This window comes from Pseudomonas sp. J452, from assembly GCF_024666525.1.
Taxonomy (GTDB): domain Bacteria; phylum Pseudomonadota; class Gammaproteobacteria; order Pseudomonadales; family Pseudomonadaceae; genus Aquipseudomonas.
On sequence record NZ_CP088294.1, the window covers coordinates 3400080 to 3455938 of the forward strand.

The following is a 55859-nucleotide window of genomic DNA, read 5'->3' on the forward strand; positions in this document are numbered from 1 at the left end:
CCTTGGCAGCCAACCGACAGCAGCGCTGTGCCAGCGGGCCTTGGGCGTCAGTACGCGCAATAAACATCAGACCTGTTGCAGCGCCAGCAGGGCCTCTTGCAGATTGTTGCGGGCGCGTCCTTCCCACTGCTCGGCCAGTTCCCTGTGCTGGTACAGCGCTGGCATTGCCAGCAGATGCCGCAGTAGCTGGCTGCGTCCTGTGCGGAACAGCGGTTCCGGAACCCATACATATTCCCGGCGCACGGCCTGTTCATAGTCGGCATAGACGCTGGCCGGCGCCGCCAGAATGGCCAGGTCGATATCCACTACCAGTGCGGCGTCGATCGTTTCGGCGGGCTGCTGGTGGCGGGTGGCGAGGATCAGTTCGCGCAGGGTGTCGGCATGTTGGGGCAGCCCGGCCTGGCTCAGCCACTGACCGGCACGCTCGGCGCTGGCTGCTTCATTGTCCTGGCGCCGGGTGTCGTAAATCAGGTCGTGGCTCCATAGCGCCAGTTCGATCAGCAGTGGCTGCTCGCCCAGGTGCTGCCAGTTGTCGAAGTGTTGCAGGCAGGCCGCAATATGCGCGCTGCTGTGGTAGTGGCGATGGGGCTCGCTGTAGGCCTGCTGCAGTTCGCTAAAACTGCCGTCCGGCGCTGCTGCTCCGAGCTTGCGCCAGAGTGTCTGCCAGCGGTCTTCACTGAGCATGTGTGGGTGGCTCCTTGGCGATGGTCGTGGATTGCCGCTACAGCGCAGCCTAGGGAGTTTGCCGCTGGTGCTGCAAGCCCCAGGTGCTGAGCCAAATAGCCGGCAAACGGCAGTCTTGGTCGGAGAAAACCCTGTGGTAAACTCCGCCGATCTTGCGCGCAACCCCCGAAATCCAAGGAAAAACATGACCTTCACGGCAGCGGACAGCCTCGCTCTGCAGTCTCCCGGTTTTGCTCCGGTGGAGGTCATGGCATGCGCCTGAAGTGCATCAAGCTGGCCGGCTTCAAGTCCTTCGTCGATCCGACTACGGTGACTTTCCCGAGCAACATGGCGGCGGTGGTCGGCCCCAACGGTTGCGGCAAGTCCAATATTATTGACGCCGTACGCTGGGTGATGGGCGAGAGTTCGGCGAAGAACCTTCGCGGCGAGTCGATGACCGACGTCATCTTCAACGGCTCCAATACGCGCAAGCCGGTGAGCCAGGCCAGCATCGAGCTGATCTTCGACAACTCCGACGGCGGCTTGGGCGGCGAGTATGCGGCCTGGGCCGAGATTTCCATCCGTCGCCGGGTGACCCGCGATTCGCAGAACACCTATTTCCTCAACGGCGTGAAGTGTCGCCGCCGCGATATCACCGATATCTTCCTCGGCACCGGCCTGGGCCCGCGCAGCTACTCGATCATCGAACAGGGCATGATCTCCAAGCTGATCGAGGCCAAGCCCGAGGACCTGCGCAATTTCATCGAGGAAGCCGCCGGCATCTCCAAGTACAAGGAGCGCCGCCGCGAGACCGAGAGCCGCATCCGCCGCACCCACGAGAACCTGGCGCGCCTGACCGACCTGCGGGATGAGCTGGAGCGCCAGCTGGAACGCCTGCACCGCCAGGCCCAGGCCGCCGAGAAATACCAGGAATACAAGGCCGAGGAGCGCCAGCTCAAGGCCCAGCTGTCGGCCCTGCGCTGGCAGGCGCTGAATGAACAGGTCGGCAACCGCGAGCGAGTGATCGGCGATCAGGAAGTGGCGTTCGAAGCGCTGGTGGCCGAGCAGCGCAATGCCGACGCCAGCATCGAGCGCCTGCGTGACGGCCACCACGAGCTGTCCGAGCGTTTCAACCAGGTGCAGGGGCGCTTCTACTCGGTGGGTGGCGATATCGCCCGCGTCGAGCAGAGCATCCAGCATGGCCAGCAGCGTTTGCGCCAGTTGCAGGACGACCTCAACGAGGCCGAACGCGCACGCCTGGAAACCGAATCGCACCTGGGCCACGACCGCACCCTGCTGGCCACTCTGGGTGAAGAGCTGGCCATGCTCGAACCCGAGCAGGAGCTGACCGCCGCTGCCGCCGAAGAATCCGCCGCCAGTCTGGAAGAGGCGGAAAGCGCCATGCACGGCTGGCAGGAGCAGTGGGAAGGCTTCAACCAGCGCAGTGCCGAGCCGCAGCGCCAGGCCGAAGTGCAGCAGTCGCGCCTGCAACAGCTGGAGCAGAGCTTGGAGCGCCTGAGCGAACGCCAGCGCCGGCTGGCCGAGGAGCTGGCGCAGCTGGCCGCCGACCCGGAAGACGCGGCGATTCTCGAACTCTCCGAGCAGCTGGCCGCCAGCGAGCTGAACCTGGAAGAGCTGCATGCCGCCGAAGACAGCCTGGTCGAGCGCCTCGAACAGCTGCGCGGCGAGCTGCAACAAGCCAGCCAGGCCCAGCAGCAGGCCCAGGGCGAACTGCAGCGCCTGAATGGCCGCATCGTGTCGCTGGAAGCCCTGCAGCAGGCTGCGCTGAATCCGGGCAAGGGCGCCGCCGAATGGCTGCGCGAGCAGCAGCTGAACAATCGCCCCCGTCTGGCCGAAGGCCTGCGCGTGGAGGCCGGCTGGGAGCTGGCAGTGGAAACTGTGCTCGGTTCCGACCTGCAGGCGGTACTGCTGGATGATTTCACTGGCCTCGACCTGGCCGGCTTCGACCAGGGCGAGCTGCGCCTGGTTAACCCGCAAGCTGGCGGCGCGCGCGTGGCCGGCAGCCTGCTGGACAAGGTCGAGGCCGGCTTCGACCTGGCGCCCTGGCTGGGTCAGGTCCGCCCGGTCGAGACCCTCGACGAGGCTCTGGCCCGGCGCAGTCAGCTGGGCGAAGGCGAAAGCCTGATCAGTCGCGACGGTTACTGGGTCGGTCGGCACTTCCTGCGTGTGCGCCGCGCCAGTGCCGCCGAGAGTGGTGTGCTGGCCCGTGGTCAGGAGCTGGAGCGCCTCGGCCTGGAGCGCGAAGAGCGGGAAGCGGCGCTGGCCGATCTGGAAGAGCGCCTGCAGCAGCTGCAGGCCAGTCAGCGCCAGCAGGAAGAAGCGCGTGAGCAACAGCGCCGTCTGGTGCAGGAGCAGGCCCGCCGTCAGGGCGAGCTGAAGGCACAGCTGTCCGCCGGTCAGGCCAAGGCCGAACAGCTGACCCTACGCCGTCGTCGTCTGGACGGCGAGCTGGCGGAGCTGGCCGAGCAGCGCGAGCTGGAGCAGGAGCAACTGGGCGAGTCACGCCTGATTCTGCAGGACGCCCTAGATGCCATGGCCGTCGACACCGAGCAGCGCGAGCAACTGCTGGCCAGGCGCGACCAGTTGCGCGAGCGCCTCGACCGGGTGCGTCAGGAAGCCCGCCAGCACAAGGATCACGCCCATCAATTGGCCGTGCGCCTGGGCTCAATCAAGGCCCAGCACGAGTCCACTCGTCAGGCCCTGGAGCGCCTGGAGCTGCAATTCGAGCGCGCCATCGAGCGCCGTGAGCAGCTCAGCCTCAATCTGGAGGAGGGCGAGGCGCCCCTGGAAGAGCTGCGTATCAAGCTGGAAGAGCTGCTCGACAAGCGCATGGGCGTGGAAGACGAACTCAAGCTGGCGCGTCTGGCCCTGGAAGACGCCGATCGCGAACTGCGTGACGCCGAGAAGCGCCGCACCCAGGCCGAGCAGCAGGCGCAATTGCTGCGCAGCCAGCTGGAGCAGCAGCGCATGGGCTGGCAGGAGCTCAGTGTGCGGCGCAAAGCGTTGCACGATCAGTTACTGGAAGACGGCTACGACCTGCACGGCGTGCTGGCCACTTTGCCGAGCGAGGCCAGCGAGAAGGCCTGGGAAGAGGAGCTGGAGCGCCTGGCTGCGCGGATCCAGCGCCTGGGGCCGATCAACCTGGCGGCCATCGACGAATACCAGCAGCAGTCCGAGCGCAAACGTTACCTGGATGCGCAGAACGCCGACCTGGTCGAGGCCCTGGATACCCTGGAAAACGTCATCCGCAAGATCGACAAGGAAACCCGCAACCGCTTCAAGGAAACCTTCGACCAGATCAACTCCGGCCTGCAGGCGCTGTTCCCCAAGGTGTTCGGCGGTGGTCACGCTTATTTGGAGCTGACCGGCGAAGATCTGCTGGATACCGGCGTGGCGATCATGGCGCGCCCGCCCGGAAAGAAGAACAGCACCATCCACCTGCTTTCCGGCGGGGAGAAGGCGCTGACCGCGCTGGCCTTGGTGTTTGCCATCTTCAAGCTCAACCCGGCGCCGTTCTGCATGCTCGACGAAGTGGATGCGCCGCTGGACGATGCCAACGTCGGCCGCTATGCACGGCTGGTCAAGGAAATGTCGGCAACGGTGCAATTCATCTATATCACCCACAACAAGATCGCCATGGAAATGGCCGATCAACTGATGGGGGTTACCATGCACGAGCCGGGATGCTCGCGCCTGGTGGCGGTGGACGTGGAGGAGGCGCTGTCGCTGGTGGAAGCCTAGGGGTGATATGGTCAAGATTGCCTGCTAACGGTGCACATTTACCGTTCGTCGTGCTAGCTTAGGCCTCAATTTTGTTACACGCGGAAAATACCTGTAAGAACATACAGTTGTCTGCGTTTTTCAGGGGGCAGGAAGCCCTTTCTTCATCATCATAATTACTGGTTCAGGGGCTCGAAAACTTCATGGAAATCGGTCTGCGCGAATGGCTGATCGTCATCGGCATCATCGTCATTGCCGGCATTCTCTTCGACGGCTGGCGCCGCATGCGTGGCGGCAAGGGCAAACTGAAGTTCAAGCTCGACCACAGTTTCAGCAATCTGCCGGACGATGACTCCGATCCGGATCTGCTCAGCCCGCCGCGCATCCTCGATCGCAAGCGCGAGCCGGGCCTCAGCGAAGAAGACATGCCGTCGATGAGCGCCACCGAGCTGAATCGCCGGCGCAATATCGAACCGCAACAGGGCGACCTCAACCTCGACACCGAAGAGCCGGTGCCGACCCTGCTCAATCCAGTCGATGACGGCCCTGAGCCGGTACTGGGTACGCCGAAGGAGGCTCTGCCGGTCGAGGAAGTGCTGGTGATCAACGTGGTGGCCCGCGAAGGCGAAGTCTTCAATGGCCCGGCGCTGCTGCAGAACATCCTGGAAAGCGGCCTGCGTTTCGGCGAGATGGACATCTTCCACCGTCACGAAAGCATGGCCGGCAATGGCGAAGTGCTGTTCTCCATGGCCAACGCGGTCAAGCCGGGCACCTTCGACCTGGACGATATCGAGCTGTTCAGCACCCGTGGCGTTAGCTTCTTCCTCGGCTTGCCGGGGCCGCGTCATCCGAAGCAGGCCTTCGACGTGATGGTGGCTGCCGCACGCAAGCTGTCCCATGAGCTGAACGGCGAGCTGAAGGATGACCAGCGTAGTGTGATGACCGCGCAGACCATCGAGCATTACCGTCAGCGCATCGCCGAGTTCGAGCGCAAGAAGCTGACCCACAAGCGTTAATCGCCGCCGTTACAGAGAAAGAGCAGCCCCGGCTGCTCTTTTCGTTTGAGAGATCACCGCAATGACCGACGCCACCCTCGCTGCCGCCCGCATTCTCGCCCTGCGCGCCGAACTGGACCTGCACAGCCACCGCTACTACGTGCTGGACGAGCCGAGCATCCCGGATGCCGAGTACGACCGCCTGTTCAACGAGCTGAAGGCGCTGGAGGCGGCGCATCCCGAACTGGTCACGGCGGACTCGCCGACCCAGCGCGTCGGCGGTGCGGCGCTCAGCGCCTTTGGCGAGGTCAGGCATGAAGTGCCGATGCTCAGCCTGGGCAACGCCTTCGAGGAAGGCGACCTGCTCGATTTCGATCGCCGCGTGCGCGAGGGCCTGGATCTGCCGGCCGGCGACCTGTTCGGTGGCGGTGCGGAGATCGAATACTGCTGCGAGCCGAAACTCGATGGCCTGGCGGTCAGCCTGCTGTACGAAAATGGCCTGCTGGTGCGCGGCGCCACCCGTGGCGACGGTAGCACCGGCGAGGACATCAGCAGTAATGTGCGCACCATCCGCAACGTGCCGCTCAAGCTGCATGGCGAGGGCTGGCCGAGCGTGCTGGAAGTGCGCGGCGAAGTGTTCATGTCCAAGGCCGGCTTCGATGCGCTCAACGCGCGGCAGCTGGAAAGTGGCGGCAAGACCTTCGCCAACCCGCGCAACGCGGCGGCCGGCAGCCTGCGCCAGCTCGACCCGAAGATTACCGCCAGCCGCCCGCTGGAGTTCTGCTGCTACGGCATCGGCCGGGTCGAAGGCGAGTTGCCGGCGACCCAGGTGGGCATCCTCCAGCAGCTGAAAGTCTGGGGCCTGCCGATCAGCCGTGAGTTGAAGCTGGCCAAGGGCGCCGAAGCGTGCCTGGCCTACTACCGTGATATTGGTGAGCGCCGCGCCAGCCTGGCCTACGAGATCGATGGCGTGGTGTTCAAGGTCAACGACCTGGCCTACCAGCGCGAGCTGGGCTTCCGCGCCCGCGAGCCGCGCTGGGCCATTGCCCACAAGTTCCCGGCCAGCGAGGAGCTGACTGAGCTACTGGATGTCGAGTTCCAGGTTGGCCGCACCGGCGCTGTCACTCCGGTGGCACGCTTGAAACCGGTCAAGGTAGCCGGGGTGATGGTATCCAACGCCACCTTGCATAACATGGATGAAGTGGCGCGCCTGGGCCTGATGGTCGGCGACACGGTGATCATCCGCCGCGCCGGTGATGTGATCCCGCAGGTGATGCAGGTGGTGCTCGAGCGCCGTCCTGCCGATGCACGGCCGGTGCATATTCCCGCCCAGTGCCCGGTGTGCGGCTCGGCGGTGGAACGCACCCAGCTGGTCAAACGCAGCAAGGGCAAGGAAACCTTCAGCGAGGGCTCGGTATACCGCTGCGTCGGCCGCCTGGCCTGCGGTGCTCAGCTTAAGCAGGCGATCATCCATTACGTGTCGCGACGGGCCCTGGATATCGAAGGGCTGGGCGACAAGATCGTCGAGCAGCTGGTGGATACCGGCCTCGTCGCCTCGCCGGCCGATCTCTACACCCTGAGCTATGAGCAGGTGGTGGTGCTGGAAGGTTTCGCCGACCTGTCCACGCGCAACCTGCTGACGGCGATTGCCGAGAGCAAGCGGCCGACCCTGGCGCGCTTCATCTATGCCCTGGGTATTCCCGATGTCGGCGAAGAGACCGCCAAGCTGCTGGCCCGTGCTCTGGGTTCGCTGGAGCGTATCCAGGCAGCGCTGCCTGAAGTGTTGACCTGGCTGCCGGATGTCGGTGGCGAAGTGGCTCATGAGATCCACAGCTTCTTCGAAGACAGCCACAACCAGAAGGTCATCGCCCAGTTACTGGAGCGCGGCGTGCAGCTGCAGGAGGAGGGCGAGCTGCATGCCGAGTTCGCCGCCTGCACCAGCTTTGCCGAGTTCCTCGACCGCCTGAACATCGCCGGGATCGCCGCCACCGGGGCGAAGAACCTGGCAGAAAAAGGCGGCAGCCTGGATGGCGTGATCGCTCTCACTCAGGACTGGCTGGAGCTGAGTGTGATGAAGGGCCTCAACGAGAAGGCAAAGCAGTCGCTGCGCGAGTTCTTTGCCGTCGCTGACAACGTTGCCAAGGCGCGGGCCATCGAGCAGCAGTTGCTGGCGTTCGGCATGCACTGGGCCAGCGAGAAGAAGCAGGTCGCGGGCTTGCCGCTGGCAGGGCAGACCTGGGTGCTGACCGGCACGCTGGAGGTGATGAGTCGCGACGTCGCCAAGGAGAAGCTGGAGGCGCTGGGGGCCAAGGTGGCCGGTTCGGTGTCGGCCAAGACCACCTGCGTGGTTGCCGGGCCTGGCGCTGGCTCGAAGCTGGCCAAGGCCAGTGAGCTGGGGGTGCGGGTGATGGATGAAGCGGAGTTTCTGCAAGCCTTGGCGGGCTACGGCATCAGCGCCTGAAGTCGGCGGGGCCAGGGCCCCGCTTCCTTCTGTTCTTAGTTGAGTGCGTCGGTCAGGGCCTTGGCCGGCACCAGCTTGACCACCTTCTTGGCCGCGATTTCGATCGCCTTGCCAGTCTGCGGATTGCGTCCGGTACGTGCCGGGCGCTCGCTGGCCTTGAGTTTGCCGATGCCTGGCAGGGTAATTTCGCCGTCATTTTCCAGAGCGTCGGCGACGATCTCCCCGAGTTGTTCGAGCAGGGCGCGTACATCGCTTTTCTGCAGGTCGATGGCTTCGGCGAGGTCGGAAATCAGCTGGTCTTTGGTGATGGCCATGAGGCGCTCCATGCAGCAGGGGGAAGGTGCCCGCAGGGCGGGCGATTCGGCAGGCACGCTACCACAAAGTACAGCTGCGTCGGCGCTTTGGCGCAGCTAGTCGATCAGTACGTGCGGCTCATCATGCAGGCAGATGGTCAGCTGTTGGCCACTCTGCCTGTCGAAGGCGCAGTTGGGCAGGTTGTGCATTTGAGCCTGCTGCAACATCAGCAGCAGAGCGTACAGGCAGAGCAATGAGAAGACGCTTGCCAACAGCCAACGTAACCAGCCTCGGCTTCGCGGCCGGCGTTTGGGCAGCAGCAGAGGCAGCAGGGCGATGGCGCAGAGTAGGGCGTAGCTGCTCAGCTCCTCAGGCGTCGGCGAATAGAGCAGATTGCCGTTGGGGTTGCTGGGAAATGTCGCCCACTGATACAGCGCCGTACCGCCAAGCAACAGAAAGGTCAGGGTCCAGGCAGTGCGTGCGCCGCTCATGCCGAGCAGCCAGCCCGAGCCCAATGCCAGCAGTGCCGGCAACAACAGCAGCAATGCGCTCGCGCTGCCCAGGCCGCCGAGCAGGGTGCCACTGGTTTCACGGATCTGTAGCAGATAAAGGCCGCTGGCGAGCGCCAGGGTGGCACTGCTTAGCAGGCAGAACAGGCTGATGCCGAGCCAGAGTGTGGTGCCGGTAGTGACTGAAAAACGGGGCGAGATAGGCATACAAGTCCTTTTGCGTGCTGCTGTGGTCCAGTCTGACAGACTGGGGAAAAAAGTCTCACCCATGGGCTGCCGCTCGCTCCCGGCGCGGGCGGCAAGAAACTGACTATGCTCAATAAATAACTACAAGCCTGCCCAAGCCGTGGAGCCCTGCCATGTTCCGTCTATTCGCCGATCTAGGATTCCGCTGGAAGATTGCCCTGCCGATTTTTCTGCTCGCCGTACTGCTGGTACTCATGGGGATTCTGGGTATGCAGGGCATCAGCCAGGTGACCGACTCCAGTACCCGTCTGACCAACCGCTACCTGCCTGCCATCAGTCTATTGTTGAATGCTGATCGTGACCTGTACCAGGCCTTCGTCGCCGAGCGCAGCCTGCTCGACGAGGGTGCCAGCGCCCATGCCGAGGCGCTCAAGGCCGCGCATGCCGAGAATGCGCAGCAGGCCTACGACCGCGTACACAAGTTTGCCGAGATGCAGCCGAGCGCCGAGGCGCTCAAGTTGGTGGCCGATTTCGACCGCGGTTTCGCCCAGTGGAAGGCCACCTCCAGTCGCGTGCTGGAGTTGGCGGGCAGTGATCCTGCCGCCGCCTCTCTGCTGAGTTATGGCGACAGCGAAGCGCAGTTCGAAGCTATCCGCGACCCGATCGACAAGCTGGGTGAGCTGGAAGACACCGCCGCCAATGCCGAAGGCACCGCCGCTATTGCCCTGGGTGAGAAGCGCAGCTGGCAGCAAGGCGGGATCATCGCCATCGGCTTGCTGATCTGTGCCGTACTGGTGGTGGGCTTCCCGATCCTGGTGACCCGTCCGCTGCACAACCTGCTGCACCGCATTGAGCAGATCGCCGATGGTGACGGTGACCTGCGCGTGCGTCTGGATGTGCTGTCACGCGATGAACTGGGCAAGCTCAGTCATGCCTTCAACCGCTTCCTCGACAAGCTGCAGCCGCTGATCAAGGAAGTCGGGCGGGTTACCGGTGAGGTGGCCGACTCGGCGGAGTCCCTGGCTGGCATGGCGGCAGCCAATGATCGCCTGATCAGCAGCGAACATGCCGCGGTGGATCAGGTCAGCACTGCGGCAACCGAAATGAGCAGCGCCGTACACGAGGTGGCGCGCAATGCGCAGAATGCCGCCGATGCCGCGCGCAGTGCCGAGACCCAGTCGCGTGATGGTGCGCAGGTAGTGGGTGCGACCATCCATGCCATCCGCCAGCTGGCCCATGAGGTGGAAAGCGCCTCGGCGACCATCCAGACCCTCGAGCAGGAAACCGCCAACATCGGCGCCGTACTCGCGGTGATCAAGGGCATCGCCGAGCAGACCAACCTGCTGGCGCTGAATGCCGCCATCGAGGCCGCACGTGCCGGTGAGCAGGGCCGTGGCTTCGCCGTGGTGGCTGATGAGGTGCGGGCTCTGGCGGCACGCACCCAGGACTCGACCAAGGACATCCAGCAGATGATCGAGCGCCTGCAAGTCGGCGTGCAGAATGCGGTCAAGGCCATGCACTCGGGCAGCGAGAAGGCCCGCGACAGTGTCGAGCGTGCGGCGGGGGTGGATGGCGCGTTGTCCGCCACCGGTGACTCGGTGGCGCGGATCAACGACATGGCGGCACAGATCGCCACCGCCTGCGAGGAGCAGAGTGCGGTGACCGAAGAGATCGCACGCAATATCAGCGATATCCGCGACCTGTCCAACGAGGCGGCACAAACGTCCGAGCAGAGCACCCAGGCCAGCGCCCGACTGTCCGAACTGTCCCACGGACTGGAGCAGCTGGTGGGGCGCTTCCGCGTCTGACCAGGCGTACGGGTATGTGCTTGTTCTCTGAGCTAAGTGCTTGAAGCGGTTGTAAGTTCGCTTCCAATCAGTACAATGGCGCGGCCCGTCTTCTGACGGGCTTCGTTATGGTGGTCCCATCGGTCCCCTCGCAACGATTACCCGTTAACCTGGTCAGGTCCGGAAGGAAGCAGCCACAGCGGGAACATCGTGTGCCGGGGTGTGGCTGGTGGGGCCGCCTCCATAACGTAAGTCCTTGAATTCTCAAGGATTTCTAAGTCAAAAATCTCGAAGTGTGACAGCCGTGTAGAACACAAAAGTGTTCCAAGGCGGTAGCCTACATCTGCTTGATTCTGCTCGACAAGCTCTCAATTGCCCCCATTGCTGCCTGCTAGCTAATCGAGTTGGGGCGGGTTTGGAAATCTCTACATCCCCCCACAGAGCAAGCGGTACGGCTCAACGATACAGGGAGTTTTCCTCGGATTTTTCGTGAGTCTTTGAAGATCAGGTTGACGAGCTTGGGTACGACGCAGCAGTACTCTGGTGAGTAAACGGTGTTCAGTGGGTCAATGATGTCCTTGTCTAGCTCTGCATCAGGCATTCCGGCATAGGGCTGCGAGACATACCACGCAGCAAATTCCTGATAGTCATGCCACTTCAGGCAGACACGCCCGCTCTGATACGCAGGGGCGTTAGAGCAGTAGTTTCGACGCATCATGTTGTGCCAAGTCTTATTAGGTGTGCCTTTCCCCGTTTTGAAGTAGGGCATGCCCATGGCTTTACGCCGGCTACCAGAGTTGTAGCCAACACCATAGGTAAGAGGCTTATCTGCAGTAGGTCCAAAGAGTGGAAGCTCTTCACCGAGACTGTAGTCAAGGTGGATTCCGGCTACGCAAGGCGCTACGTAAATGGTTCGAGGGGTGGTGCTGCTGTGTTGGTGCATTGTTGTTACCTCCGTGCTGTTGAAAAAAAGGCGAAAAAAACCGACACAGGGGTCGGCATCGGGCTCGTCATTCTTCTCGCTGCGGAGGAGGGGACTTAGCTATTCGATGTTGTTGACCTCAGTGTTGGTGTTGCTTCGATTGCGTATGTCATGTGATTTCTCATGATCTGCGTTGACCGTCAGGTGGTGGTCAGCCAAAAGGTAGGCACTAAAAAGCCTCCTGCGATTTTGGGTCGATTTTGTCGAACCGTAGTCGCGTAGAGGCTTCCAAGTTGTATGTCTGCTTACTGGGCAGATTCGTATATTCTCATAATGGCTGACCGGCTGTCAAGTACTTGTTGACAGGGCTGGCCAAAAGTGTATCGGCGTCATGTGACGTGCCTCAATGCTTCTGCCATCGCTCTGATTGGTGTCCTGCTGCCGTAGACGCTGAATGTAACGGAGCTTTCTTCATGACCCGCCATCCGTTTAATCAGCGAGTCTTGGACGCCAGCCTCCCTCAGTTCATCGATGAAGGTGTGACGAAAGCTATGGAAGGTTTTGCGTGGGTCGCTGATTCCTTGTTTCGCCTTGTAGCGACTGAACCATTTTGATGGAGCATGACCAAGCTTTCCCCTTGTCGGGACAAGATCGGGAAAGAGTCTGGAGTGATTTTTATCCCCGATGGATTCGGCATGCTCAAGTAGACCAAGTTCCAGCAGTTTGGGGTGAATAGGAAGCACCCGGCGGCTGCTCTGATTCTTGAGTTTTTGGTCACTATGCCTGTCATCGATACGAATGCACGGGATGCCTTGATAGCTAGTGATGTCATCGACGTGCAATTGGCAAAGCTCCTCTAAGCGGGCGCCAGTGAAACGGGCGAGGAGGGGTAACCAGTACCGCCATGGATGCTTTCGTGCCTCATGGGCCAGTGCGTCATGTTTAAGCAAGGCGTTGAGGTCAAATGGCTCAAGGGAGAGGCGAGCCTCTTTTGCAGCACCAGCCATCACTTTCATTCCCGCTAGCGGGTTTTGTCCGATGTAGCCGTTTGCCTTGCACCAGTTGAAGAAGGCCGTCAGCTTCCGTAGCCGGTTGTTGATCGTTACGGCAGTGATAGTCTGGTAGGGCATGGACGAGTTTACGACTTGCCGCAGTGTCATTCCCTTGAACTCGGTTCGCTGAGCGAAGTACTGCGGGCACCGTGCCAAGCGTTCCTTGAGGGTGCGAGCTTGTTCGACTCCGAAGGCAGAGGCAGGCATGTCGTCCATCAGTTCGAAGAAGTCCCGCAAGGCACGTTCCACGTCCAGAGTACTGACCGTTCGCCAAGCGCCGCTCCGAGTCCCTTCATCTATGTAGAGCTTCGCCAGACTTGCCAGCGTTGGGCCCTCCGCTACGGTGCTGATCGACTTGGTTGAAGTATTTGCAGGGCTAACTGTGATCGTGGGAACTGACGTTTTGGTTCGCCATTCCGCACACAAGGCGAGGAGTTTCCGAGGTTCAGTAAGGGGGTGGCTGCTGATGTGCTCGTGTACTCGACGAGCAAGCTCGGATGCGATGAATACGGCGGTTTTACGGTCCCTGACACTGAGACTCAAACGGAGAGTGGTACGGTCGGGATAGAGGTGCTTAGGAAGTCGCAAGTTCAGATAGTACGCGGCTCCGCGTCGAGTGATGTAAGTCAAAGTGGTACACCAGAGTGGTACAGCAAAGTGGAACAATGTTGATCACACCCCAGATTTTTGGCCTTGGCTCAGGCGTACTCGCCCGTCCGAAATGAATGTTGGCGAATCACCCATCAACCCCCACCAGCCCAGACGCAGTGCAGCTTTCAGCAAACTGCAAGGAGTGCTTGCACTCCACCCCGGTCAGGCCCGGAAGGAAGCAGCCACAGCGGGAACATCGTGTGCCGGGGTGTGGCTGGTGGGGCCGCCTCCATAACCCGCCTAGGGTTAGTCGTTCTCCTCTCTATCTCAACTCTCTTGCTTGCTAGCCGTGCGTGCCATGGTTGGGTGAAGTGCTTTGCCGATGGCGCTGAAAGTCGCTTTGGCTGCTGCGCATGGCCATTGCCGGCAGCGCAATCCGCCAGCGCGGATGCAATTTACCCGGTGCTCCGCTAGGATTAGCCCCTCGGTTACCCAGACGCGACGGTTTTCAATGAGTTATCAGGTTCTTGCACGTAAATGGCGTCCGCGCTCGTTCCGCGAAATGGTCGGCCAGACCCATGTGCTCAAGGCCCTGATCAACGCCCTGGACAGCCAGCGCCTGCACCATGCGTACCTGTTCACCGGCACCCGCGGGGTAGGCAAGACCACCATCGCGCGGATCATCGCCAAGTGCCTGAACTGCGAGACCGGCATCAGCTCCACGCCCTGCGGCACCTGCTCGGTATGCCGCGAGATCGACGAGGGCCGCTTTGTCGACCTGATCGAAGTCGACGCCGCCAGCCGCACCAAGGTCGAAGACACCCGTGAGCTGCTGGAAAACGTGCAATACGCACCCAGCCGTGGGCGCTACAAGGTCTACCTGATCGACGAAGTGCACATGCTCTCCACGCACTCGTTCAATGCGCTGCTCAAGACCCTCGAAGAGCCGCCGCCCCACGTCAAATTCCTGCTCGCCACCACCGATCCGCAGAAATTACCGGTCACCATCCTCTCGCGCTGCCTGCAGTTCAGCCTGAAGAACATGCCGCCGGAGCGGGTGGTCGAGCACCTGACCCACGTCCTGACTGCCGAGAGCGTGCCGTTCGAGGACGACGCCCTGTGGCTGCTCGGCCGCGCCGCCGATGGTTCGATGCGCGATGCCATGAGCCTGACCGACCAGGCCATCGCCTTCGGTGAAGGCAAGGTGCTGGCCGCCGATGTGCGCTCCATGCTCGGCACCCTCGACCACGGTCAGGTGTATGGCGTGTTGCATGCGCTGCTGGACGGCGATGCGCGAGCTCTGCTCGAAGCGGTGCGTCATCTGGCCGAGCAAGGCCCGGATTGGGGCGGCGTGCTGTCCGAGATGCTCAACGTGCTGCACCGTGTCGCCGTAGCCCAGGCCCTGCCGGAAGCGGTGGACAACGGCCAGGGCGACCGCGACAAGGTGCTGGCACTGGCCCAGGCGCTACCGGCCGAGGATGTGCAGTTCTATTACCAGATGGGCCTGATCGGCCGCCGCGACCTGCCGCTGGCGCCGGACCCGCGCAGCGGTTTCGAGATGGTGCTGTTGCGCATGTTGGCGTTCCGCCCCGCGGATGCCGACGGAGCGCCACGTTCACCTTTGAAGGAGTTACCGTCAAAGGATCTGGGAATCAGCAAGGCCACAGCTGATTCCACGTACAACCCAGTGGCCGGTGCGGCCATTGCTGCGGTGCCGGCACCTATCGCATCTCCCGCAGTTGCTGCGCCGGTTGTGTCGACTCCGACTCCGATCGCCGCGCCGGTTGCTGCTGAGCTTGTCCCTGCACCTGCCGCACCTGTAGTGGTGTCTGTGGCTAGCGTGCTGCCGTCGCCGATCAGCGCACCGGTTGTCGAAGCCGCGGCTGTCGATTTGCCTTGGGAAACACCAGCGACCCAGCCTGCGCTGGCGGTTGCCGAGCCAGTACCCGAGTCGCCTGTCGCCACGCTTGTAGAGGACGAACCGGTTCCGTCGGCGGCGCTCTCGACGGTTGAACCGGTGCCTGCTGTCGCGGCTGTAGCTCCGATTGCCCCGGCACTCGCCGCAGAAGCTGAAGAAGGCGATGACGACGAGCCGCCTCCTGGCGATTACGACTATGCCGAAGTCGATGGTGACAGTCTCGACTACAACTTCGACGTGTCGGCCGCCGAGCCTGTGGCTGAGGCGGAACCCTTGCCAGCGGCCCAGCCGGCCACCGGCCTGGCCGCTGAGTGGCTGGATCTGTTCCCGCGTCTGGGCCTGTCCGGCATGACCGGCAGCATCGGCGCCAACTGCACCCTGATCGAAGCCAATGGCGATGATTGGCTGCTGCACCTGGACCCGGGCCACAGTGCCCTGTTCAATGCCACCCAGCAGCGTCGCCTCAACGATGCGCTGAACCAGCATCTCGGGCGTAGCATTAACCTGCGCATCGAGCTGATCCTGCCCGAGCAGGAAACCCCGGCCCAGGCGGCTTCGCGCAAGCGTGCGCAACGTCAGCAGCAGGCGGAGCAGTCGATCCACGATGACCCGCTGGTGCAGAAAATGATTCAACAGTTCGCCGCGGTGATCCGCGCCGACTCCATCGAACCTGTGAACAATTAAGGAGTTCACCATGATGAAAGGTGGCATGGCAGGCCTGATGAAACAGGCTCAGCAGATGCAAGAAAAAATGGCCAAGATGCAGGAAGAGTTGGCCAACGCTGAAGTCACCGGCCAGTCCGGTGCCGGCCTGGTCAGCGTGGTGATGACCGGTCGTCACGACGTCAAGCGCATCACCCTGGACGACAGCCTGATGCAGGAAGACAAGGAAGTGCTGGAAGACCTGATCGCCGCGGCGGTCAACGACGCGGTGCGCAAGGTCGAGCAGAACAGCCAGGACAAGATGTCCGGCGTGACCGCAGGCATGCAGCTTCCCCCCGGCTTCAAAATGCCTTTCTAAGACGGGGCGTCCAGCCGCAGCACATAGCGGCGTTGCGATTCGGTCCGGGCATGCTCATTTACGGCCAGTAAACTCCGCTGCCCGGACCGAATCGCGCCTTGCTCTGCACCGCGTCTGATCACCCCTCGCTCCGTGCTTATCATTTAAAGCCATCTCCTACGGTATTTCCCATGAGCTTCAGCCCGCTGATTCGCCAACTGGTCGACGCCCTGCGCATCCTGCCCGGAGTAGGGCAGAAGACGGCTCAGCGCATGGCGCTGCAGATGCTTGAGCGTGATCGCAGTGGCGGTATGCGTTTGGCTCAGGCGTTGACTGCGGCGATGGAAGGGGTCGGCCACTGTTCGCGCTGCCGAACCCTGTGCGAGGACGAATTGTGCCCGCAGTGTGCCGACCCGCGCCGCGATGATTCGCTGCTGTGTGTGGTGGAAGGGCCGCTGGATGTGTTCGCGGTGGAGCAGACCGGCTACCGCGGCCGCTACTTCGTGCTCAAGGGGCACCTGTCGCCGCTCGATGGTCTGGGTCCCGAAGCCATAGGCATCCCCGAGTTGCTGGCACGGGTTTCGGTCAGCCATTTCGCGGAGCTGATCCTCGCCACCAACCCGACGGTGGAGGGCGAGGCCACGGCCCATTACATCGCGCAGATGCTTGCCGGCAAAGGCATCATCCTCTCGCGCATCGCTCATGGCGTGCCTCTGGGGGGGCGAGCTGGAGCTGGTGGACGGTGGCACCCTGGCGCATGCCTTCGCCGGGCGCCGGCCAATCGCTGACTGAGCGAGTTATCCAGGTAGCTGCCCGGCCAATTGCGCCAGGGCTGGCTCCGCCATTTCATAGGCCCGCCACTTGCTCACCGGGCGTCCGCCGAGGCGCTGGTAGAAGCGTTCCGCACGGCTGTTGCCGACCAATACGTCCCACTTCATGCGTCCTGCGCCCTGGTCTATAGCCCAGCTCGCCACGCCGGACAGCAGCTGCCAGCCCAGTCCCTGCTCGCGCTGTTCAGGTTGCAGATACAGTTCCTTGAGCAGGCAGGTTGGACGCAGGTCGTAGGTGAAGGGGATCAGCAGCGCCACGGCATAGCCACACGGCACACCAGCGCTCTCGGCGACAAACACCTGGCACTGCGCGCCGGGGCCAAAGGCCCGTTCACGCAGCGCCTGGGCATCAACAGCGAAGTCCATCAGGTAATCCTCGAATGCCGCCAGCTCGCGCATGAGTACCAGCAGCGCGGGAATGTCCGTCACCTGCGCTGCTCTTACTCGGGCCTGATTCAGCATGCGCAGCTGATGCCCGGCTGGCTGTTGCCAGTTTGCTCGCCGCGGGCGCCGACCAGGCTCAAGCCTTCGTCGAGCCAGCCGGTGACGCCACCGAGCATTTCCTTCACCGCATAACCCAGGCTGGCCAGGCGCACGGCGGCGCGGTGCACGCCATTGCAGTGCGGGCCGGCGCAGTAAACGACGAACAGGGTGTCGCGTGGGTAGCGTGCCATGTACTCGCGCTCCATCAGTCGGTGCGGGATGTTGATGGCGCCTGGCACATGGCCGCTGGCATAGGCCGCCTCGCCGCGCACGTCGACCAGTACATAGTCGACATCGCCGTCCTGCTGGCTGGCATGTACGTCCGAGCAGTCGGTCTCGAAGCTCAGGCGCTGGCTGAAGTGCATCAGGGCGATGGCGGAAGAGGCGGCGGGGTGTTGGCTGATCAGGCTCATGTGAGGCTCCAGTCGGTGAGTGTGGCGCCACTGTATCCAGACGCCAATCTTGGCTACAGTGGCGGCTCGGACAGTGATAGGAAAAAATCCGCCAATGCGCACCGACCCTGGCCTGGTGGCCATCCTCGCCTACGACGGCCTTTGCACCTTCGAATTCGGCATTGCCGTGGAGATCTTCGGTCTGGCGCGCCCGGAGTTCGACTTCCCCTGGTACCGCCACCGCATCGTCGGCCTGGACCAAGGACCGATGCGCGCTATGGGCGGTATCCAGGTGCTGGCGGACGCCGGCCTGGAGGCTCTGGCCGAAGCCCGTACCATCATCATCCCCGGTTGGCGCGACCGTGCCGAATTACCACCCGCCGAACTGCTTGAGGCCTTGCGCGCAGCTCATGAGCGCGGCGCGCGCCTGCTGTCGATCTGTTCCGGGGTGTTCGTGCTGGCGGCCAGCGGCCTGCTCGATGGCCAGCGTGCCACCACCCACTGGCGTTATACCGATGAGCTGGCGCGGCGCTATCCGGCCATCGAGGTGGACCCGCAGGTGCTCTACGTGGATGCCGGCCAACTGATCAGCTCGGCGGGCAGCGCGGCCGGTATCGATGCCTGCCTGCACCTAGTGGCGCGGGATTTCGGCAGCCAGGTGGCCAATCGCGTGGCGCAGCGGCTGGTGATGGCGCCGCAGCGTGCCGGCGGCCAGGCCCAGTTCATTCCTGCGCCGGTGGCGCAGGCCGTGCGCCATGACTTGTCCGGTCTGCTGGAATGGGTGCGTCAACACCTGGCCGAACCGCTGGAAATCAGCCAGTTGGCCAAGCGGGTGGCGATGAGCGAGCGCACCTTTCTGCGGCGTTTCAGTGATGCCACCGGCATGTCGCCCAAGGCCTGGTTGCAGCACGAGCGCATGGCCCGCGCGCGCCTGTTGCTGGAAGGCGGGGCGCAGAATATCGAGCGAGTCGCCGAACAATGTGGCTTCCGTACCGTGGAGGGTTTTCGCATCGCCTTTCGCAACAGTGTCGGACTGGCGCCTGCCGCGTACCGCGAGCGCTTTGGTGCTGCGCTGAGCGGCAGGTGATAAGAGGCTGCAGTGGCTAGTTGAAGCCAGCAGACTCCGGCGCTTGGCTGCGATAGAACTGCACGGCATCGATAAAGCGCTCGGCCTGCGTGCGGCTGTCCATCGTGAAGCCCTGCAGCGCCTGGCCGTAGGCACGGAACAGCTGCACCGTGTAGCGGCCGAACAGCTTGTACATGTGCAACGAATCGATGCTGTTGAAGTAGATCCGCTTACCCGCATCCTTGGCGTCGGCTGTCACCGGCTTGCCGGCGGCGCCCGGGTCGTTGAAGCCCATGTAGTGCTGGTCGATGTAGACCGAGTCGGGGCGCAGCGTCTGTGGCTGCGCCAGCACCACCTGCTTGATCACGGCATAGGCCTCCGGTTCGCTGATGTCCTGGGGGGAGTAATCGACCTGCGTCGAGGTGCAGCCTGTTAGCAGCAGGGCAAGCAGTGCTATCCATATCCGGCGCATGGGGTTTTCCTTGAGTGTGTGGTATCTCTCCAACATAGCCAGCTCCTCGCCGCGCAAAACGCGGGAATACCAGTGCTCGGCGAAGGCGCCGATAGGGTTGAGACATCACTCAGAGCTATTTGCTGCAGACATCTGGCCGTGGCGGATGAGCCCCGCATGGCAGAACGCTAGGCATATTAAGCCTTGAAAACCAAGCAAGCGCTCGGTTAGGGTTGTGAAAACAATAACCGAGAGCTGCCCGATGAGCGCCTTCCAGGAATACTTCGACGACTCCCATCAACTGGTCCGTGACTCGGTGCGCCGCTTTGTCGAGCGCGAGATCCTGCCGCATGTGGCGGACTGGGAGGAGGCCGAGGAGTTTCCCCGCGAGCTGTACCGCAAGGCCGGCGACGCCGGCATCCTCGGTATCGGTTATCCGGAGCAGTTCGGCGGCAGCCACGAGGGTGACCTGTTCGCCAAGGTGGCGGCCAGCGAGGAGCTGATGCGTTGCGGCTCCGGTGGCCTGGTGGCTGGCCTGGGTTCGCTGGATATCGGCCTGCCGCCGGTACTCAAGTGGGCTCGCCCGGAGGTGCGCGAGCGGGTAGTGCCAGAGGTGCTGGCCGGCGAGAAGATCATGGCTCTGGCGGTGACCGAGCCTTCTGGCGGCTCCGATGTGGCCAGCCTGAAGACCCGCGCGGTGAAAGAGGGTGACTTCTATCGGGTGACCGGTAGCAAGACCTTCATCACCAGCGGCGTGCGCGCCGACTACTACACCGTGGCGGTGCGTACCGGTGGCGAAGGCTTCGGCGGCGTCAGCCTGCTGCTGATCGAGAAGGGCACGCCGGGCTTCACTGTCGGCCGCTCGCTGAAGAAAATGGGCTGGTGGGCTTCGGACACCGCCGAGCTGTTTTTCGACGACTGCCAGGTGCCGGTGGGCAACCTGATCGGCGCTGAGAACATGGGTTTTGCCGGGATCATGGCCAACTTCCAGAGCGAGCGATTGTCGCTGGCGATCATGGCCAACATGACCTCGCAGCTGGCCCTGGAGGAAGCGCTGAAGTGGGCGAATGACCGCCATGCCTTCGGCAAACCGATCGGCAAGTTCCAGGTGCTCAAGCACCGCCTGGCCGAGATGGCCACCCAGCTTGAGGTGTCACGCGAGTTCACCTATCGCCAGGCCGCGAAGATGGCCGCCGGCAAGAGCGTGATCAAGGAAATCTCCATGGCCAAGAACTTCGCCACGGACGTCTCCGGCCGCATCACCTACGACGCCACCCAGCTGCTCGGTGGCATGGGCTTCATGCGCGAGTCCCTGGTCGAGCGCCTGTACCGCGACAACCGCATCCTCTCCATCGGCGGCGGCACGCGCGAGGTGATGAACGAGATCATCAGCAAGCAGATGGGGCTGTAAGAACCTGTTTAGCTCCCCTCTCCCGTGAACGGGAGAGGGGCAAAAGCGCCCCCCGGCCATCCTGCGCGCTGTTATGGCGCTGCCCAAAAGTCAGAAGCAGGCTCTAAGCCACGCCACTATTGATCCTGCCTGTATTAAGTATGAAGAGCGGGTTAAACAGCGCAATTATTTGTAGGAGCCAGCCAATCTATTTGCAGGCCGAATTATAGCGCCGCTGTTGGCTGGCTCCCGATTGGATAACGATGTCCGGTCAGATGAGTAACCGTATTCAGGGCTATTCGTTACACTGAGCCCACCTTGCCAGCCGGGTCTTCCCGACTTGGCCATTGCCCCCGCGCAACGCTGCCGAGCAGTAAATCCGTTATTCAATTCAGGCGGTCAGACATAGTGATCACAGGCGCTATCAAATCCCAAGTTGACCAGATCTGGAATGCGTTCTGGAGCGGTGGTCTTTCCAACCCCAAACGCAGTGCGGCGGCGTAATGGTCGGCGAGGCACTCTATCAGCCCCCCTTTACGTTGAACGGCAGCACTCTGTCGTTGGTGACGGAGATTGCGCAAAGCGTCGGTCGCTTAAGCGCGCAGCCGGAGCATGCCAATGCTTTGCGCTTGCGGCGGATCAACCGTATCCGCACCGTGCAAGGCTCGCTGGCGATTGAGGGTAATACGCTGAGCGAGGAGCAGATCACCGCGATCCTCGACGGTAAGCGCATCATCGCGCCGCCTAAAGATGTGCAGGAGGCGCGTAACGCACTGGCCGTTTACGAGCAGTTGGAGGCTTGGCAGCCCGCGAGTGAACAGCATCTGCTTGATGCTCATGCGCTGCTGATGAAAGGCCTGAACGATGATGCCGGGCATTATCGCCAGGGCGGTGTTGGCGTGATGAAGGGTGATCAGGTGGTGCACATGGCTCCACCGGCCAATCGCGTCAGCAAGCTAATGCGTGACCTACTGCACTGGCTGGAAATAACCGATCAGCCGCCGCTGATTGCCAGTTGCGTCTTTCACTACGAGTTCGAATTTATCCACCCCTTTGCCGATGGCAATGGGCGCATGGGGCGGCTGTGGCAAACCCTGATTCTGAGCCGTTGGCAGCCACTGTTCGCGCATGTACCGGTGGAAAGCCTGGTGCACGCGCATCAAGCCGAGTACTACGCGGCTATCAATGACAGCACCCAACAAGCCGACAGTGCGCCGTTTATTGGGTTTATGTTGAGCATGCTGCGTGATGCAATTCTAAGCGTGACCCCTCAAGTGGCGCCTCAAGTCACCCCTCAAGTCGCGGCGTTGCTCAAGCATGTGGTCGGCGAGGTCAGTCGGGAGAAGCTGCAAGCTGCTCTGGGCTTGGCCGACCGCAAATCTTTCCGCGAGCGCTATCTGCGTCCGGCGCTGGATGCCGGACTGATTGCCATGACCCGGCCGGACAAGCCCAATAGTCGTCTGCAGTGTTATTACCTGACGGAGCTGGGTAAGCAAGCTAGCTGTGCGTCAGCCGTGACCGCATGAAGCTACACCGGCCTCGAGCCAGGGGCGATCGGTGACTGCATTTGAGCGCACGATAGCGAAGCCGCAGCGGCCTCCACTGAAGCGTAACGAGGTGGCCGACAGGGCTGGCGACTTTTGTGCAAGTCCTTACGGCCGGCCAGCCGGCTTGCGCTTGATGGTTTTGAGCAGGTCGTCCGGGCTGATGTAGCCGACCATGCCGGCTGAGCTGGCTGCGCTGCCCGGTTGCGGTTGGTGCAGGATGTGGCCCTTCATCTTGCCGATGATGTGCATCTCGCATGGCTTGCAGTCGAACTTCAGGGTCAGCACTTCGTCCTGATGGATCAGCTGCATGTCCGCCACCTTGGTGCGCACGCCGGTGACGCCCTTGGCCTGCTTGGGGCACAGGTTGAAGGAGAAGCGCAGGCAGTGCTTGGTGATCATCACCGGCACTTCGCCGGTTTCCTCGTGGGCCTCGTAGGCCGCGTCGATCAGCTGTACGCCGAATCGCTGGTAGAAGGCGCGGGCCTGGTCGTTGTAGACGTTGGCGAGGAAGGTCAGGTGCGATTCCGGGTACACCGGCGGCGGCACGCTGACGGCCTTGCGGCTGCCGCTCGGGTGAGCGGCCACGCGCGCAGCGCTCAGCGCCTCGATGGCTTCGCGGCGCAGGGCCTTGAGCTGCGAGTTGGGGATGAACAGCGCCTGCGGCGCGTCGATCTGCACGTCGCTGACGTAATAGATGGTAGTGCCCAGCTTGCTCAGGGTGTCGACCAACTGCGCGCGCGCCTGTTCGGCATCCTTGGCCGGGCCGAACGGGCCGGGCAGGCTGACGCTGGCACTGCTGCCGTCCTCGCTGGTCACCGTTAGGCGCAGCTCGGCTTCGCGTAGCTCGGCTTGCCAGCTGACCGCCACGCGGCGCTCGGACGAGGTCTTGAGCAGCGCCTGCTGCCAGTTGTGGTCGAGGTTGCGGTTGAGCACGTGGTGCGGGCGCAGCTGCTTGAGCTCGGCCGGCATCTCGTTGGGCACCACGCGGTACTGCCACTGCGTGCTGCCGTCTTCCTCGACCTGGGCCAGTTGCTCCACGGTGTTGGCACGTAAACCCACCACTTCGCGCTTGATCAGCACGTTGAGGCCGTCGCCATTGTTGAGCAGTTCAGTGGTCTGCACGGTTAGGTCGTGCTTGCCGACCTTGAGCACTTCGCCCACCGGCAGACCGACGAACTTGGGCGACTCGAAGGCGCCAATGTCGATCTTGCGGTCGCTGACGAAGTAGTCGGTGCTGCCGCGGTGGAAGGTCTTTTCCGTGTCCGGGGTGAAGAAGTGTTCGGTGCGGCCGCTGGAGCTGCGCGCCAGCTCGGGGCGCTGGGTGAGGATGGCGTCGAGCTCCTGGCGGTAGTGAGCGGTGATGTTCTTCACGTAGCTCATGTCCTTGTAGCGGCCCTCGATCTTGAACGAGCGCACGCCGGCATCGACCAGGTGGATCAGGTTGGCGGTCTGGTTGTTGTCCTTCATCGACAGCAGGTGCTTGTCATAGGCCACCACGCGGCCCTGGTCATCCTTCAGGGTGTAGGGCAGGCGACAGGCCTGCGAGCAGTCGCCGCGGTTGGCGCTGCGCCCGGTCTGCGCATGGGAGATGTTGCACTGGCCGGAGAAGGCCACGCACAGCGCACCGTGGATGAAGAACTCGACGGCGGCATCGACGCTGTCGCTGATCGCGCGGATCTGCTCCAGGTTCAGCTCGCGCGCCAGGACGATCTGCGAGAAGCCGGCCTGGGAGAGGAACTTCGCCTTGTCCAGGGTGCGGATATCGCACTGGGTGCTGGCATGCAGCTCGATCGGCGGGATGTCCATTTCCATCACGCCCATGTCCTGCACGATCAGCGCATCGACGCCGGCGTCGTAGAGCTGGTGGATCAGCTGGCGCGCCGGCTCGACTTCATCGTCGTGCAGGATGGTGTTGATGGTGACGAACACCTTGGCGTGGAACAGGCGGGCGAATTCCACCAGGCCGGCAATGTCCGCCACGCTGTTGCTGGCATTGTGCCGCGCACCGAAGCTCGGCCCGCCAATGTACACGGCGTCGGCGCCATGCAGGATGGCTTCCTTGGCGATGGCGGCATCGCGCGCCGGGCTTAACAGTTCGAGCTGGTGCTTGGGCAGGGACATGGTTTCAGGCTTCGACAGGATGATCGGTAGACAGCCGGGCATTTTAGCCTGAAAGCGCAGGCTTTCTGTCTTTGCCTGCCAAGTGGTGTGCAGTTATTAGCCTGCAGCGCAGTTTGTAAGCCGGTGAAGTTGCCGTGCATCGCTTGCCAGCTCGGCGAAATCCTGCGAAAAGCCTGCGCGGGGCGCCGAGGCAGGCTGCCGATTGATCGAACGAGGGTGAGCGATGAGCAACGAATTGCAGGTTGAAGATATCCAGCTGGGCGACGGCAAGGCCGTGGTCAAGGGCGCCTTGATCACCACCCAGTACCGCGGCTGGTTGGAGGACGGCAGTTCCTTCGACTCCTCCTATGAGCGCGGCAAGCCGTTCCAGTGCGTGATCGGTACGCGCCGTGTCATTCAGGGCTGGGATTTGGGGCTGATGGGTATGCGCGTGGGCGGCAAGCGCAAGCTGTGGGTGCCGGCGCATCTGGGCTATGGCGAACGCCAGGTGGGTTCGATTCCGCCGAACGCCAACCTGGTCTTCGAGATCGAGTTGCTGGAAGTGCTGACTCGCGACGATTGATCGGCGCCATGGGCCACTCCGCCGCGTGCGGGGAACTCAGCGCTCGTTGAGCGCGAAGGCCGTCAGGCAGAAGGTGGGGATGCCACTGTCGTGGAGTTTCTGCGAACCGCCCAGCTCGGGCAGGTCGATGATCGCGGCGGCTTCGTGCACTGTGGCGCCCATGCGCCGGACCAGGCGGGCGGCGGCGAGCAGGGTGCCGCCGGTGGCGATCAGGTCATCGAAAATCAGCACCGAGTCGCCTTCGCACAGGCTGTCGGCATGCACTTCCAGCAGCGCCTCGCCATATTCGGTCTGGTAGCTTTCGGCGAGCACGTCGGCGGGCAGCTTGCCCTGTTTGCGGAACAGGATCAGCGGCTTGTTCAGTTCGTAGGCGATGATCGAACCGATCAAAAAGCCCCGGGCATCCATGGCAGCGATGTGGCTGAACTCGCTCTCCACATAACGCTGGATGAAGCTGTCGGCAACCAGGCGCAGGGCGCGGGGCGACTGGAACAGCGGGGTGATATCGCGAAACACCACACCCGGCTTGGGGAAGTCGGGCACAGGGCGAATCAGGGACTTGATGCTGAATTCGTCGAACATCATCGCGGTACTCCAGGCGCTATGGGCAGCGAATTATCAGCGATCCATGTTGCCGCCGGCCAGTGCACACAGTTCGATCGGATCGAGAATGTGCACTTCCTTGCCTTCTGCAGCGAGCAGGCCGTTCTGCTGGAAGCGAGTGAACACGCGTGACACGGTTTCCACCGCCAGGCCCAGGTAGTTGCCGACCTCGTTGCGCGACATGGCCAGGCGGAACTGGTTGGCGGAGAAGCCCCGCGCGCGGAAGCGCGCGGACAGGTTGACCAGGAAGGTGGCGATGCGTTCGTCGGCGGTCTTTTTCGACAGCAGCATCATCATCTGCTGATCGTCACGGATTTCCCGGCTCATCACCCGCATCAGCTGGCGACGCAGCTGGGGCAGTTGGACGGACAGCTCGTCCAGACGTTCGAAGGGAATCTCGCAGACCGAAGTGGTTTCCAGGGCCTGGGCCGAAACCGGGTAGAGCTCGGTATCCATGCCGGAAAGGCCGACCAGCTCACTGGGCAAATGGAAGCCGGTGATCTGCTCTTCACCGCCGTCAGACAGGCTGAAGGTCTTCAGCGCGCCGGCACGCACGGCGAACACGGAGGCAAAGGTATCGCCTTGGCGAAAGAGGAATTCGCCTTTCTTCAGCGGTCGTCCGCGTTTGACGATTTCGTCGAGGGAGTCCATGTCCTCGAGATTGAGTGACAGCGGCAGGCACAGCGCTGCCAGGCTGCAATCCTTGCAATGGGCCTGGTGCGGCGTGTGCACCTTGATGGATTCGGACATCTCGGAGATCCCTGCTGGCTAAACACCTATAAAGCGCAAGGGTAACGCAGGGGCGGGTTGGCTGGCCAGCCCTTGACCGGGTGTTCAAGTTTTTCGGCGGTCGGCCGACAAGGCCGTTGAGTACAGCTGCAGGGCAAGTTCATGTTACGGATCGATGTGGGTGGCCTGACGGAGCGCCTGAGCCTGGGCATCCAGCGCCAGGTGGCGCGGAACAATGGCGAAGCGGCGGATGCCGAGGCAGTGGCCGATGGCTTGCGCGTGAGCCTTTCGGAACTGGGAAGGGTACGTTCGAGCACGAAGAACGCGGATATCGACGAGAGCAACCTGCCGGACAGCGTCAAGGAACTGCTCAGGCTGATCCGTGCGTTGAAGCAGCAGATCGCCGAGAAGCAGGCCGAGCTGGAGGCGCTGATGGCCGAACCAGGGCTGGCTCCTGAGATCCGCCAGTTGCGCGTCGAGGCGCTGCGCAGTGAGCTTGCTTCATTGCAAGGGGCACTCAGCAGCGCCAGTGCCAACCTGCTCAAGGCCATGCGCGAAGCCGGCTTGAGTGACGAGCAGATGCAGACGGCGGCCGGGCTGGCACTGGGCTGAGATCCGGCAAGTAATTCCTGCACTTTTGCCGCGGACATGGTCGTGGTAGCCCGGATGCAATCCGGGATAGGCATGCCCCGGATTTCATTCGGGCTACAGACGGCGATCTTCAGATAACTCGCGAGAAACGCTGCAGGTTCTGCTGCTCCAGGTAGCGGTCGAACAGCATGCACACCGCGCGCACCAGCAGTCGGCCAGCTGGGCGGACATCGATACCGCTGTCACTGAGGTCGATTAGGCCGTCGCGTGCCTGTTGCTGCAGCTGCGGCCAGAGCGGGGCGAAGTAACTACGGAAGTCGATGTTGAACTGCGCTTCGATGGTGGTGAAATCCAACTGGAACTCACAGATCAGTTGCTGGATCACGGCGCGGCGGATGCGGTCGTCTTGGTTGCACTGCAGGCCGCGCAGGGTGGCGAGCTGGTCGTTGTCGATACTTTGCTGATAGTTGCCCAGGTCGCTGCTGTTCTGGCAGTACAGATCGCCGATCTGGCTGATGGCCGAGACGCCAAGGCCGATCAGATCGCAGTGGCCATGGGTGGTGTAGCCCTGGAAGTTGCGCTGCAGGGTGCCGTCTTCCTGGGCGGTGGCCAGTTCGTCGTCGGGCAGGGCGAAGTGGTCCATGCCGATGTAGCGATAGCCGGCGGCGGTCAGCTGCTCGATGCTGCCCTGCAGCATGGCCAGCTTGTCCGCCGGGCTGGGCAGGTCCTCGCTGTTGATGCGTCGCTGCGGCATGAAGCGTTCCGGCAGGTGGGCGTAGTTGAACACCGACAGGCGATCCGGTTGCAGGGCGATGACTTCGGCCACGGTGCGGGCGAAGCTTTGCGGGTTCTGCTTGGGCAGGCCGTAGATCAGGTCGATGTTCACCGAGCGGAATTGCAGGGTACGCGCCGCTTCGACGATGGCGCGGGTTTCTTCCAGGCTCTGCAGGCGGTTGATTGCCCGTTGCACGGCCGGGTCGAGATCCTGCACGCCGAGGCTGACGCGGTTGAAGCCCAGCTCACGGAGCAGGCCCATGGTCGACCAGTCGGCCTCGCGCGGATCGATCTCGATGCCGTAGTCGCCGCTGTCGTCATCCAGCAGGGTGAAGTGCTGGCGCAGATGGCCCATCAGTCGGCGCAGCTCGTCATGACTAAGAAAGGTCGGGGTGCCGCCGCCGAAATGCAGTTGCTCGACCACCTGCTGCTGGTCCAGATGACAGGCGATGCTGGAGATTTCCTTCTCCAGGCGCTCCAGATAAGGCAGGGCGCGGCCGCGATCCTTGGTGATGACTTTGTTGCAGGCGCAGTAGTAGCAGATGTTCGCGCAGAACGGCACATGCACGTAAAGCGATAGCGGGCGTAGGGCTTTGCGGCTGTCGCGCAGCGCATGCAGCAGGTCGAACGAGCCGACCTCGTTATGCAGTTGCACGGCGGTGGGATAGGAGGTGTAACGCGGGCCGGGCAGGTCATAACGCCGGATCAGGTCAGCGTCCCAGCGAATGGCGTCGAGCATACGATTGTCCCCGGATAGGCAAGCAGTGGTTGCGAGTCTAGGGAGGTGCGCGGTGGGTGATCTTGACCTGTATCAAGCTGGAGGAGCTTGCCGGGCTGCGTTGCGCCGTTCGAGAGCAGAGCGTGCGCCGACTAATGCCCCATCAGCCAGTGTTGATGCGGGCCGGGCAGGGTCCACAGGCCGAACAGGATCACCAGCAGGCCGCCGGCCATGCGCACGCCGCGCTTGCGCAGCAGGGCGGTCAGCCGTTCGGCGGCCAATCCGGTGGCCAACAGCACCGGCCAGGTGCCGAGGCCGAAGGCCAGCATCAGCAACCCGCTGTCCAGCGCCGAACCCTGGCTGGCCGCCCATAGCAGGGTGCTGTAGACCAGGCCACAGGGCAACCAGCCCCAGATGGCGCCGAGTAGCAGGGCGCGGGGCAGGCTGCTGACCGGCATCAGGCGCGTGGCGATGGGTTGCAGGTGGCGCCAGAGATGGCGGCCGAGGCCTTCGATGCGGGTCAGGCCGCTCCACCAGCCGGCCAGGTACAGGCCCATGGCGATCAGCAGCAGCGCGGCGATCACCCGCAACACCATGGCCGCCGGGCTGCTGGCCACGGCCCAGCCGGCCAGACCGATCAGCACGCCGGCAGTGGTGTAGCTGAGGATGCGGCCGAGGTTGTAGGCCAGCAGCAGGCGAAAACGCCGGGCCCGTTGTTCGGCGGGGATGGCCAGGGTCAGCGCGCCCATCAGGCCGCCACACATGCCCAGGCAATGACCGCCGCCGAGCAGGCCGAGGATCAGGGCGGAAACCAGCAGCGGGGCGAGTTCAAGCACGGGGTTCATCCTGCTCCGTCGGCTTGTCGGCTTCGGCGATGCCGGCCTGGTGCTGCGGGTCTTCGTCGTCGAACAGGATGCTGTGGGCCGGGCCGTCGAGGTCGTCGTACTGGCCGTTGTCCACCGCCCAGACGAACAGCCAGATGGCGAAGCCGACCAGGCCTACGGCAATCGGAATCAGGATGTAGATGGCGGACATGGGGTCTCCGGATACGGCTCAGACGTAGGGTGGATGTCGCTTTTTACATCCACCATTGCGGCGTTGTGGTGGATCGATGAAGCGCGATCCACCCTACGGACGGCTCAGGCGCAGGGCGTTGAGCACTACCAGCAGCGAGCTGACCGACATGCCGACCGCGGCCCACAGCGGAGTGACCATGCCCAGGGCAGCGAAGGGCAGCACCAGGCCATTGTACAGCGTTGCCCAGGCCAGGTTCTCGAGGATGATGCGCCGCGTACGGCGGGCCATGCTGAAGGCCTGCACCAGGCTGCCCAGGCGGTTGGACAGCAGCACGGCGTCGGCGCTGGTCTTGGCCAGGTCGGTGGCGCTGCCCATGGCCACGCTGATGTCGGCGCCGGCCAGCACCGGCACGTCGTTGACCCCATCGCCGAGCATCAGCACGCGGTGGCCGGCCTGCTGCAGCTGTTTCAGCACGGCCAGCTTGGCGTCCGGGGTGAGGCCGCCGCGGGCGTCGTCGATACCCAGCTGGCGCGCCACTTCGCCAACCATCGGTGAGCTGTCACCGGACAACAGGATGATCTGCCAGCCCTGCGTGCGGCAGGCCTCCAGTAACTGCGGAGCATCATCACGCAGGCGGTCGCCGAGGACGAACCAGGCCAGCGGGCCGCGCTCGTCACCGAGCAGCAACCACTGGCCGTGCTCGCCGGGAATTGCCGGCGCGCTGCGCCCTGATAGCGCGGCGACATAGGCCGGCTGGCCGATACGCAGGCGGCGCCCGTCGACCACGCCTTGCAGGCCCTGGCCGGGTTCGCTGGCGAGCTGTTCGGCGCCTTGCGTGCAGTGACCGAAGGCACGGGCGATGGGGTGTTCGGAACCATGTTCGAGGGCCGCTGCCAGGGCCAGGCAGGCGTCGCCATCCAGCTCGCGCAGGGTCTCGATGCGTTCCAGGGTCAGGCGTCCTTCGCTGAGCGTGCCGGTCTTGTCGACGATCAACGTGTCGATCTGCTTGAGGCCTTCCAGTACATGGCCGCGGGTCAGCAGCAGGCCGAGCTTGTGCAGGCTGCCGGTGGCGGTGGTCAGCGCGGTCGGCGTGGCCAGTGAGAGGGCGCAGGGACAGGTGGCGACCAGTAGGGCGAGGACGATCCAGAAGGCGCGGTCGCTGTCGATCTGCCACCAGACCAGGCCGACGATGGCGGCCACGCCGAGGACGATCAGCAGGAACCACTGCGCGACCCGGTCGGCCAGCTCAGCGATGCGCGGCTTGTCGGTCTGGGCGCGTTCCAGCAGACGGACGATGGCAGACAGCCGGGTGTCGGCACCGAGGGCGCTGATCTGCAGGGTCAGCGGGCCCTCGACGTTGAGGGTGCCGGCGGTCACCGCATCGCCGATGCCGCGTGGCAGCGGCAGGTATTCGCCGGTGAGCAGCGATTCGTCGACGCTGGATTGGCCGGCGACGATATGTCCGTCGGCCGGCAGCAGCGCGCCCGGTGGCACCAGCACGCGGTCGCCGACCTGCAGCTCGCGCAGCAGCACGCGCTCGCTGCGCTCCTCGGCATCCAGGCGCAGGCAGGAAGGCGGCAGCAGGCTGACCAGTTGCGCGGTGGCCGCCGCCGTGCGTTCGCGGGCACGTCGCTCGAGGTAACGCCCGGCGAGAAGGAACAGGGCGAACATGCCGACCGCGTCGAAATACAGCTCGCCGATGCCGGTGACGGTGGACCAGATGCCGGCGACATAGGCGCCGCCGATGGCCAGCGACACCGACACGTCCATGGTCAGATGACGGGTGCGCAGGTCACGCAGGGCACCGCGGAAGAACTGGCCGCAGCAGTAGAAGACGATGGGTGTGGTGAGGAACAGGCTGGTCCAGCGCAGGATCTTGTCCAGCTCGGGCGACAGGTCGACATTGAACTCCGGCCAGGTGGCCATCGCCGCCATCATCACCTGCATCCACAGCAGGCCGGCGACGCCGATCTGCCTTAGCGACTTGCGGTTCTCGGCCGCCAGGCGGGTACTGGCCTCATCGTCCTGCCAGGGGTGACCGGCATAGCCGATGCTGCGCAGCTCCTTGAGCAGTTGGCTGAGTGGCAGCAGGCTGTCGGCCCAGCGCAGGGTCAGGCGATGGTTGGACAGGTTGAGACGGGCTTCGGCAACGCCAGGCAGGGTGCGCAGGTGTTTCTCGATCAGCCAGCCACAGGCGGCGCAGCTGATGCCTTCGATCAGCAGGCTGGTTTCGCTGAGTTCGCCCTGGTGCTGGACGAAGTCCTGTTGCACCTCCTCGCGGTCGTACAGCTCCAGCTCATCCGGCAAGGCTTTGGGCAGGGCCTGCGGGTTGACCGCGTTGTCGCTGCGGTGGCGGTAGTAGTTCTCCAGACCGCCGGCGACTATCGCCTCGGCCACCGCCTGGCAGCCTGGGCAGCACAAGGCCCGCGGTGCGCCGAGCACGCGGGCCTCGAAACGGCTGCCGGCGGGAACCGGCAGGCCGCAGTGATAGCAGGGAAGGGGGCTGCTGCTCATGGGCGGGGGCGGATCACTCGCCGAGCTGAACCGACTGGCCGCTGGCCAGTTGTTCTTCCTCGAACAGGCGCCAGTCCTGGCCGCCTTCCTGGCCGATGACCTCGACGAAACGACGGCCTTCGACGGCGTCCAGCAGGTTGCCGGCATAGCTGCCGTCCGCCTGGGCTTGCAGCACTACCCGACGATCACGCTCGGGCTGGGTCGGCGAAATCAGGTTGAGCACCAGCTGCGGCGGGTTGCTGTAGCCCTGCAGCTGCAGGCTGGCGGTGCCTCGCTCGTTGTCCAGTTGCAGGTTGGCCTTGAGCTTGAGGCGCGTGGCGAGGTTCTCGCGCTCCAGCGAGGTGTTGATGCCCTTGCCGACGTCGTAATAGTTGTCGGAGATCAGACCCGGTGGATTGCGCGTGGCGATGACCAGCATGGAGGTGCCCAGCACCACGGACATGCCCAGAATGCCGAGAATGAACCAGACCCAGAATTCTTTGTACCAGGGCCGGGCGAGGGTATCGGGTTGCATGCAGTTACCTTTGCTTAGCGAACGCTGGGGCCGATGAAGCGGCTGTCGGTGTCGCTGTGGATGCTGGGGTCTTCAACGGCCTGAACCTTGAAGAGGATTTCGTTGGCGCTGGAGGGCAGTTTCTCCGGGGGTATGGACAACTCCACCGGCACGGAGAGTACCTCACCTTCAGCGACCTTGAGTTCGCTCTTGCCGCCGTAGACCAAACCATCCAGACCTTCGACGCTGACCAGGAAGGTCAGGTCGCGCTGGGCCTTGTTCATCAGCTTGAGGGTGTAGACGTTCTCGATGAAGCCCTGCTCGTTCTCGCGGAACAGCACGCGATCCTTGAGGATGTCGAGTTCCACCAGCGAGCGGTGACCGACAGCCCAGGCGAACAGGCCCATCATGGCGACCAGGGCGATGGCGTAGCCGATCAGCCGTGGGCGCAGCAGATGGGTCTTCTGTCCGGAGAGATTGTGCTCGGTGGTGTAGCTGATCAGGCCTTTCGGGTAGTTCATCTTCTCCATGATGCTGTCGCAGGCGTCGATGCAGGCGGCGCAGCCGATGCACTCGATCTGCAGGCCGTCGCGGATGTCGATGCCGGTCGGGCAGACCTGGACGCACATGGTGCAGTCGATGCAGTCGCCAAGGCCGTCGGCCTTGTAGTCGGCGGTCTTCTTGCGCGGGCCACGGCTTTCACCGCGGCGCGGATCGTAGGAGACGATCAGGGTGTCCTTGTCGAACATCACGCTCTGGAAGCGCGCGTAGGGGCACATGTAGATGCACACCTGCTCGCGCAACCAGCCGGCATTGCCGTAGGTGGCCAGGGTGAAGAAACCGACCCAGAAATAGGCCCAGCCATCGGCCTCGCCACTGAGCAGGCTGGGGATCAAATCGCGGATCGGTGAGAAGTAGCCGACGAAGGTCAGGCCGGTGACCAGGCCGATGAGAATCCACAGGCTGTGCTTGGCCGCCTTGCGTGCGAATTTCTCGCCGCTCATGGGCTGCTTGTCCAGCTTCATGCGCTGGTTGCGGTCACCCTCGGTGACTTTCTCGCACCACATGAACACCCAGGTCCACACGCTTTGTGGGCAGGTGTAGCCACACCAGACGCGGCCGGCGAACACGGTGATGAAGAACAGGCCGAAGGCACAGATGATCAGCAGCCAGGACAGCAGGGCAAAGTCCTGCGGCCAGAAGGTGGCGCCAAAGATGTAGAACTTGCGCTCGGGCAGGTCCCACCAGACGGCTTGCCGGTCATTCCAGCTGAGCCAGGCGGTACCGAAATAGAGCAGGAACAGGAAGGCTCCGCCGCTGACCCGCAGGTTGCGGAACAGGCCGGTAAAGGCGCGGGTATAGATTTTTTCCTGGCTGGCGTAGAGGTCAACGCTGGCGTTGCCGGTGGCCGCAGGTGGGGTGATGTTTCGAACGGGAATCTGGTCGCTCATCAGGGTCGTACCACGGCTTGGGTGAGTGCTCCTGTCGATACTTGCCGAAGGAGTCAGAATTTCACGGCTCTATGGTACGCCTGATCGAGCTGTGCCCGGGTGCGACCAGCGGTCGCGTCCCGGGCGGGTGATGCTTACTTCTCGACTTGCTCGGCTTTCTCGCCGTGCGACAGGCTGTACACGTAAGCGGCCAGCAGGTGCACTTTGTCTTCGCTGCCTACATAGGGTAGCTGAGCGGGCATGTTGCCGTTACGGCCGTAGCGAATGGTCTGCTGCAGTTGCGCGTAGCTGCTGCCGTAGATGAAGGCGCTTGGGTTGGTCAGGTTCGGTGCGCCCATCATCTTGTTGCCGGTGCCTTCCTTGGTGTGGCAGGCGAAGCAGGTGGTCTCGAACACTTTCTTACCGGCAGCGATATCAGCAGTCACGCCTTCCGGCAGCTTGCGGCCGCCCAGTTCGGTGAGCACGTAGGCGGCGACGTTGCGCACACCTTCTTCACCGATCTGCGGAGCCTGCGGCGGCATGGCGCCACTGCGGCCAGCAATGATGGTCTGCTTGATCTCGGCCGGCGAGCCGCCCCAGCGCCATTCGTTGTCGGTCAGGTTGGGGAAGCCGTAGGCGCCCTTGGCATCGGAACCGTGGCACACCGAGCAGTTGGAGGCGAACAGACGGTTACCCATCTTCAGGGCTTTCTCGTCCTTGGCCACTTCCTCGACCGGCATCTTGGCGTAGGCAGCATAGAGCGGGGCATATTGCTTGTCGGCCCGCACCATCTCTTTTTCCCACTGGTGCACACCGGTCCAGCCGGCTTCGCCATTGGCGAACGGCTTGCCGTCACCGGCTTCGTTGTAGCCTGGCAGCAGGCCTTTCCAAGTACCCAGACCCGGGTACAGCACCAGGTAGCCGAGGGCAAAGACGATGGTGCCGACGAACAACATGAACCACCATTTCGGCAGCGGGTTGTCGTACTCGGCGATGCCATCGAACTCGTGGCCGACGGTTTCCTCGGTGGGGTCCTGGCGCTGGCCCTTGCGCACACTGAAGATCAGCACGGCCATGGCGATGATGGTGCCCAGGCTCAGCACCGTGATGTAGAGACTCCAGAAGGTAGTCATTCTTTATTGCTCCCAGAAGCTTTTTCGTCACGCTCTTTGGCGGGTGCGTCGTCGGCGAAGGGCAGGTTGGCGGCTTCGTCGAAGCTGTCTTTGCGTCTGCTGCTGTAGGCCCAGAGCACCACGCCAATGAAAGCGATGAAAACCACGGCGGTGCCGATACCGCGAAGCGTCCCGATATCCATCATGCGTTACCGTTTGTTCTTGATTGAGGTGCCCAGACCTTGCAGGTATGCGACCAGCGCATCCATCTCGGTCTTGCCTTTCACAGCTTCTGCCGCACCGGCGATATCTTCGTCGGTGTAGGGCACACCCAGAGTGCGCATGGCTTCGAGCTTGGTGGCGGTGTTCTTGCCATCCAGCTTGTTCTCGACCAGCCACGGGTAAGCCGGCATCTTCGACTCCGGTACCACGTTGCGCGGGTTGTACAGGTGTGCACGCTGCCACTCATTCGAGTAGCGGCCGCCAACGCGGGCCAGGTCCGGGCCGGTACGCTTGGAACCCCACAGGAACGGGTGATCCCAGACGCTTTCGCCGGCGACGGAGTAGTGGCCGTAGCGCTCGGTTTCGGCACGGAACGGACGGATCATCTGCGAGTGGCAGCCAACGCAGCCTTCGCGGATATAGATGTCACGGCCTTCGACTTCCAGCGCGGTACGCGGCTTCATGCCTTCGACCGGGGTGTTGGTGACGTCCTGGAAGAACAGCGGGACGATCTGGGTCAGGCCGCCGATGCTGACGGCGATGACCATGAAGAACGCCAGCAGGCCAATGTTCTTCTCGACTATTTCGTGGCTTTTCATCAGTGAGCAACCTCGGCAGGAATGCGGGCGGCAGCTTCGTATTCAGTCGGTTTGGCTGCGCGCACGGTGCGGAAGGTGTTGTAGGCCATCAGCAGCATGCCGGTGGCGAAGAACGCACCGCCGATCATGCGCACCAGGTAACCCTCGTGGCTGGCAACCAGCGCTTCGACGAAGGAGTAGGTGAGGGTGCCGTCTTCGTTGACTGCACGCCACATCAGACCCTGGGTGATGCCGTTGACCCACATAGAGGCGATGTACAGCACGGTGCCGATGGTGGCCAGCCAGAAGTGCGCGTTGATCAGGGCGATGCTGTGCATCTGCTCGCGACCGAAGACTTTCGGGATCAGGTGATACAGCGCGCCGATGGAGATCATCGCGACCCAGCCGAGGGCGCCAGCGTGCACGTGGCCGATGGTCCAGTCGGTATAGTGGGACAGGGCGTTGACGGTCTTGATGGCCATCATCGGACCTTCGAAGGTCGACATGCCGTAGAACGCCAGGGACACCACCAGGAAGCGCAGGATGGGGTCGCTGCGCAGCTTATGCCAGGCGCCCGAGAGGCTCATCATGCCGTTGATCATGCCGCCCCAGCTCGGAGCCAGGAGGATCAGGGACATGGCCATGCCCAGGGACTGCGCCCAATCCGGCAGAGCGGTGTAGTGCAGGTGGTGCGGGCCGGCCCAGATGTACAGGGTGATCAGCGCCCAGAAGTGCACGATCGACAGGCGATAGGAGTAGATCGGACGCTCGGCCTGCTTGGGTACGAAGTAGTACATCATCCCCAGGAAGCCGGTGGTGAGGAAGAAGCCCACCGCGTTGTGACCATACCACCACTGCACCATGGCATCGGTGGCGCCAGCGTACAGCGAGTATGACTTGGTCAGGCTGACCGGAATTTCCATGCTGTTGACGATGTGCAGCATGGCGGTAACCAGGATGAAGGCACCGAAGAACCAGTTGCCCACATAGATGTGCTTGGCTTTGCGCTTGATGATGGTGCCGAAGAACACCACCGCGTAGGTGACCCAGACGATCCCCAGGAGGATGTCGATCGGCCACTCCAGCTCGGCGTATTCCTTGGAACTGGTGTAACCCAGCGGCAAGGTGAGCACGGCCAGCACGATTACAGCCTGCCAACCCCAGAAGGTGAAGGCAGCCAGACCGTCAGAAACCAGGCGAGCCTGGCAGGTACGCTGCACCACGTAATAAGACGTGGCGAACAGGGCGCAGCCGCCGAAGGCGAAGATTACTGCGTTGGTGTGCAGCGGGCGCAGGCGGCCGAAGCTGGTCCACGGCAGGTTCAGGTTGAGTTCCGGCCACACGAGTTGTGCGGCGATGAACACGCCTAGACCCATGCCGATGACGCCCCAGATCACCGTCATAACGGCGAACTGGCGGACCACCTTGTAGTTATAAGCAGTCTGACTGATTGCTGTGCTCATGCTAGGGGTTCCACGGTTAATGGAGGTTTTTTAGGGGGGTAAAAATCGGCGGCAAGTATGGAGAAACGGGGTGCCCATTGCAACGCTACATGCCTGTACGATCAAGGTTTTAGCGGCTTTTACCCTGGTTTCGAACGGTATAAATAGCCATCCAGTTGCGAACATTTCGCAGCTAGAGCGTGTTGCGCTGAAGAAGGGGTCGCCTTGGAATTGTTACAACGTGCGATTGTCAGCAGCTTAGCCCATGTCAAGGGGGCTGACGTGCAACTTGTCGGCGGGGTGCGACACTGGGTCGCAGAGCGGCAGGCCGCCTGCAGTGCGGGTTGCAGGCAGAGAGAGGGTATTGCTAGGTGAAGGAGGGCGTCGGGCGACGCCCTCCTTTTCGCTTATTGCTCGACTGCAGCGCTGCGTTCGTCGTGTGACAGGCTGTACACGTAGGCGGCCAACAGATGCACCTTGTCCTCGCTGCCGACAAAGGGCAATTGCGCGGGCATGTTGCCGTTACGGCCGTAGCGGATGGTCTGCTGCAGTTGCGCGTAGCTGCTGCCGTAGATGAAGGCGCTGGGGTTGGTCAGATCCGGCGCACCCATGCTCGGGGTGCCTTTGCCTGCCGCGCCGTGGCAGGCGAAGCAGCTGCTGGAGAAGACCTTGCGCCCGGCCTCGATGTCCGCGCTGACACCTTCCGGCAGCTTGCGCCCAGCCAGTTCGACGAGGACGAAGGCGGCAGCGTTACGCACGCCATCGTCGCCGATCATCGGTGCTTGGGCCGGCATCATGCCGTGGCGGCCGGCGCTGATGGTCTGCTTGATTTCGGCCGGTGAGCCGCCCCAGCGCCAGTGCCGGTCGGTCAGATTGGGGAAGCCATAGGCGCCCTTGGCGTCGGAGCCGTGGCAGACCGAGCAGTTGGAGGCGAACAGGCGACCGCCCATCTTCACCGCATACTCATCCTTGGCTACGTCCTCGACCGGCATGGCCGCGTACTTGGCGTAGATCGGCCCGTACTGCTGGTTGGCCTTGTCGATTTCGCGCTGCCACTGGGCGACCTGGGTCCAGCCGTCCTCGTAGCCCGGCAGCACGCCTTTCCAGTTACCCAGGCCGGGGTAGAGCGCCAGGTAGCCAACAGCGAAGATGATGGTGCCGAGGAACAGCATGAACCACCACTTGGGCAGCGGGTTGTCGTACTCCTCGATGCCGTCGAAGGCGTGGCCCATGGTCTGGTCGGTAGGGCCCGGGCGCTCGCCACGGCGGGTGGCGAAGATCAGCCAGAGCAAGGCGACCAGGCTGCCAAGGGTGAGCAGGGTGATATAGCCACTCCAGAAAGAGGTCATGGCTGTGTACTCCGTGACAGGAACAGGTTGGGGTGAATGATCATGACTTACCTCTTGTTCTTCAGGCTGGTACCGAGGACCTGCAGGTAGGCGACCAGCGCCTCCATCTCGGTCTTGCCCTGCACGGCCTCGGCCGCGCCGGCAATCTCGGCATCGCTGTAGGGCACGCCGAGGGTGCGCATGGCTGCGAGCTTGGCGGCGCTGCCCTTGCCGTCCAGCTTGTTCTCTACCAGCCAGGGGTAGGCCGGCATCTTCGACTCCGGCACCACGTTGCGCGGGTTGTACAGGTGCGCGCGGTGCCAATCATCGGAGTAGCGGCCGCCGACGCGGGCCAAGTCCGGGCCGGTACGCTTGGAGCCCCAGAGGAACGGGTGATCCCAGACGCTTTCACCGGCGACCGAGTAGTGGCCGTAGCGCTCGGTTTCGGCACGGAACGGGCGGATCATCTGCGAGTGGCAGCCGACGCAGCCTTCCTTGATGTAGATGTCGCGGCCTTCCAGTTGCAGTGCGGTGTAGGGCTTCATGCCCTGCACCGGCTCGTTGACTACGTCCTGGAAGAACAGCGGGACGATCTGGGTCAGGCCGCCGATGCTGACTGCCAGCACCATGGCCAGGGCCAGCAGGCCGACGTTTTTCTCGAGTATTTCGTGTTTGCTGCTCATCAGTGAGCCCCCTCGCCAATCAGAGCGCTTGCGTCATATTCGGCCGCTTGCACGGCGCGCACGGTGCGCCAGGTGTTCCAGGCCATCAGCAACATGCCGGCGAAGAAGATTGCGCCACCCAGTACCCGCACCACGAAGCCGATATGGCTGGCTTCCAGAGCTTCGACGAAGGAGTAGGTGAGGGTGCCGTCTTCGTTGACTGCACGCCACATCAGCCCCTGGGTGATGCCGTTGACCCACATCGAGGCGATGTACAGCACGGTGCCGATGGTGGCCAGCCAGAAGTGCGCGTTGATCAGGGCGATGCTGTGCATCTGCTCACGACCGAAGACCTTGGGGATCAGGTGGTACAGCGCGCCGATGGAGATCATCGCGACCCAGCCGAGGGCACCGGCGTGAACGTGGCCGATGGTCCAGTCGGTGTAGTGGGACAGGGCGTTGACGGTCTTGATGGCCATCATCGGGCCTTCGAAGGTCGACATGCCGTAGAACGCCAGGGATACGACGAGAAAGCGCAGTATGGGGTCGCTGCGCAGCTTATGCCAGGCGCCCGAGAGGGTCATCATGCCGTTGATCATGCCGCCCCAGCTCGGCGCCAGCAGCACCAGGGACATGACCATGCCCAGCGACTGCGCCCAGTCTGGCAGCGCGGTGTAGTGCAGGTGGTGCGGGCCGGCCCAGATGTACAGGGTGATCAGTGCCCAGAAGTGCACGATCGACAGGCGATAGGAATACACCGGACGCTCGGCCTGCTTGGGCACGAAGTAATACATCATCCCCAGGAAGCCGGCGGTGAGGAAGAAACCCACGGCGTTATGCCCATACCACCACTGCACCATGGCGTCGGTGGCGCCAGCGTACAGCGAGTACGACTTGGTCAGGCTGACCGGCAGTTCCAGGTTGTTGACGATGTGCAGAATCGCCACGGTGAGGATGAAACCACCAAAGAACCAGTTGCCCACATAGATATGCTGGGTCTTGCGCTTGAGCAGGGTGCCGAAGAACACCAGGGCGTAGGCGACCCAGACGATGGTAATGAGGATATCGATCGGCCATTCCAGCTCGGCGTATTCCTTGGAGCTGGTCCAGCCCAGTGGCAGGCTGATGGCGGCGAGCACGATCACCAGCTGCCAACCCCAGAAGGTGAAGGCGGCCAGGCTGTCGGAGATCAGCCGGGTCTGGCAGGTGCGCTGCAGCGAGTAATAGCTGGTGGCAAACAGTGCGCAGCCACCGAATGCGAAGATCACCGCATTGGTGTGCAGTGGGCGCAGGCGGCCGAAGCTGGTCCACGGCAGGTTGAAGTTGAGTTCGGGCCAGGCCAGTTGCGCGGCGATAAACACGCCGAGCCCCATCCCGACTATGCCCCAAACCACCGTCATAATGGCGAACTGGCGGACCACCTTATAGTTGTAGGCGGTGCTGCTGGTTGTGTTCATGTGTTGGGCTTCCATCCACGGTTTATTAAAAGCAGGCTAAGCATGGGTAATGGCACGGTGACAGTTATTGACGGGGATCAATGCCGAGAGAGGGGATGGTTGTGGAATGGGGCTGACGGAATGTCGCAGGCAGCGCTGATGCCGCAGACGGGGCTGATGTCGCAGGCAGGCCAGATACCGCAGGCCACGCTGATCCTTGCCCATGGCGCTGGCGCACCGATGGACAGCGCTTTCATGCAAAGCATGGCCGAGCTGTTGGCGGCACGGGGTGTCAGCGTGTTGCGTTTCGAGTTTCCTTATATGGCCGCGCGACGCGCCGATGGCGGCAAGCGGCCGCCCAACCCGCAGGCGCAGTTGCTGGAGTGCTGGCGCCAGGTCTACCGCGAGGTGCGTGCGCAGGTAGGTGGGCCGCTGGCGATCGGCGGCAAGTCCATGGGGGGGCGCATGGCCAGCCTGCTGGCCGATGAGCTACAGGCCGATGCGCTGGTCTGCCTCGGTTATCCCTTCCATGCCGTGGGCAAGCAGGACAAGCCGCGGGTGGCGCATCTGGCCGAACTGCGCACGCCAACCCTGATCGTGCAGGGCGAGCGCGATGCCATGGGCAATCGCCAGACGGTGGCAGGCTATGGGTTGGCGCCGACTATCCAGCTGCACTGGCTGGCTGCGGGCGATCATGATCTGAAGCCGTTGAAGGCCAGTGGCTTTAGCCATGAAGAGCATCTGCAGGCTGCCGCCGATGCAGTGGTCGGGTTCCTGCGCGGTTAAAACCAGCGCGCAATAAAAAGGCCGGTAGATGCCGGCCTTTTTAATGGAGCCTGAATCAGCGGTTGAAGCGTTCGACCAGCGAGTACTGATCCTGCGCGGTGGCTGTCAGCTCCTGGCTGAGATGGGCGGTACTCAAGGCCTCACCGGCAGTCTGGTCGGCCAGCTGGGCGATGGTGGTGATGTTCTGGTTGACCTCGTCGGCCACCGCGCTCTGTTCCTCGGCGGCTGCGGCGATCTGATTGGCCATGTCGGCGATATTGGCTACTGCCTCGCTGATCCCAGCCAGGGCCTGGTCGGCTTGCAGCACACGCTCGACGCCTTCGTCGGCCTGCTTGCGACCGACTTCCATGGTCATCACCGCTTCCTCCGCGGTGCGCTGCAGCTTGGCGATCAGGCCGTGGATCTGCCCGGTGGACTCGGCGGTGCGCTGTGCCAGCGAGCGCACCTCGTCGGCCACCACGGCAAAGCCGCGGCCCATCTCGCCGGCACGCGCCGCCTCGATGGCGGCGTTGAGGGCCAGGAGGTTGGTCTGGTCGGCAATGCCCTTGATCACATCGACCACGCCACCGATTTCGTTGCTGTCCTGGGCCAGGCGCGACACGGTTTCGCCGGTTTCACCGACCGATACGGAAAGGCGCTGGATGGCCGCGCGGGTTTCTGCCGTCACATTGCGGCCTTCACCCGTCAGGCGATTGGCTTCCTGGGTGGCAATGGCGGTGCGCGCCACGTTGCTGGCCACTTCCAGGGTGGTGGCGGCCATCTCGTTGATGGCGGTGGCAACCTGTTCGGTCTCCACGCGCTGGCGCTCCAGGCCGGCGGAGCTGTTGTGCGCCAGTTGATCGGCCTGGCGGGCTTGCTTGGTCAGGCGCTCGGCGGTGTCCTGCAAGCGGGTCAGGCAGGTCTTCAGGCGCGCGTCCTGGCTGAGCATGGCCATTTCCAGGCGCGCCTCGGCGCCACGGCTGTCGGTGTACATCTGCGCGATCAGCGGGTCGGAGGTGGTCTGTTCGGCCAGGTGCAGCAGGCGTTTAACCCCGCGGTTCTGCCAGGCCAGGCCAGCCAGGCCCAACGGCACGGAGAGCAGGGCGGCGAGCAGGAAGCCCCAGGTCGAGCCCATCCAGTGGCCGACCAGGAAACCGATCTGGCTGACCAGGATGAACGGCAGCCAGGCCTGCAGCATCGGCAACCAGGCATCGCTGCTGGGGATGGCCGACTTGCCGGCGTTTATCCGCGCATAGAGTGCTTCAGCGCGTTTGACCTGTTCGCTGGTGGGTTTTACCCGTACCGACTCGTAACCAACCACCTGGTTGTTTTCCAGCATCGGCGTGACATAGGCGTTGACCCAGTAGTGGTCGCCATTCTTGCTGCGGTTCTTGACGATGCCCATCCACGGGCGGCCCTTCTTCAGGGTCGTCCACATATGGTCGAACACGGCCGGCGGGACGTCCGGATGACGCACCAGATTGTGCGGCGCACGCATCAGTTCTTCGCGAGAAAAACCGCTGATCTCGATAAAGGCTTCGTTGCAGTAGGTGATCTGGCCCTTGGTGTCCGTGGTGGAGATCAGGCGCTGCTGGGCGGGGAAGGTGCGTTCACGCTGGGTGACGGGCTGATTATTGCGCATGCGTGTCGATTCTTGTGCGGGTGGCTGTCCAGGATGGATCGGCCGTAGCTGCTGGAAGTTTAGCGGCTGATCCTGAAGAGGCTGCAGTGTAACGGCAGAAGGCGGTCAATAATATTTTGACGTCAATAATATTTTTTGAACTTGCCGTTCACTCCATGGGCGGCGGATGCAGGGCTGTCGAAATAAGGCAGTAAGGTTTAATCATTTGTTCATCTCGATCTGGCATCTCTGTTCAGGGTAAGAACTAGCTGGCTTAGTTTGGAGTCAATAAACTGATTGTTAGTGTGATTCGCTACTAAAACAGTGTTTTTATTTCATTATTAGCTATCAGTTTATTAGGTGATGTTTTCTAAAAACACTGTCGTGCGCTGCATTCTAGAGCGGTTGCCTTGTTTTGGTGCCGTAATATTGGCTTTCTTTGGCTGTGCTGCGGTTGTCGCCGTTAACTAGATGGCTGTTTTGTAAGGAAAGTTTGAAAGTGTTCGGTCTTGAGTCTGACTGGATATAACTGGCACTCGTTTTGCTCTCGACACGTTGAATGCCGGAATAGCATTTCAAATAAGCATCAGTGGAATGTGCAATTTGAAGTGTGGGACGAGGAGTCTGTAGTACCTGTCGGTCTCGCGAGGGTGCAGCTACCTGGGGGTTGCTGCACGGGTTAACGCAAGGAGGAGATCGTTCAATGCGCATCAGCATCTTTGGCTTGGGGTACGTCGGCGCGGTATGTGCCGGTTGTCTGTCGGCGCGTGGCCACCAGATTGTCGGGGTGGATATCTCGGCGTTGAAAATCGACCTGATCAACAGCGGCAAGTCACCCATAGTCGAGCCGGGCCTGGAAGCTCTGCTGCAAAAAGGGGTCGGCAGTGGCAACTTGCGCGGCACCCTCAATGTGCGCGAGGCGGTGATGGCGACGGATATTTCCTTCCTGGCTCCGCCGACACCGAGCAAACGCAATGGCGACCTCGATGTGTCCTATATCGAGGAAGTCTGCCAGCAGATTGGCAAGGTGCTGCCGGAGAAGGCTACGCGGCATACCGTGGTGGTGCGCAGTACCGTGCTGCCGGGGACATTGCGTGGGGTGGTCATTCCGACCCTGGAAAAGTACTCGGGACTAAAGGCCGGCAAGGACTTCGGCGTTGCGGTCAACCCGGAGTTCCTCCGTGAAAGCACGGCGATCAAGGACTACGACTTCCCGGCCATGACCGTGATCGGCGAACTGGACAGTACTTCCGGCGACCTGCTCGAAGCCATCTACAGCGAGCTGGACGCGCCGATCATCCGCAAGAGCATCGAAGTCGCGGAGATGATCAAGTACACCTGCAATGTCTGGCACGCGGCAAAGGTCACCTTCGCCAACGAGATCGGCAATATCGCCATGGCGGTCGGGGTCGATGGGCGCGAGGTGATGGACGTGATCTGCCAGGACCACAAACTCAACCTGTCCAAGTACTACATGAAGCCCGGCTTCGCCTTCGGTGGCTCCTGCCTGCCCAAGGATGTGCGCGCACTGGCCTACCGCGCCAACCAGCTGGATGTCGACTCGCCGTTGCTCAATTCATTGATGCGAAGCAACAGTGGCCAGGTGCAGAAAGCCTTCAACATCATCGCCGGCTTCGACAAGCGCAAGGTGGCGCTACTGGGGCTGAGCTTCAAGGCCGGTACCGACGACCTGCGCGAAAGCCCGCTGGTGGAGCTGGCGGAGATGCTGATCGGCAAGGGCTTCGACCTGCAGATCTATGACCGCAACGTCGAATATGCCCGGGTGCATGGGGCCAACCGCGAGTACATCGAGTCGAAGATTCCCCACGTATCGTCCTTGCTGCGCACCAACCTGGAACAGGTGGTGGCCGATGCCGATGTGATCGTGCTGGGTAATGGCGATGAACTGTTCGCCGCTGTGGTCGAGAAGCTCGCGCCGGGGAAGAGAATGCTCGATCTGGTCGGCTTCATGCGCCATACCAGTACCGAGCAACTGGTCGGTATCGGCTGGTAAGGCGTTATCCATTCAGCTCGCGCTTGCTGGCGGCTGGCACAACTTCCAAGAAAAACGGCTGCTCGGCCCGCCATGGAGGACGCGCAGGGAAGCCGCTGCTCGGTTGACCGAGGCTCACACCGCTCGTCTTGGTATCCAGGGCGACCGCTGTGTGACTGCACTCTGCCGACTGCCGGGCGACTTTATCGCTTCGCATCATGCGGACAACTGCCTTGAGGTAAGCCCTGAAGCATTTCCCAGGCCCGGTACATCCGTTCCGGCTGCGCGGGACAGGTCCTATTTGAACGGATATTGAATGGAGACACCCCATGATCCCGGTCATCCTTTCCGGCGGTAGCGGTTCGCGGCTCTGGCCCCTGTCGCGCAAGCTGTATCCCAAGCAGTTCCTTGCCCTTGCCGGCGAGCACTCGCTGTTCCAACAGACCGTGCAGCGCCTGGCTTTCGACGGCATGCAGAAGCCCATCGTGGTGTGCAACCTGGACCACCGCTTCATCGTTAACGAACAGCTGGCCAAGATCGGCAGCCATGCCCAGTCGATGCTGCTCGAACCCTTCGGCCGCAACACGGCGCCGGCAGTGGCGATGACCGCTCTGCAGCTGTTGGCCGAGGGGCGCGACGAGCTGATGCTGATCCTGCCGGCCGACCATGTGATCAGTGACGAGCTGAACCTGCGCAAGGCCCTGGAGCTGGCCAGCGCGGCAGCGGAAGAAGGGGAAATGGTGCTGTTCGGCGTGCCGGCGGACAAACCGGAGACCGGCTTTGGCTACATCAAGGCTGGCCGCAGCGAGGAGGGCGATGGCCTGGTCCCCGGTGCCTACCGGGTGACCCAATTCGTCGAGAAGCCGGATGCGTCACGCGCCAGCGAATTCGTGCGCAGCGGCGGTTACTACTGGAACAGCGGCATGTTCCTGTTCCGCGCCAGTCGCTTCCTGGATGAACTGCGCAACCATGAGCCGGATATCTACGACACCTGCGTGCTGACCCTGGAACGCAGCAAGGCTGCGCTTGGCGTGCTGACCATCGATGCCGGCACCTTCGAATGCTGCCCGGACAACTCCATCGACTACGCGGTGATGGAGAAAACCGCACGCGCCTGCGTGGTGCCGCTGGCGGCGGGCTGGAGTGATGTCGGCTCCTGGTCGTCGTTGTGGGATGTGCACGAGAAGGACAGCGACGGCAATGTGCTCAGGGGCGATGTGGTGACCCACAGCAGCCAGAACAGTTTCGTGCACGGCACGTCCAAGCTGGTGACCCTGATCGGCATGAGTGACGTGGTGGTGGTCGAGACCAAGGATGCGGTGATGGTCGCGCACAAGGATGCGGTGCAGGACGTCAAGAAGATGGTCAACCTGCTCGACGCCCAGGGCCGCAAGGAAACCCAGAGTCACTGCGCCGTCTACCGCCCCTGGGGCAGCTATGACTCGGTGGACAACGGCTCGCGCCACCAAGTCAAGCACATCACGGTCAAACCCGGGGCGCAGTTGTCGCTGCAGATGCACCACCACCGCGCCGAGCACTGGATCGTGGTGTCCGGCACGGCGCAGGTGACCTGCGACGACAAGGTGTTCCTGCTCACCGAGAACCAGTCGACCTACATCCCCATCGCCTCGGTGCACCGCCTGAGCAACCCCGGCAAGATCCCCCTGGAGATCATCGAGGTGCAGTCCGGCAGCTACCTTGGCGAGGACGACATCGAGCGCCTGGAAGACGTCTACGGGCGCACACCGAAGATCACGGTGACCAGCTGAAACAGCCTCACCCGCAACCAACATGCGGCCGTCGGTGGCGGCAGCGGCTTCAGAGTCTGTTTACGATCTTTTGAACTAGAGCCAGGCAAGGCGCAACGACCAACGGGAGTAACAGCCGCAGGCTGGCCCGAAGGGGAAGCGCCAGCGAATCAATTGGGCGAGGGCGCGGAGTTTACGAGCTGTAAATGAGCAGCCCGAGCCCGATTTCAACGCAGCATGGCCGACGATCAAGAGATCGTAGACAGGTTCTCAGCTCTTCAGCATCTGCCGCAGCACATGATGCAGGATGCCGCCGGCCTTGAAGTATTCCACCTCGTTCTGCGTGTCGATGCGGCACAGCACTTCGACTTCCTCATGGCTGCCGTCGGCGCGGGTGATGTCCAGCGCCAGGCTCATGTGTGGGCGCAGGCTGACGCCATCCAGGCCGCCTATGGTGACTTTCTCTGTACCATTCAGCTGCAGGCTCTTGCGGCTTTGTCCATTGCGCAACTGCAGCGGCAGCACGCCCATGCCCACCAGGTTGGAGCGGTGGATACGCTCGAAGCTCTCGGCGATCACCGCTTTCACGCCCAGCAGGTTGGTGCCCTTGGCCGCCCAGTCGCGGCTGGAGCCGGTGCCGTATTCCTGGCCGGCGAAGATCACCAGCGGCACGCCTTCGTCCTGATAGCGCATGGCCGCGTCGTAGATAGCCAGCTTGTCGCCGCTGGGCATGTGCAGGGTATTGCCGCCTTCCTCGCCGCCGAGCATCTCGTTGCGGATGCGGATATTGGCGAAGGTGCCGCGCATCATCACTTCGTGGTTGCCGCGCCGCGAGCCGTAGGAGTTGAAGTCGGCCTGGGCCACGCCGTGCTCGCCGAGGTAGCGCCCGGCCGGGCTGTCCTTCTTGATATTGCCGGCGGGGGAGATGTGGTCGGTGGTCACCGAGTCACCGAGCAGGGCGAGGATGCGCGCGCCGTGGATATCGCCGACATGTGGCGGGTCGCCGGCAATGTCGGCGAAGAACGGCGGGTGCTGGATATAGGTGGAGTCCGCCTGCCAGACATAGGTGGCGGCCTGCGGCACGGCGATCGCCTGCCACTGCGCATCGCCGCTGAACACCGCAGCGTATTCCTTGCGGAACATGCTGCTGCTGACCTGGGCCACTGCCGCGGCAATCTCTGCCTGGCTTGGCCAGATATCGCGTAGGTACACCGGGCTCCCGTCGCGGCCGGTACCCAGCGGCTGGCTGCTGAGGTCGATGCGCACCGTTCCAGCCAGGGCGTAGGCCACCACCAGTGGCGGTGAGGCCAGCCAGTTGGCCTTGACCAGCGGGTGCACGCGGCCTTCGAAGTTGCGGTTGCCGGATAGCACCGCGGCCACGGTCAGGTCGGCCTGCTGGATGGCCGTCTCGATCGGTTCGAGCAGCGGCCCGGAATTGCCGATGCAGGTGGTGCAGCCGTAGCCGACCAGGGCAAAGCCCAGTTCGTCCAGGTAGCGAGTCAGGCCGGCGGCGGCGAAGTATTCGGTGACTACCTTGGAACCGGGGGCCAGCGAGCTCTTCACCCAGGGCTTGCGCTGTAGTCCTTTCTCTACCGCTTTCTTCGCCAGCAGGCCGGCGGCCATCATCACGCTGGGGTTGGAGGTGTTGGTGCAGGAGGTGATGGCGGCGATTACCACGGCGCCGTCCTGCAGCTTGTAGATCTGGCTGTCATGCTCGACCAGGCTATTGCCGGGCACGCCAGCAGCGGCTTTGAGCTGCAGGGCCAGCAGGTCGTCGAAGGCCTGGCTTACCAGCGGCAGTGGTACGCGATCCTGCGGGCGTTTGGGCCCGGCCAGGCAAGCCTCGACGCTGCCCATGTCCAGCTCCAGGCTGGCACTGAACAGCGGCTCATGGCCCGGCTCGCGCCACAGGCCCTGGGTCTTGCTGTAGGTCTCGACCAGCTTGATGGTGGCCTCCGGGCGCCCGGACAGGCGCAGGTAGCCGAGGGTGATCGCGTCCACCGGGAAGAAGCCGCAGGTGGCGCCGTATTCTGGGGCCATGTTGGCGATGGTGGCGCGGTCGGCCAGGGGCAGCTCGGCCAGGCCATCGCCATAGAACTCGACGAATTTGCCGACCACGCCTTGCTTGCGCAGCATCTGCGTCACGCTCAGCACCAGGTCGGTGGCGGTGATGCCTTCGCGCAGCTTGCCGCTGAGCTTGAAGCCGATCACCTCGGGAATCAGCATCGACACCGGCTGGCCGAGCATCGCCGCTTCCGCCTCGATGCCACCGACGCCCCAGCCGAGCACGCCGAGGCCGTTGATCATGGTGGTGTGCGAGTCGGTGCCGACCAGGGTGTCGGGGAAGGCCAGGGTCTGGCCGTTCTCTTCCTTGGTCCACACGGTGCGGGCCAGGTATTCCAGGTTGACCTGGTGGCAGATGCCGGTGCCTGGCGGCACCACGCGGAAGTTGGCGAAGGCGTCCTGTCCCCAGCGCAGGAAGGCGTAGCGCTCGCCATTGCGCTGCATCTCGATGTCGACGTTCTGGCCGAAGGCGCCGGGCGAGGCGTACTGGTCGACCATTACCGAGTGGTCGATCACCAGGTCCACCGGCGACAGCGGATTGATCTGCTGCGGGTCGCCACCGGCGGCGGCCATGGCGGCGCGCATGGCCGCCAGGTCGACCACCGCCGGCACGCCGGTGAAGTCCTGCATCAGCACGCGCGCCGGGCGGAACTGGATCTCGTGGTCGCTGCGCCGCTCCTGCTGCCAATCAACCATGGCCTTGATATCGAAAACGCTGACCGTGGCGTTGTCTTCGCAGCGCAGCAGATTTTCCAGCAGCACCTTGAGCGACAGCGGCAGGCGGCTGATATCGCCGAGGCTCTTGGCCGCCTCCGGCAGGCTGTAGTAGTGGTAGAGCGTGCCGTCGATATCCAGGCTGCGCTGGCAATTGAGGCTATCAAGGGAAGCCATCTGCATATCTCCTGCGTGGTCAGCATCGGTTGCGGCCAAGCAGTGAAACTAGACCGCCCAGTCAGCTCCTGCCAGTTTCGCCTGGCCGCCGCACGCGCTGTGGCGGGCGGACTCGGCTATCATGCGCGGCCTGAGGAGAACCACCATGAATACCCTGCTATTGCACTGCCGCCCGGGCTTCGAAGGTGAAGTCTGTTCCGAGATCAGCGACCACGCCGCGCGCCTGAACGTGTCCGGCTATGCCAAGGGCAAGGCGAGCAGCGCCCACGCCGAGTTCGTCTGCAGCGAGGCCGATGGTACTGAGAGGCTGATGCAGGGCCTGCGGTTCAATAAATTGATCTTCCCGCGCCAATGGGCTCGTGGCAGTTACGTGGAGTTGCCGGAAACTGACCGCATCAGCGTATTGCTGAGCAGCCTGACCGCTTACCCGGTGTGCGGCAGCCTGTGGCTGGAAGTGTTCGATACCAATGACGGCAAGGAGCTGTCGAATTTCTGCAAGAAGTTCGAGGCGCCGCTGCGCAAGGCGCTGACGGCGGCGGGCAAGCTGGTCGACGATCCGAACAAGCCGCGCCTGCTGCTGACCTTCAAGAGCGGCCGCGAGGTGTTCCTCGGCCTGGCCGAGGCCAACAACCAGGCGCCGTGGCCGATGGGCATCCCGCGCCTGAAGTTCCCGCGCGAGGCGCCGAGTCGTTCGACCCTCAAGCTGGAGGAGGCCTGGCACTACTTCATCCCGCGCGAGCAGTGGGACACGCGGCTGTCGGACGAGATGACCGGCGTCGACCTCGGCGCCGCGCCGGGCGGCTGGACCTATCAACTGGTCAAGCGCGGCATGCTGGTCACCGCCATCGACAACGGGCCGATGGCCGAAAGCCTGATGGACACCGGCCTGGTGCAGCATCTGATGGTCGACGGCTTCACCTGGAAGCCCAAGCAGCCGGTGGACTGGATGGTTTGCGACATCGTCGAGAAACCGGCGCGCAACGCCGCGCTGCTGGAAACCTGGATCGGCGAGGGCCTGTGCCGTGAGGCAGTGGTCAACCTCAAGCTGCCGATGAAGCAGCGCTATGCCGAAGTCTGCCGCTTGCTGCAGCGCCTGGAAGATGCCTTCGCCGCGCGCAAGATCAAGGTCTCGATCGCCTGCAAACAGCTCTACCATGATCGTGAGGAAGTGACCTGTCACCTGCGTCGGCTCTGATGTAGGAACGAGCTCTACTCGCGAAGCGGGGTTCTCCGGGGCTTGGTTCGCGAGCAGAGCTCGCTCCTACGGTGCCAGGCCAGGGGCAGGCTCGCGCGCAGGACGAATTCCTAGCCGTTGTCGTCATGCGCCGATCTCCTGCGCTGGGCTCGAGCTGTCCTATGCGCCACAATAGCGGCCTGTTTCCGGAGTTTTACGATGTCCCAACACTCTGCCGTCATTCCCGACGCCATCCTCGACGCCAGCGGGCTCAACTGCCCGGAGCCGGTGATGATGCTGCACAACAAGGTGCGCGACCTGGCGCCCGGTGGCCTGCTCAAGGTGATCGCCACCGACCCCTCGACCCGCCGCGATATTCCCAAGTTCTGCATGTTCCTCGATCACCAGTTGGTTGAGCAGAGCGAAGAGGGCGGCGTCTATCTCTACTGGATTCGCAAGAAAGCCGAGTAATGCCGTACTACTTCGCCTATGGCTCCAACATGAACCCGGCGCGCATGCAGGCGCGCGGATTGCGGGTGGAGCAGGTGCTGTCCGGGCATTTGCCGGGCTTTGCCCTGTGCTTCAACAAGCGCGCCCATGACCATCCCGGCCGCGCCTACGCCAATATCCGCCACCAGCTCGGCGGCGTGGTCGAAGGCGTGCTGTATCGCCTGGCCGATCAGCACGAGATCTTCAAGCTGGATCACTTCGAAGGCACGCCGATTTACTACAGCCGCGAGCGCCTGGCGGTGCAGACCGAGAAGGGGCCGATCACTGCCTGGATCTATATCGCCAACCCGTTCTGGCGCAGCGAGGGCCTGGCCCCCAGCCGCGCCTATCTTGAGCACCTGTTGGCCGGACGCGAGTACCTGTCGGCCGACTACTGGGCGGCCCTGGCTGCCACCGTCGCACTCGACGACTGAGCGCGAATGCGCCGACGGGCACTGCGCGCCAGGCGAATGCCGAGCAGGATGGCCGCGCAGGTCAGCCCGACGATCAGCCCCTGCCACAGCCCGCTGGGCCCGGAGGGCTCGCCGAACCAGTCGGCCAGGCCCAGGCCATAGCCCACCGGCAGGCCGATGCCCCAGTAGGCGAACAGGGTGAAGAGCATGGTCGCGCGGGTGTCCTGATAGCCGCGCAGTGCGCCGGCGGCGGTCACCTGTACCGCATCGGAGAACTGGAACAGCGCCGAATAGACCATCAGCGTGGCCGCGATGGCGATCACCGCCGGGTCCGCGGTGTAGATCTGCGCGATCTGTTCGCGCAGCAGCAACACCAGGCTGGCGGACAGGCAGGCATAGGCCAGCGCGGTGCCCATCGCCACCCCGGCAGCGAAGCGTGCATTGCGCGGCTCGCCGCGGCCCAGCGCCTGGCCGACGCGCACGGTGGCGGCCATGCCCAGCGAGTAGGGAATCATGAAGATCAGCGAGCTGAAGTTGAGGGCGATCTGGTGCCCGGCCACCACGGTGGCGCCCAGGCTGCCGATCAGCAGGGCGATCACGGCGAAAATGCTCGACTCGGCGAACACCGATACGCCGATCGGCACGCCCACGCCGAGAAGACGGCGGATCACCGGCCACTGCGGCCAGTCGAAGCGGCTGAACAGCTGGCTGGGCTTGTAGAACGGCGCCCAGTTCACCCACCACAGCATGCCCAGCAGCATGCACCACATGACGATGCCGGTGGCCCAGCCGCAGCCCACGCCGCCCAGCGCCGGCAGGCCGAATTTGCCGTAGATCAGCACATAGTTGAGCGGAATGTTCAGCAACAGGCCGCACAGGCTCAGGACCATGCTCGGTCGGGTATGACCAAGGCCATCGCTGTAGCAACGCAGCACGTAATACAGCGCCACCGCCGGGAAACCGCAGGCGACGCCGCGCAGGTAGCCCATGGCCGGTTCGATCAGGCTGGGGTCGACGTCCATCAGGCGCAGCACCGGCGTGGCGTTCCACAGCAGGGCGGCCGAGCCGCAACCCACCGCCAGGCCCAGCCACAGGCCCTGGCGCACCAGCGCGCCGATGTCGCGTTCCTGGCCGGCACCGAAGCGTTGCGCCACCTTGGCCGTGGTGGCCAGGAGAATGCCGGTCATCAACAGGAATACCGGCACCCACAGCGAGTTGCCCAGCGCCACGGCGGCCAGGTCATGGGGGCTGACGCGACCGGCCATCACGGTATCGACAAAGCCCATGGCGGTGTTGGCCAGCTGGGCGATGATGATGGGCGTGGCCAGTTTGAGCAGGGCGCGCAGTTCGGTGTGGACGCGGGCGGGGCGGGACAGGGTGGACATGCAGGAGACCAGCAGGAGGGTGCGCGAGGCGCGTTAGTTTACGCGCTGACGGATCGGTCAGGAAAGGCCGGCATACCCACATGGCCCGCCTGCGCCTAGAATAGCGCCTCTGTTGTGGAGAGCCGTATGCGTATCGTAGCCGACGAAAATATCCCCCTGCTCGACGAGTTCTTTGCCGGTTTTGGCGCGATCAGCCGCCATCCAGGACGCGCGATCGACCGTGCCGCCCTGGGCGATGCCGAAGTACTGCTGGTGCGTTCGGTAACCCACGTCGACCGCGCCTTGCTGGAGGGCAGCGCGGTGCGCTTCGTCGGTACCTGCACCATCGGCACCGACCACCTCGACCTCGATTATTTCGATGAAGCGGGCATCGCCTGGTCCAGTGCCCCCGGCTGCAATGCCCGCGGCGTGGTGGATTATGTGTTGGGCGCACTGCTGGCCCTGGCCGAAAAAACCGGCAAGCCGCTGGCCGAACGTTGCTACGGCGTGATCGGCGCCGGCCAGGTGGGTGGGCGCCTGGTCAAGGTGCTGCGCGGCCTGGGTTGGGATGTGCGGGTCTGCGACCCTCCGCGGCAGGCCGCCGAAGGGGGCGACTTCGTCGAGCTGCAAAGCATCCTGCGCGACTGCGATGTAATCAGCCTGCACACCCCGCTGGATGCCACGACCCGCCATCTGATCGGCGCCCGCGAGCTGCAGCAGCTGCGTCCCGGTAGCTGGCTGATCAATGCCAGCCGGGGCGCGGTGGTGGATAACCAGCCGCTGCTCGGCCATCTGCGCGCGGGGGCGGATCTGCAGGTGGTGCTGGACGTCTGGGAGGGTGAGCCGCAGGTCGACCCCGAGCTGGCCGCGCTGTGCCAGATCGCCACTCCGCATATCGCCGGTTACAGCCTGGACGGCAAGCTGCGCGGTACCGCGCAGATCTACCAGGCCTATTGCGCCGCCAACGGTCTGGCCGAGCAGGTGCAGTTGAGCAATCTGCTGCCGCCGGCCTGGCTGAACGAACTGAGCCTGCATGCCAAGGCTACGCCTGAATGGGCGCTGGCCACCCTGTGCCGCGCAGTCTACGACCCGCGCCGAGACGATGCGGATTTCCGCCGCTCGCTGGTGGGCAGCGCCGAGCAGCGCAAGGTGGCCTTCGATGCTTTGCGCAAACACTACCCCTATCGCCGCGAGATCGACGGGCTGCGTGTGCGTCTGCAGGATGAGGCGCCGGCCCTACGACAACTGGTCGGCGCGCTGGGTGCGCAGCTGGTGTGAGCGCAAAGAAAAACCCGGGCAATGCTCGGGTTGATCAGCCCATAGGGCAGGAGGGGTAAGGCTTAGAACCTGTTCAATGTCTGCTGCGCGTCGGCCATGCTGCGTTGAAATCGGGCTCAGAATGCTCATTTACAACTCGTAAACTGCGCTTCTTCGCCCGATTTCGTCTTGCCTGGCTCTAGCTCGCGAGACTTTGAACAGGCTCTTAGGCTTGTTTGGGCAGCGACCAGTGCTTTTCCAATTCGCGACAGGCGCGCTGGATCATGCCTTCGGTGATCGGTACTTCGCGACCCTGGGCATCGATGAACGAGCCGCCCACCGCATGCTGCGGTTGCAAGGGGATGACACGTTGAGGGGTTGGATTGCTGTCTTTCAAGTTCATGGCCTGTCTCCTCATCAGGTGAATGCGCGCAGTCTAGATAGGCTGTGTGAACGCGCGGTGACAGTCAGAAGCACCAAATGAGCGCTTGAAGAACGGGGCACTAAGCCAGTCAAGGGTTGACCCGGCTAGCGGGCCTGCGGTTCAAATTGAAGTGTTTATAGCGTCGGTTGCGGCAGTTTTTGGCAAAGTCCGCTGCCTGCCAATCAGACTTTGTATGTAGTTGAAGCAGGAACCAGCATGAGCGCCATCTTTCATATCGGCTTGATCATCAACCCCCTGGCTGGCCTGGGGGGGGGCGCTGCGCTCAAGGGCAGTGATGGGGTGGCCGCCGAGGCCCTGGCGCGAGGCGCCGAGCCGCGTGCCGCCGAGCGCACGCGCATCGCTTTGGAATGTCTGCGGCCGGTGGCCGGGCGTCTGCAGTTCCTCAGCTTTCCCGGGCCGATGGGCGCCGAGCTGCTGGCTGAACTGGGCTATGCCCATCGCGTGCTGGGTGATCTGGGCGAGGGCGCGACCAGCGCCGCCGATACTCAACGTGCCGTGCAGGCGCTGCAGGATGCTGGCTGTGCGCTGATCCTGTTTGCCGGCGGCGATGGCACCGCCCGCGATATCTGCGAGGCCGTGCGCGAGGAGCAGCCGGTATTGGGCATTCCGGCCGGGGTGAAGATCCATTCCGGGGTCTACGCCATCAGCCCGCGCGCCGCCGGCGAGCTGGCCCGGCGCCTGGTGGAGGGCGGCCTGGTGCGCCTGGCCAGTGGCGAAGTGCGCGATCTCGACGAGGCGGCGCTGCGCGACGGCAGGGTCAGCGCGCGCTGGTACGGCGAGCTGACGGTGCCGGTCGAAGGCAGCTTCATGCAGCACACCAAACAGGCCGGCATGGAGTCCGAGGAGCTGGTGCTGGTCGACCTGGCCGACTGGCTGCAGGAGAGCTGGGAGCAGGGCGTGCGCTACGTTTTCGGCCCCGGTTCGACCCTGCACGGCCTGGCGCACAACCTCGGCCTGGAGGCCACCCTGCTCGGCGTCGACGTGATCGAGAATGGCGCCGTGCTGGCGCGCGATGTGACCGAAGC

The 55859-nt window shown here is 63.3% G+C and carries 47 protein-coding genes, 1 other RNA gene and 2 pseudogenes (2 of these 50 cut by a window edge); 23 read left to right on the forward strand and 27 right to left on the reverse strand.

The features are described from left to right. Nucleotides 1-63 carry the 3' end of a hypothetical protein gene (locus LRS11_RS15480; protein ID WP_260493808.1) on the forward strand. Its footprint begins 267 nt before the window's first position, so 63 of the gene's 330 nt are visible here — the last part of the coding sequence; its start codon lies off the left edge, out of view; it ends in the stop codon at nucleotides 61-63. Between the two features lie 3 nt (nucleotides 64-66). On the opposite strand, the gene LRS11_RS15485 is transcribed toward LRS11_RS15480, so the two are convergent. Continuing rightward, nucleotides 67-684 carry a hypothetical protein gene (locus tag LRS11_RS15485; RefSeq protein WP_260493809.1) on the reverse strand — a complete coding sequence of 206 codons (618 nt, stop codon included), beginning with the start codon at nucleotides 682-684 and terminating at the stop codon, nucleotides 67-69. Nucleotides 685-936: 252 nt separating this feature from the next. On the opposite strand from LRS11_RS15485, the gene smc reads away from it, so the two are divergent. The 3 genes from smc (at nucleotide 937) to ligA (ending at nucleotide 7860) form a co-directional block, all read left to right on the forward strand. After that, entirely contained in the window at nucleotides 937-4425 is a 3489-nt protein-coding gene (smc, locus tag LRS11_RS15490) for a chromosome segregation protein SMC (RefSeq protein ID WP_260493810.1), read from the forward strand. Between the two features lie 182 nt (nucleotides 4426-4607). Continuing rightward, a complete protein-coding gene (gene zipA / locus LRS11_RS15495; protein WP_260493811.1) occupies nucleotides 4608-5420 on the forward strand; it encodes a cell division protein ZipA in 813 nt (270 codons plus the stop codon). Nucleotides 5421-5481: 61 nt separating this feature from the next. Next, on the forward strand, nucleotides 5482-7860 hold the full coding sequence (gene ligA, locus LRS11_RS15500; protein WP_260493812.1) for an NAD-dependent DNA ligase LigA: 2379 nt from the start codon (nucleotides 5482-5484) through the stop codon (nucleotides 7858-7860). A gap of 35 nt (nucleotides 7861-7895) precedes the next feature. Here the strand turns inward: ligA and LRS11_RS15505 are convergent, their stop codons facing one another. Together LRS11_RS15505 and LRS11_RS15510 are read right to left on the reverse strand one after the other, a co-directional pair. Then, nucleotides 7896-8174 carry an HU family DNA-binding protein gene (locus tag LRS11_RS15505; protein WP_260493813.1) on the reverse strand — a complete coding sequence of 93 codons (279 nt, stop codon included), beginning with the start codon at nucleotides 8172-8174 and terminating at the stop codon, nucleotides 7896-7898. A 96-nt stretch (nucleotides 8175-8270) separates the two neighbouring features. Beyond that, nucleotides 8271-8870, reverse strand: a complete 600-nt coding sequence (locus LRS11_RS15510) for a hypothetical protein (protein WP_260493814.1) — start codon at nucleotides 8868-8870, stop codon at nucleotides 8271-8273. Between the two features lie 152 nt (nucleotides 8871-9022). On the opposite strand from LRS11_RS15510, the pseudogene LRS11_RS22520 reads away from it, so the two are divergent. From LRS11_RS22520 to ffs, 3 genes and pseudogenes are all read left to right on the forward strand, one after another. Next, nucleotides 9023-9799: pseudogene (locus tag LRS11_RS22520) on the forward strand (MCP four helix bundle domain-containing protein); the annotation flags it as partial. Between the two features lie 78 nt (nucleotides 9800-9877). Beyond that, a complete protein-coding gene (locus LRS11_RS22525) occupies nucleotides 9878-10657 on the forward strand; it encodes a methyl-accepting chemotaxis protein (protein WP_409519816.1) in 780 nt (259 codons plus the stop codon). A gap of 117 nt (nucleotides 10658-10774) precedes the next feature. Next, an RNA gene (gene ffs / locus LRS11_RS15520) (signal recognition particle sRNA small type) lies at nucleotides 10775-10871 on the forward strand. A gap of 1076 nt (nucleotides 10872-11947) precedes the next feature. Here the strand turns inward: ffs and LRS11_RS15525 are convergent. After that, the gene (locus LRS11_RS15525) at nucleotides 11948-13240 is read right to left on the reverse strand and encodes a site-specific integrase (RefSeq protein WP_260493816.1); all 1293 of its coding nucleotides are present in this window, start codon (nucleotides 13238-13240) and stop codon (nucleotides 11948-11950) included. A gap of 472 nt (nucleotides 13241-13712) precedes the next feature. On the opposite strand from LRS11_RS15525, the gene dnaX reads away from it, so the two are divergent. The 3 genes and pseudogenes from dnaX (at nucleotide 13713) to recR (ending at nucleotide 16911) form a co-directional block, all read left to right on the forward strand. After that, nucleotides 13713-15803 (forward strand): DNA polymerase III subunit gamma/tau, encoded by a 2091-nt coding sequence (dnaX, locus tag LRS11_RS15530; protein ID WP_260493817.1) that lies wholly within the window; start codon nucleotides 13713-13715, stop codon nucleotides 15801-15803. A gap of 10 nt (nucleotides 15804-15813) precedes the next feature. Then, on the forward strand, nucleotides 15814-16140 hold the full coding sequence (locus LRS11_RS15535; protein ID WP_173206053.1) for a YbaB/EbfC family nucleoid-associated protein: 327 nt from the start codon (nucleotides 15814-15816) through the stop codon (nucleotides 16138-16140). Nucleotides 16141-16310: 170 nt separating this feature from the next. Then, nucleotides 16311-16911 (forward strand): annotated as a pseudogene (gene recR / locus LRS11_RS15540) (recombination mediator RecR). A 5-nt stretch (nucleotides 16912-16916) separates the two neighbouring features. On the opposite strand, the gene LRS11_RS15545 reads toward recR, so the two are convergent. Together LRS11_RS15545 and LRS11_RS15550 are read right to left on the reverse strand one after the other, a co-directional pair. Beyond that, nucleotides 16917-17378: a GNAT family N-acetyltransferase gene (locus tag LRS11_RS15545; protein WP_260493818.1), complete on the reverse strand. Its 462-nt coding sequence runs from the start codon at nucleotides 17376-17378 to the stop codon at nucleotides 16917-16919. A gap of 26 nt (nucleotides 17379-17404) precedes the next feature. Then, the gene (locus LRS11_RS15550; RefSeq protein ID WP_260493819.1) at nucleotides 17405-17845 is read right to left on the reverse strand and encodes a rhodanese-like domain-containing protein; all 441 of its coding nucleotides are present in this window, start codon (nucleotides 17843-17845) and stop codon (nucleotides 17405-17407) included. A 94-nt stretch (nucleotides 17846-17939) separates the two neighbouring features. Between LRS11_RS15550 and ftrA the strand changes: the two genes are divergently transcribed. Next, nucleotides 17940-18911 carry a transcriptional regulator FtrA gene (ftrA, locus tag LRS11_RS15555; protein WP_260493820.1) on the forward strand — a complete coding sequence of 324 codons (972 nt, stop codon included), beginning with the start codon at nucleotides 17940-17942 and terminating at the stop codon, nucleotides 18909-18911. A gap of 16 nt (nucleotides 18912-18927) precedes the next feature. On the opposite strand, the gene LRS11_RS15560 is transcribed toward ftrA, so the two are convergent. Then, on the reverse strand, nucleotides 18928-19398 hold the full coding sequence (locus LRS11_RS15560; protein WP_260493821.1) for a hypothetical protein: 471 nt from the start codon (nucleotides 19396-19398) through the stop codon (nucleotides 18928-18930). Nucleotides 19399-19603: 205 nt separating this feature from the next. Between LRS11_RS15560 and LRS11_RS15565 the strand changes: the two genes are divergently transcribed. Both LRS11_RS15565 and LRS11_RS15570 read left to right on the forward strand, forming a co-directional pair. After that, nucleotides 19604-20752, forward strand: a complete 1149-nt coding sequence (locus LRS11_RS15565; protein ID WP_260493822.1) for an acyl-CoA dehydrogenase family protein — start codon at nucleotides 19604-19606, stop codon at nucleotides 20750-20752. A 482-nt stretch (nucleotides 20753-21234) separates the two neighbouring features. Beyond that, nucleotides 21235-22257, forward strand: coding sequence for a Fic family protein (locus tag LRS11_RS15570; RefSeq protein ID WP_260493823.1), 1023 nt, complete (start codon nucleotides 21235-21237; stop codon nucleotides 22255-22257). 126 nt (nucleotides 22258-22383) lie between these two features. Here LRS11_RS15570 and LRS11_RS15575 read toward each other — a convergent pair whose 3' ends face one another. Then, the gene (locus LRS11_RS15575; protein WP_260493824.1) at nucleotides 22384-24399 is read right to left on the reverse strand and encodes a U32 family peptidase; all 2016 of its coding nucleotides are present in this window, start codon (nucleotides 24397-24399) and stop codon (nucleotides 22384-22386) included. Between the two features lie 223 nt (nucleotides 24400-24622). Here LRS11_RS15575 and LRS11_RS15580 point away from each other — a divergent pair, with 223 nt between their 5' ends. Next, nucleotides 24623-24961 (forward strand): FKBP-type peptidyl-prolyl cis-trans isomerase, encoded by a 339-nt coding sequence (locus tag LRS11_RS15580; RefSeq protein ID WP_260493825.1) that lies wholly within the window; start codon nucleotides 24623-24625, stop codon nucleotides 24959-24961. Nucleotides 24962-24997: 36 nt separating this feature from the next. On the opposite strand, the gene LRS11_RS15585 is transcribed toward LRS11_RS15580, so the two are convergent. Together LRS11_RS15585 and fnr are read right to left on the reverse strand one after the other, a co-directional pair. Further along, the gene (locus LRS11_RS15585; protein WP_260493826.1) at nucleotides 24998-25546 is read right to left on the reverse strand and encodes an adenine phosphoribosyltransferase; all 549 of its coding nucleotides are present in this window, start codon (nucleotides 25544-25546) and stop codon (nucleotides 24998-25000) included. Between the two features lie 33 nt (nucleotides 25547-25579). Beyond that, nucleotides 25580-26314 carry a fumarate/nitrate reduction transcriptional regulator Fnr gene (gene fnr, locus LRS11_RS15590; protein ID WP_260493827.1) on the reverse strand — a complete coding sequence of 245 codons (735 nt, stop codon included), beginning with the start codon at nucleotides 26312-26314 and terminating at the stop codon, nucleotides 25580-25582. Nucleotides 26315-26455: 141 nt separating this feature from the next. On the opposite strand from fnr, the gene LRS11_RS15595 reads away from it, so the two are divergent. Then, the gene (locus LRS11_RS15595) at nucleotides 26456-26905 is read left to right on the forward strand and encodes a hypothetical protein (RefSeq protein WP_260493828.1); all 450 of its coding nucleotides are present in this window, start codon (nucleotides 26456-26458) and stop codon (nucleotides 26903-26905) included. 109 nt (nucleotides 26906-27014) lie between these two features. Here LRS11_RS15595 and hemN read toward each other — a convergent pair whose 3' ends face one another. The 13 genes from hemN to ccoN (LRS11_RS15660) all read right to left on the reverse strand — a co-directional run bounded on the left by hemN (nucleotide 27015) and on the right by ccoN (LRS11_RS15660) (nucleotide 40631). Beyond that, the gene (gene hemN, locus LRS11_RS15600; protein WP_260493829.1) at nucleotides 27015-28397 is read right to left on the reverse strand and encodes an oxygen-independent coproporphyrinogen III oxidase; all 1383 of its coding nucleotides are present in this window, start codon (nucleotides 28395-28397) and stop codon (nucleotides 27015-27017) included. Between the two features lie 131 nt (nucleotides 28398-28528). Further along, nucleotides 28529-29212, reverse strand: a complete 684-nt coding sequence (locus LRS11_RS15605; protein ID WP_260493830.1) for a sulfite exporter TauE/SafE family protein — start codon at nucleotides 29210-29212, stop codon at nucleotides 28529-28531. After that, nucleotides 29205-29411: a cbb3-type cytochrome oxidase assembly protein CcoS gene (gene ccoS / locus LRS11_RS15610; protein WP_260493831.1), complete on the reverse strand. Its 207-nt coding sequence runs from the start codon at nucleotides 29409-29411 to the stop codon at nucleotides 29205-29207. The genes LRS11_RS15605 and ccoS overlap by 8 nt, the downstream gene beginning before the upstream one ends. A gap of 93 nt (nucleotides 29412-29504) precedes the next feature. Continuing rightward, on the reverse strand, nucleotides 29505-31907 hold the full coding sequence (locus tag LRS11_RS15615) for a heavy metal translocating P-type ATPase (protein ID WP_260493832.1): 2403 nt from the start codon (nucleotides 31905-31907) through the stop codon (nucleotides 29505-29507). Nucleotides 31908-31920: 13 nt separating this feature from the next. Next, the gene (locus tag LRS11_RS15620) at nucleotides 31921-32421 is read right to left on the reverse strand and encodes a FixH family protein (RefSeq protein ID WP_260493833.1); all 501 of its coding nucleotides are present in this window, start codon (nucleotides 32419-32421) and stop codon (nucleotides 31921-31923) included. Nucleotides 32422-32435: 14 nt separating this feature from the next. After that, nucleotides 32436-33851 carry a cytochrome c oxidase accessory protein CcoG gene (ccoG, locus tag LRS11_RS15625; RefSeq protein WP_260493834.1) on the reverse strand — a complete coding sequence of 472 codons (1416 nt, stop codon included), beginning with the start codon at nucleotides 33849-33851 and terminating at the stop codon, nucleotides 32436-32438. A gap of 134 nt (nucleotides 33852-33985) precedes the next feature. Continuing rightward, the gene (ccoP, locus tag LRS11_RS15630) at nucleotides 33986-34963 is read right to left on the reverse strand and encodes a cytochrome-c oxidase, cbb3-type subunit III (protein ID WP_260493835.1); all 978 of its coding nucleotides are present in this window, start codon (nucleotides 34961-34963) and stop codon (nucleotides 33986-33988) included. Further along, entirely contained in the window at nucleotides 34960-35145 is a 186-nt protein-coding gene (locus LRS11_RS15635; protein WP_182833710.1) for a cbb3-type cytochrome c oxidase subunit 3, read from the reverse strand. The genes ccoP (LRS11_RS15630) and LRS11_RS15635 overlap by 4 nt, the downstream gene beginning before the upstream one ends. Nucleotides 35146-35151: 6 nt before the next feature. Beyond that, on the reverse strand, nucleotides 35152-35763 hold the full coding sequence (gene ccoO / locus LRS11_RS15640) for a cytochrome-c oxidase, cbb3-type subunit II (protein ID WP_260493836.1): 612 nt from the start codon (nucleotides 35761-35763) through the stop codon (nucleotides 35152-35154). Beyond that, nucleotides 35763-37205 (reverse strand): cytochrome-c oxidase, cbb3-type subunit I, encoded by a 1443-nt coding sequence (gene ccoN / locus LRS11_RS15645; protein ID WP_260493837.1) that lies wholly within the window; start codon nucleotides 37203-37205, stop codon nucleotides 35763-35765. Before ccoN (LRS11_RS15645) ends, ccoO (LRS11_RS15640) begins: the two co-directional genes overlap by 1 nt. 386 nt (nucleotides 37206-37591) lie before the next feature. Beyond that, entirely contained in the window at nucleotides 37592-38533 is a 942-nt protein-coding gene (gene ccoP, locus LRS11_RS15650) for a cytochrome-c oxidase, cbb3-type subunit III (protein WP_260493838.1), read from the reverse strand. A gap of 47 nt (nucleotides 38534-38580) precedes the next feature. After that, nucleotides 38581-39195, reverse strand: a complete 615-nt coding sequence (gene ccoO, locus LRS11_RS15655; RefSeq protein ID WP_260493839.1) for a cytochrome-c oxidase, cbb3-type subunit II — start codon at nucleotides 39193-39195, stop codon at nucleotides 38581-38583. Then, nucleotides 39195-40631, reverse strand: a complete 1437-nt coding sequence (gene ccoN / locus LRS11_RS15660) for a cytochrome-c oxidase, cbb3-type subunit I (protein WP_260493840.1) — start codon at nucleotides 40629-40631, stop codon at nucleotides 39195-39197. Before ccoN (LRS11_RS15660) ends, ccoO (LRS11_RS15655) begins: the two co-directional genes overlap by 1 nt. Before the next feature lie 42 nt (nucleotides 40632-40673). Here ccoN (LRS11_RS15660) and LRS11_RS15665 point away from each other — a divergent pair, with 42 nt between their 5' ends. Beyond that, nucleotides 40674-41396, forward strand: a complete 723-nt coding sequence (locus tag LRS11_RS15665; protein WP_312027007.1) for an alpha/beta family hydrolase — start codon at nucleotides 40674-40676, stop codon at nucleotides 41394-41396. Nucleotides 41397-41451: 55 nt separating this feature from the next. Here LRS11_RS15665 and LRS11_RS15670 read toward each other — a convergent pair whose 3' ends face one another. Then, a complete protein-coding gene (locus LRS11_RS15670; protein ID WP_260493841.1) occupies nucleotides 41452-43017 on the reverse strand; it encodes a methyl-accepting chemotaxis protein in 1566 nt (521 codons plus the stop codon). A 682-nt stretch (nucleotides 43018-43699) separates the two neighbouring features. Between LRS11_RS15670 and LRS11_RS15675 the strand changes: the two genes are divergently transcribed. Next, nucleotides 43700-45010 carry a nucleotide sugar dehydrogenase gene (locus LRS11_RS15675; protein ID WP_260493842.1) on the forward strand — a complete coding sequence of 437 codons (1311 nt, stop codon included), beginning with the start codon at nucleotides 43700-43702 and terminating at the stop codon, nucleotides 45008-45010. Between the two features lie 308 nt (nucleotides 45011-45318). Beyond that, nucleotides 45319-46758: a mannose-1-phosphate guanylyltransferase/mannose-6-phosphate isomerase gene (locus tag LRS11_RS15680; RefSeq protein WP_260493843.1), complete on the forward strand. Its 1440-nt coding sequence runs from the start codon at nucleotides 45319-45321 to the stop codon at nucleotides 46756-46758. 249 nt (nucleotides 46759-47007) lie between these two features. Here LRS11_RS15680 and acnA read toward each other — a convergent pair whose 3' ends face one another. After that, nucleotides 47008-49692: an aconitate hydratase AcnA gene (acnA, locus tag LRS11_RS15685; protein WP_260493844.1), complete on the reverse strand. Its 2685-nt coding sequence runs from the start codon at nucleotides 49690-49692 to the stop codon at nucleotides 47008-47010. A 145-nt stretch (nucleotides 49693-49837) separates the two neighbouring features. Between acnA and rlmM the strand changes: the two genes are divergently transcribed. From rlmM to LRS11_RS15700, 3 genes are all read left to right on the forward strand, one after another. After that, on the forward strand, nucleotides 49838-50887 hold the full coding sequence (gene rlmM, locus LRS11_RS15690; RefSeq protein WP_260493845.1) for a 23S rRNA (cytidine(2498)-2'-O)-methyltransferase RlmM: 1050 nt from the start codon (nucleotides 49838-49840) through the stop codon (nucleotides 50885-50887). A 198-nt stretch (nucleotides 50888-51085) separates the two neighbouring features. Continuing rightward, the gene (gene tusA, locus LRS11_RS15695; RefSeq protein ID WP_173206136.1) at nucleotides 51086-51337 is read left to right on the forward strand and encodes a sulfurtransferase TusA; all 252 of its coding nucleotides are present in this window, start codon (nucleotides 51086-51088) and stop codon (nucleotides 51335-51337) included. Beyond that, the gene (locus tag LRS11_RS15700) at nucleotides 51337-51789 is read left to right on the forward strand and encodes a gamma-glutamylcyclotransferase family protein (RefSeq protein WP_260493846.1); all 453 of its coding nucleotides are present in this window, start codon (nucleotides 51337-51339) and stop codon (nucleotides 51787-51789) included. Before tusA ends, LRS11_RS15700 begins: the two co-directional genes overlap by 1 nt. Here LRS11_RS15700 and LRS11_RS15705 read toward each other — a convergent pair. Beyond that, complete coding sequence (locus LRS11_RS15705) at nucleotides 51747-53153, reverse strand: MATE family efflux transporter (RefSeq protein WP_260493847.1); 1407 nt, start codon at nucleotides 53151-53153, stop codon at nucleotides 51747-51749. The two genes, LRS11_RS15700 and LRS11_RS15705, sit on opposite strands and share 43 nt — an antisense overlap. A gap of 126 nt (nucleotides 53154-53279) precedes the next feature. On the opposite strand from LRS11_RS15705, the gene pdxB reads away from it, so the two are divergent. After that, nucleotides 53280-54410: a 4-phosphoerythronate dehydrogenase PdxB gene (pdxB, locus tag LRS11_RS15710; protein WP_260493848.1), complete on the forward strand. Its 1131-nt coding sequence runs from the start codon at nucleotides 53280-53282 to the stop codon at nucleotides 54408-54410. Nucleotides 54411-54615: 205 nt separating this feature from the next. On the opposite strand, the gene LRS11_RS15715 is transcribed toward pdxB, so the two are convergent. Then, nucleotides 54616-54792, reverse strand: a complete 177-nt coding sequence (locus LRS11_RS15715) for a PA1571 family protein (protein ID WP_260493849.1) — start codon at nucleotides 54790-54792, stop codon at nucleotides 54616-54618. 237 nt (nucleotides 54793-55029) lie between these two features. Between LRS11_RS15715 and LRS11_RS15720 the strand changes: the two genes are divergently transcribed. Continuing rightward, nucleotides 55030-55859, forward strand: partial view of an ATP-NAD kinase family protein gene (locus LRS11_RS15720; RefSeq protein WP_260493850.1) — the 5' portion only. Its footprint extends 313 nt past the window's final position; the window shows 830 of its 1143 coding nt (coding positions 1-830); it begins with the start codon at nucleotides 55030-55032; its stop codon lies off the right edge, out of view.

What these genes read in the sequence shown, in the direction of transcription:
- ccoG (WP_260493834.1), bottom strand. Translation starts at nt 33,851, where the DNA reads ATGAGCGACCAGATTCCCGTTCGAAACATCACCCCACCTGCGGCCACC.
- ftrA (WP_260493820.1), top strand. Translation starts at nt 17,940, where the DNA reads ATGCGCACCGACCCTGGCCTGGTGGCCATCCTCGCCTACGACGGCCTT.
- pdxB (WP_260493848.1), top strand. Translation starts at nt 53,280, where the DNA reads ATGCGTATCGTAGCCGACGAAAATATCCCCCTGCTCGACGAGTTCTTT.
- LRS11_RS15665 (WP_312027007.1), top strand. Translation starts at nt 40,674, where the DNA reads ATGGGTAATGGCACGGTGACAGTTATTGACGGGGATCAATGCCGAGAG.
- ccoS (WP_260493831.1), bottom strand. Translation starts at nt 29,411, where the DNA reads ATGTCCGCCATCTACATCCTGATTCCGATTGCCGTAGGCCTGGTCGGC.
- LRS11_RS15560 (WP_260493821.1), bottom strand. Translation starts at nt 19,398, where the DNA reads ATGTTGGAGAGATACCACACACTCAAGGAAAACCCCATGCGCCGGATA.
- tusA (WP_173206136.1), top strand. Translation starts at nt 51,086, where the DNA reads ATGTCCCAACACTCTGCCGTCATTCCCGACGCCATCCTCGACGCCAGC.
- LRS11_RS15595 (WP_260493828.1), top strand. Translation starts at nt 26,456, where the DNA reads ATGTTACGGATCGATGTGGGTGGCCTGACGGAGCGCCTGAGCCTGGGC.
- LRS11_RS15585 (WP_260493826.1), bottom strand. Translation starts at nt 25,546, where the DNA reads ATGATGTTCGACGAATTCAGCATCAAGTCCCTGATTCGCCCTGTGCCC.
- LRS11_RS15635 (WP_182833710.1), bottom strand. Translation starts at nt 35,145, where the DNA reads ATGGATATCGGGACGCTTCGCGGTATCGGCACCGCCGTGGTTTTCATC.
- ccoO (WP_260493836.1), bottom strand. Translation starts at nt 35,763, where the DNA reads ATGAAAAGCCACGAAATAGTCGAGAAGAACATTGGCCTGCTGGCGTTC.
- LRS11_RS15700 (WP_260493846.1), top strand. Translation starts at nt 51,337, where the DNA reads ATGCCGTACTACTTCGCCTATGGCTCCAACATGAACCCGGCGCGCATG.
- ligA (WP_260493812.1), top strand. Translation starts at nt 5,482, where the DNA reads ATGACCGACGCCACCCTCGCTGCCGCCCGCATTCTCGCCCTGCGCGCC.
- rlmM (WP_260493845.1), top strand. Translation starts at nt 49,838, where the DNA reads ATGAATACCCTGCTATTGCACTGCCGCCCGGGCTTCGAAGGTGAAGTC.
- LRS11_RS15675 (WP_260493842.1), top strand. Translation starts at nt 43,700, where the DNA reads ATGCGCATCAGCATCTTTGGCTTGGGGTACGTCGGCGCGGTATGTGCC.
- ccoN (WP_260493840.1), bottom strand. Translation starts at nt 40,631, where the DNA reads ATGAACACAACCAGCAGCACCGCCTACAACTATAAGGTGGTCCGCCAG.
- LRS11_RS15615 (WP_260493832.1), bottom strand. Translation starts at nt 31,907, where the DNA reads ATGAGCAGCAGCCCCCTTCCCTGCTATCACTGCGGCCTGCCGGTTCCC.
- LRS11_RS15485 (WP_260493809.1), bottom strand. Translation starts at nt 684, where the DNA reads ATGCTCAGTGAAGACCGCTGGCAGACACTCTGGCGCAAGCTCGGAGCA.
- ccoN (WP_260493837.1), bottom strand. Translation starts at nt 37,205, where the DNA reads ATGAGCACAGCAATCAGTCAGACTGCTTATAACTACAAGGTGGTCCGC.
- LRS11_RS15565 (WP_260493822.1), top strand. Translation starts at nt 19,604, where the DNA reads ATGAGCGCCTTCCAGGAATACTTCGACGACTCCCATCAACTGGTCCGT.
- LRS11_RS15670 (WP_260493841.1), bottom strand. Translation starts at nt 43,017, where the DNA reads ATGCGCAATAATCAGCCCGTCACCCAGCGTGAACGCACCTTCCCCGCC.
- hemN (WP_260493829.1), bottom strand. Translation starts at nt 28,397, where the DNA reads ATGCTCGACGCCATTCGCTGGGACGCTGACCTGATCCGGCGTTATGAC.
- LRS11_RS15510 (WP_260493814.1), bottom strand. Translation starts at nt 8,870, where the DNA reads ATGCCTATCTCGCCCCGTTTTTCAGTCACTACCGGCACCACACTCTGG.
- ccoO (WP_260493839.1), bottom strand. Translation starts at nt 39,195, where the DNA reads ATGAGCAGCAAACACGAAATACTCGAGAAAAACGTCGGCCTGCTGGCC.
- LRS11_RS15570 (WP_260493823.1), top strand. Translation starts at nt 21,235, where the DNA reads ATGGTCGGCGAGGCACTCTATCAGCCCCCCTTTACGTTGAACGGCAGC.
- LRS11_RS15575 (WP_260493824.1), bottom strand. Translation starts at nt 24,399, where the DNA reads ATGTCCCTGCCCAAGCACCAGCTCGAACTGTTAAGCCCGGCGCGCGAT.
- acnA (WP_260493844.1), bottom strand. Translation starts at nt 49,692, where the DNA reads ATGGCTTCCCTTGATAGCCTCAATTGCCAGCGCAGCCTGGATATCGAC.
- ccoP (WP_260493838.1), bottom strand. Translation starts at nt 38,533, where the DNA reads ATGACCTCTTTCTGGAGTGGCTATATCACCCTGCTCACCCTTGGCAGC.
- ccoP (WP_260493835.1), bottom strand. Translation starts at nt 34,963, where the DNA reads ATGACTACCTTCTGGAGTCTCTACATCACGGTGCTGAGCCTGGGCACC.
- zipA (WP_260493811.1), top strand. Translation starts at nt 4,608, where the DNA reads ATGGAAATCGGTCTGCGCGAATGGCTGATCGTCATCGGCATCATCGTC.
- LRS11_RS15620 (WP_260493833.1), bottom strand. Translation starts at nt 32,421, where the DNA reads ATGCAACCCGATACCCTCGCCCGGCCCTGGTACAAAGAATTCTGGGTC.
- LRS11_RS15715 (WP_260493849.1), bottom strand. Translation starts at nt 54,792, where the DNA reads ATGAACTTGAAAGACAGCAATCCAACCCCTCAACGTGTCATCCCCTTG.
- LRS11_RS22525 (WP_409519816.1), top strand. Translation starts at nt 9,878, where the DNA reads ATGGCGGCAGCCAATGATCGCCTGATCAGCAGCGAACATGCCGCGGTG.
- LRS11_RS15580 (WP_260493825.1), top strand. Translation starts at nt 24,623, where the DNA reads ATGAGCAACGAATTGCAGGTTGAAGATATCCAGCTGGGCGACGGCAAG.
- LRS11_RS15680 (WP_260493843.1), top strand. Translation starts at nt 45,319, where the DNA reads ATGATCCCGGTCATCCTTTCCGGCGGTAGCGGTTCGCGGCTCTGGCCC.
- LRS11_RS15505 (WP_260493813.1), bottom strand. Translation starts at nt 8,174, where the DNA reads ATGGCCATCACCAAAGACCAGCTGATTTCCGACCTCGCCGAAGCCATC.
- LRS11_RS15535 (WP_173206053.1), top strand. Translation starts at nt 15,814, where the DNA reads ATGATGAAAGGTGGCATGGCAGGCCTGATGAAACAGGCTCAGCAGATG.
- dnaX (WP_260493817.1), top strand. Translation starts at nt 13,713, where the DNA reads ATGAGTTATCAGGTTCTTGCACGTAAATGGCGTCCGCGCTCGTTCCGC.
- LRS11_RS15705 (WP_260493847.1), bottom strand. Translation starts at nt 53,153, where the DNA reads ATGTCCACCCTGTCCCGCCCCGCCCGCGTCCACACCGAACTGCGCGCC.
- smc (WP_260493810.1), top strand. Translation starts at nt 937, where the DNA reads ATGCGCCTGAAGTGCATCAAGCTGGCCGGCTTCAAGTCCTTCGTCGAT.
- LRS11_RS15550 (WP_260493819.1), bottom strand. Translation starts at nt 17,845, where the DNA reads ATGAGCCTGATCAGCCAACACCCCGCCGCCTCTTCCGCCATCGCCCTG.
- fnr (WP_260493827.1), bottom strand. Translation starts at nt 26,314, where the DNA reads ATGTCCGAATCCATCAAGGTGCACACGCCGCACCAGGCCCATTGCAAG.